40 protein-coding genes and 1 tRNA gene (1 of these 41 cut by a window edge) are annotated in these 57,671 nt (G+C 71.9%); 22 read left to right on the forward strand and 19 right to left on the reverse strand.

Annotated features, from left to right (window positions below; all coding sequences use genetic code 11):
• The 4 genes from AB0I49_RS16045 to AB0I49_RS16060 form a co-directional block, all read right to left on the reverse strand.
• Positions 1–127, reverse strand: partial view of a phage holin family protein gene (locus AB0I49_RS16045; RefSeq protein WP_363227561.1) — the 5' end (the start) only. Its footprint begins 332 nt before the window's first position; only the first 127 of its 459 coding nucleotides appear in the window; it begins with the start codon at positions 125–127; its stop codon lies off the left edge, out of view.
• Positions 128–192: 65 nt separating this feature from the next.
• A complete protein-coding gene (nhaA, locus tag AB0I49_RS16050) occupies positions 193–1,590 on the reverse strand; it encodes a Na+/H+ antiporter NhaA (RefSeq protein WP_363227562.1) in 1,398 nt (465 codons plus the stop codon).
• Positions 1,591–1,855: 265 nt separating this feature from the next.
• Complete coding sequence (acs, locus tag AB0I49_RS16055) at positions 1,856–3,823, reverse strand: acetate--CoA ligase (RefSeq protein WP_363227563.1); 1,968 nt, start codon at positions 3,821–3,823, stop codon at positions 1,856–1,858.
• A 459-nt stretch (positions 3,824–4,282) separates the two neighbouring features.
• Complete coding sequence (locus tag AB0I49_RS16060) at positions 4,283–6,799, reverse strand: SulP family inorganic anion transporter (protein ID WP_363227564.1); 2,517 nt, start codon at positions 6,797–6,799, stop codon at positions 4,283–4,285.
• A 324-nt stretch (positions 6,800–7,123) separates the two neighbouring features.
• On the opposite strand from AB0I49_RS16060, the gene AB0I49_RS16065 reads away from it, so the two are divergent.
• Positions 7,124–8,335, forward strand: coding sequence for a hypothetical protein (locus AB0I49_RS16065; RefSeq protein WP_363227565.1), 1,212 nt, complete (start codon positions 7,124–7,126; stop codon positions 8,333–8,335).
• Here the strand turns inward: AB0I49_RS16065 and AB0I49_RS16070 are convergent.
• Complete coding sequence (locus AB0I49_RS16070) at positions 8,316–9,308, reverse strand: ATP-binding protein (protein WP_363227566.1); 993 nt, start codon at positions 9,306–9,308, stop codon at positions 8,316–8,318. The two genes, AB0I49_RS16065 and AB0I49_RS16070, sit on opposite strands and share 20 nt — an antisense overlap.
• Positions 9,309–9,409: 101 nt before the next feature.
• On the opposite strand from AB0I49_RS16070, the gene AB0I49_RS16075 reads away from it, so the two are divergent.
• Positions 9,410–10,231 carry an oxidoreductase gene (locus AB0I49_RS16075; protein ID WP_363227567.1) on the forward strand — a complete coding sequence of 274 codons (822 nt, stop codon included), beginning with the start codon at positions 9,410–9,412 and terminating at the stop codon, positions 10,229–10,231.
• Positions 10,232–10,562: 331 nt separating this feature from the next.
• On the opposite strand, the gene AB0I49_RS16080 is transcribed toward AB0I49_RS16075, so the two are convergent.
• Positions 10,563–11,408, reverse strand: coding sequence for an HAD family hydrolase (locus AB0I49_RS16080; RefSeq protein ID WP_363227568.1), 846 nt, complete (start codon positions 11,406–11,408; stop codon positions 10,563–10,565).
• A 461-nt stretch (positions 11,409–11,869) separates the two neighbouring features.
• Here AB0I49_RS16080 and ssd point away from each other — a divergent pair, with 461 nt between their 5' ends.
• The 7 genes from ssd to AB0I49_RS16115 all read left to right on the forward strand — a co-directional run bounded on the left by ssd (position 11,870) and on the right by AB0I49_RS16115 (position 16,935).
• Positions 11,870–12,979, forward strand: a complete 1,110-nt coding sequence (gene ssd / locus AB0I49_RS16085; RefSeq protein WP_363227569.1) for a septum site-determining protein Ssd — start codon at positions 11,870–11,872, stop codon at positions 12,977–12,979.
• Complete coding sequence (locus tag AB0I49_RS16090; protein ID WP_363227570.1) at positions 12,976–14,133, forward strand: TadA family conjugal transfer-associated ATPase; 1,158 nt, start codon at positions 12,976–12,978, stop codon at positions 14,131–14,133. The genes ssd and AB0I49_RS16090 overlap by 4 nt, the downstream gene beginning before the upstream one ends.
• Positions 14,130–15,032 carry a type II secretion system F family protein gene (locus AB0I49_RS16095; protein ID WP_363227571.1) on the forward strand — a complete coding sequence of 301 codons (903 nt, stop codon included), beginning with the start codon at positions 14,130–14,132 and terminating at the stop codon, positions 15,030–15,032. Before AB0I49_RS16090 ends, AB0I49_RS16095 begins: the two co-directional genes overlap by 4 nt.
• A 230-nt stretch (positions 15,033–15,262) precedes the next feature.
• Complete coding sequence (locus AB0I49_RS16100; protein ID WP_363227572.1) at positions 15,263–15,820, forward strand: type II secretion system F family protein; 558 nt, start codon at positions 15,263–15,265, stop codon at positions 15,818–15,820.
• Positions 15,821–15,925: 105 nt separating this feature from the next.
• Positions 15,926–16,123, forward strand: a complete 198-nt coding sequence (locus AB0I49_RS16105; RefSeq protein ID WP_363227675.1) for a DUF4244 domain-containing protein — start codon at positions 15,926–15,928, stop codon at positions 16,121–16,123.
• A complete protein-coding gene (locus AB0I49_RS16110; protein WP_363227573.1) occupies positions 16,110–16,460 on the forward strand; it encodes a TadE family type IV pilus minor pilin in 351 nt (116 codons plus the stop codon). Before AB0I49_RS16105 ends, AB0I49_RS16110 begins: the two co-directional genes overlap by 14 nt.
• A gap of 7 nt (positions 16,461–16,467) precedes the next feature.
• Positions 16,468–16,935: an Rv3654c family TadE-like protein gene (locus AB0I49_RS16115; RefSeq protein ID WP_363227574.1), complete on the forward strand. Its 468-nt coding sequence runs from the start codon at positions 16,468–16,470 to the stop codon at positions 16,933–16,935.
• A gap of 46 nt (positions 16,936–16,981) precedes the next feature.
• Here the strand turns inward: AB0I49_RS16115 and AB0I49_RS16120 are convergent, their stop codons facing one another.
• Positions 16,982–19,429, reverse strand: a complete 2,448-nt coding sequence (locus tag AB0I49_RS16120) for a DEAD/DEAH box helicase (protein WP_363227575.1) — start codon at positions 19,427–19,429, stop codon at positions 16,982–16,984.
• A gap of 54 nt (positions 19,430–19,483) precedes the next feature.
• On the opposite strand from AB0I49_RS16120, the gene bldG reads away from it, so the two are divergent.
• From bldG to AB0I49_RS16170, 10 genes are all read left to right on the forward strand, one after another.
• On the forward strand, positions 19,484–19,825 hold the full coding sequence (gene bldG / locus AB0I49_RS16125) for an anti-sigma factor antagonist BldG (protein WP_098752640.1): 342 nt from the start codon (positions 19,484–19,486) through the stop codon (positions 19,823–19,825).
• A 114-nt stretch (positions 19,826–19,939) separates the two neighbouring features.
• Complete coding sequence (locus tag AB0I49_RS16130) at positions 19,940–20,410, forward strand: ATP-binding protein (protein ID WP_363227576.1); 471 nt, start codon at positions 19,940–19,942, stop codon at positions 20,408–20,410.
• A gap of 761 nt (positions 20,411–21,171) precedes the next feature.
• Positions 21,172–23,565 (forward strand): sodium-translocating pyrophosphatase, encoded by a 2,394-nt coding sequence (locus AB0I49_RS16135; protein WP_363227577.1) that lies wholly within the window; start codon positions 21,172–21,174, stop codon positions 23,563–23,565.
• 325 nt (positions 23,566–23,890) lie between these two features.
• Positions 23,891–24,484, forward strand: coding sequence for a small secreted protein (locus tag AB0I49_RS16140; RefSeq protein ID WP_363227578.1), 594 nt, complete (start codon positions 23,891–23,893; stop codon positions 24,482–24,484).
• Between the two features lie 272 nt (positions 24,485–24,756).
• A complete protein-coding gene (locus AB0I49_RS16145; protein WP_363227579.1) occupies positions 24,757–26,289 on the forward strand; it encodes a methyltransferase in 1,533 nt (510 codons plus the stop codon).
• Positions 26,290–27,083: 794 nt separating this feature from the next.
• Positions 27,084–29,969 carry a type I DNA topoisomerase gene (gene topA / locus AB0I49_RS16150; RefSeq protein WP_363227580.1) on the forward strand — a complete coding sequence of 962 codons (2,886 nt, stop codon included), beginning with the start codon at positions 27,084–27,086 and terminating at the stop codon, positions 29,967–29,969.
• A 325-nt stretch (positions 29,970–30,294) separates the two neighbouring features.
• Positions 30,295–33,810 carry a dTMP kinase gene (gene tmk, locus AB0I49_RS16155; RefSeq protein WP_363227581.1) on the forward strand — a complete coding sequence of 1,172 codons (3,516 nt, stop codon included), beginning with the start codon at positions 30,295–30,297 and terminating at the stop codon, positions 33,808–33,810.
• A 200-nt stretch (positions 33,811–34,010) separates the two neighbouring features.
• A complete protein-coding gene (locus tag AB0I49_RS16160; RefSeq protein WP_363227582.1) occupies positions 34,011–35,225 on the forward strand; it encodes a DNA polymerase III subunit delta' in 1,215 nt (404 codons plus the stop codon).
• A 164-nt stretch (positions 35,226–35,389) separates the two neighbouring features.
• Complete coding sequence (locus AB0I49_RS16165) at positions 35,390–36,967, forward strand: alpha/beta hydrolase (protein WP_363227583.1); 1,578 nt, start codon at positions 35,390–35,392, stop codon at positions 36,965–36,967.
• Between the two features lie 85 nt (positions 36,968–37,052).
• Positions 37,053–37,126, forward strand: a tRNA-Thr gene (locus AB0I49_RS16170).
• A 197-nt stretch (positions 37,127–37,323) separates the two neighbouring features.
• Here the strand turns inward: AB0I49_RS16170 and AB0I49_RS16175 are convergent.
• The 3 genes from AB0I49_RS16175 to AB0I49_RS16185 are packed head-to-tail and all read right to left on the reverse strand — an operon-like array spanning position 37,324 to position 38,421.
• Entirely contained in the window at positions 37,324–37,548 is a 225-nt protein-coding gene (locus AB0I49_RS16175) for a hypothetical protein (RefSeq protein WP_363227584.1), read from the reverse strand.
• Between the two features lie 7 nt (positions 37,549–37,555).
• Positions 37,556–38,020 carry a hypothetical protein gene (locus tag AB0I49_RS16180; protein ID WP_363227585.1) on the reverse strand — a complete coding sequence of 155 codons (465 nt, stop codon included), beginning with the start codon at positions 38,018–38,020 and terminating at the stop codon, positions 37,556–37,558.
• Between the two features lie 56 nt (positions 38,021–38,076).
• Entirely contained in the window at positions 38,077–38,421 is a 345-nt protein-coding gene (locus tag AB0I49_RS16185) for a hypothetical protein (RefSeq protein ID WP_363227587.1), read from the reverse strand.
• Positions 38,422–38,642: 221 nt separating this feature from the next.
• On the opposite strand from AB0I49_RS16185, the gene AB0I49_RS16190 reads away from it, so the two are divergent.
• Complete coding sequence (locus tag AB0I49_RS16190) at positions 38,643–41,405, forward strand: LuxR C-terminal-related transcriptional regulator (protein ID WP_363227676.1); 2,763 nt, start codon at positions 38,643–38,645, stop codon at positions 41,403–41,405.
• Between the two features lie 32 nt (positions 41,406–41,437).
• Here the strand turns inward: AB0I49_RS16190 and AB0I49_RS16195 are convergent, their stop codons facing one another.
• The 9 genes from AB0I49_RS16195 to AB0I49_RS16235 form a co-directional block, all read right to left on the reverse strand.
• Positions 41,438–43,075, reverse strand: coding sequence for a serine/threonine-protein kinase (locus tag AB0I49_RS16195; RefSeq protein ID WP_363227589.1), 1,638 nt, complete (start codon positions 43,073–43,075; stop codon positions 41,438–41,440).
• A 25-nt stretch (positions 43,076–43,100) separates the two neighbouring features.
• Positions 43,101–46,295, reverse strand: a complete 3,195-nt coding sequence (locus AB0I49_RS16200) for a tetratricopeptide repeat protein (protein ID WP_363227590.1) — start codon at positions 46,293–46,295, stop codon at positions 43,101–43,103.
• Positions 46,292–48,202 carry an HSP90 family protein gene (locus tag AB0I49_RS16205; protein ID WP_363227591.1) on the reverse strand — a complete coding sequence of 637 codons (1,911 nt, stop codon included), beginning with the start codon at positions 48,200–48,202 and terminating at the stop codon, positions 46,292–46,294. Before AB0I49_RS16205 ends, AB0I49_RS16200 begins: the two co-directional genes overlap by 4 nt.
• Before the next feature lie 82 nt (positions 48,203–48,284).
• On the reverse strand, positions 48,285–49,073 hold the full coding sequence (locus AB0I49_RS16210) for a DUF1266 domain-containing protein (protein ID WP_363227592.1): 789 nt from the start codon (positions 49,071–49,073) through the stop codon (positions 48,285–48,287).
• Positions 49,074–49,560: 487 nt separating this feature from the next.
• Positions 49,561–50,358, reverse strand: coding sequence for a hypothetical protein (locus AB0I49_RS16215; protein WP_363227593.1), 798 nt, complete (start codon positions 50,356–50,358; stop codon positions 49,561–49,563).
• A 51-nt stretch (positions 50,359–50,409) separates the two neighbouring features.
• On the reverse strand, positions 50,410–51,543 hold the full coding sequence (locus AB0I49_RS16220; protein ID WP_363227594.1) for a terpene synthase family protein: 1,134 nt from the start codon (positions 51,541–51,543) through the stop codon (positions 50,410–50,412).
• The gene (locus tag AB0I49_RS16225) at positions 51,527–52,489 is read right to left on the reverse strand and encodes a polyprenyl synthetase family protein (protein ID WP_363227677.1); all 963 of its coding nucleotides are present in this window, start codon (positions 52,487–52,489) and stop codon (positions 51,527–51,529) included. Before AB0I49_RS16225 ends, AB0I49_RS16220 begins: the two co-directional genes overlap by 17 nt.
• Before the next feature lie 154 nt (positions 52,490–52,643).
• Positions 52,644–52,835 carry a 1-deoxy-D-xylulose-5-phosphate synthase N-terminal domain-containing protein gene (locus AB0I49_RS16230; protein WP_363227595.1) on the reverse strand — a complete coding sequence of 64 codons (192 nt, stop codon included), beginning with the start codon at positions 52,833–52,835 and terminating at the stop codon, positions 52,644–52,646.
• A 554-nt stretch (positions 52,836–53,389) separates the two neighbouring features.
• Positions 53,390–54,031, reverse strand: coding sequence for a M15 family metallopeptidase (locus AB0I49_RS16235; RefSeq protein WP_363227596.1), 642 nt, complete (start codon positions 54,029–54,031; stop codon positions 53,390–53,392).
• 293 nt (positions 54,032–54,324) lie between these two features.
• Here AB0I49_RS16235 and alr point away from each other — a divergent pair, with 293 nt between their 5' ends.
• Positions 54,325–55,485, forward strand: a complete 1,161-nt coding sequence (alr, locus tag AB0I49_RS16240; RefSeq protein ID WP_363227597.1) for an alanine racemase — start codon at positions 54,325–54,327, stop codon at positions 55,483–55,485.
• Positions 55,482–56,501 carry a D-alanine--D-alanine ligase gene (locus tag AB0I49_RS16245; RefSeq protein ID WP_363227598.1) on the forward strand — a complete coding sequence of 340 codons (1,020 nt, stop codon included), beginning with the start codon at positions 55,482–55,484 and terminating at the stop codon, positions 56,499–56,501. The genes alr and AB0I49_RS16245 overlap by 4 nt, the downstream gene beginning before the upstream one ends.
• Positions 56,502–57,671 lie beyond the last annotated feature (1,170 nt).

A 57,671-nucleotide genomic window follows, 5' to 3' on the forward strand; every position in this document is an offset into this window, starting at 1 on the left:
TGGCGTCCTGCCGCAGTTCGGCCTTGGCCAGCGCGATCTCGTCGTGCACCAGCGCGGACAGGTCGGCGGTGGCCGCGGCCACCAGTTGCCCGAGGCTGCGGCTCGCGCCGTCGTCGGCTGTGCTCATCGCCTGCTCCCTCTTCGTTTCCAACGGACCATCAGCAGATCTTCAGCGACCTAAAGCCTCTCAGATCATGCCGGACCATCGTCCCCGGTGGTGCGCGTGGAGGCGACTTCGGCCAGCCGTCGGTGTTCGGCGGCCTTCGCGTCGTGGATCGCCGCCATCCGCAGGTGGTACTCCGGATTGTCCTGCTCGTAGACGTCGGGGATGCCGTCCTGGTCCTCGTCGCGGTCCTCTTCCGCGCAGAGTTTCTTGTACTTGTTGTCGCGCAGCTTGAGCAGCACGCTGGCCAGTACGGCCGCGATCAGCGAGCCGATCAGCACGGCGGCCTTCGACTCGTCGGTGAGCAGCTGGTCGTCGGCGAACGCCAGCTCGCTGATCAGCAGGGACACCGTGAAACCGATGCCCGCGAGCGAGGCGACGGCGAGCACGTCCGGCCATTTGAGGTCCGGGTTCAGTTCGGCCCTGGTGAAGCGGGCCGCGCACCAGGTGCCGCCGAAGACGCCGATCGCCTTGCCGAGGACGAGCCCGAGGACGACGCCGAGCGTCTCGGGCTTGCTGAATACGTCCGAGAGCGCACCCCCGGAGACGGCGACGCCCGCCGAGAAGAGCGCGAACAGCGGCACCGCGAGCCCGGCCGACAGGGGCCGTACGAGGTGCTCGATGTGCTCGCCGGGGGAGTGCGTCTCACCGTCGCGGGTGGTGCAGCGGAGCATCAGGCCCATGGCGACGCCGGCGATCGTCGCGTGGACGCCGCTGTTGTACATCAGCGCCCAGTTGACCAGGGCCAGCGGCACGTAGATGTACCAGCCGCGGACGCCCTTGCGCAGCAGCAGCCAGAAGACGGCGAGGCCCAGCACGGAGAAGCCGAGGGCGACGAAGTTGAGCTGCGAGGTGAAGAAGACCGCGATGATCAGGATCGCGAAGAGGTCGTCGACGACGGCGAGGGTGAGCAGGAACGCGCGGAGCGCGGAGGGCAGCGAGGTGCCGATGACCGCGAGGACGGCGAGCGCGAAGGCGATGTCGGTCGCGGTCGGCACCGCCCAGCCGCCGAGCGAGCCGTCGCCGATCTTGTTGACGGTGAAGTAGACCAGCGCCGGGGCGGCCATGCCGCAGACCGCGGCGACCACGGGCAGGATCGCGGCCTTCGGCTCGCGCAGCTCGCCCGCCACGAGCTCGCGCTTGAGCTCGATGCCGGCGACGAAGAAGAAGACGGCGAGCAGCCCGTCGGCGGCCCAGTGCTGGATGGACAGGTCGAGGCCGAGCGAGGAGGGGCCGAGATGCAGGCCGCGGAAGGACTCGTAGCTCTCGCGCAGCGGGGTGTTCGCCCAGACGATCGCTGCCACGGCGGCTACGAGCAGCAGGACACCGCCGACCGTCTCGGTCCGCAGCGCCTCGGCGATGTAGTTCCGCTCGGGCAGGGACAGACGTCCGAGGAAGGTGGAACGGCGGGTGTTGGGCGCGGTCACGTCGGCGGCCTCCGGTGGGATTCGGCAGCTGAGGGCACAGCTGAGGCAGTTGCCGACCAGACTTCCCGGCTCACCAGAGTGTTTTTCTTAGCGCTATGTTGACGCGCCGCACACCTTACCTGGTGTAGGCGAGGACTAATCCGGTGATCCGCACCTTACGGGCATAAGGGCCGCGCGGCCCGTCCTGAGAACGCGAACGGGGCACCCGGCGACAACCCGGGTGCCCCTCGCTCGTACCGCCGTGCGCGGCGGCCTGAGGCCCTGCTCAGTCCTCGCTGCTCGCGGCGGGCAGCTTGGCCTGGATGAGGTCCATGACCGACGAGTCGGTGAGCGTGGTCACATCACCGAGGGTGCGGTTCTCGGCGACGTCGCGCAGCAGACGGCGCATGATCTTGCCGGAGCGGGTCTTGGGCAGCTCCGCGACCGGCAGGACACGCTTGGGCTTGGCGATCGGGCCGAGCTGCTTGCCGACGTGCGCCCGCAGCTCCTCCACGAGGCCCGGGTCCTCGGCGTCGGCGCCGCCGCGCAGGATCACGAAGGCGCAGATGGCCTGCGTGGTCTGCGGGTCCGTCGCGCCGACCACCGCGGCCTCGGCGACCTTGGGGTGCGAGACGAGCGCCGACTCGACCTCGGTGGTCGAGATGTTGTGACCGGAGACCAGCATCACGTCGTCCACCCGGCCGAGCAGCCAGATGTCGCCGTCCTCGTCCTTCTTGGCCCCGTCGCCCGCGAAGTAGCGGTTCTCGAAGCGGGACCAGTACGTGTCCAGGTAGCGCTGGTCGTCGCCCCAGATGGTGCGGAGCATCGACGGCCACGGCTCGGTCAGGACGAGATAGCCGCCGGAGCCGTCGGGCACCTCGTTGGCGTCGTCGTCCACGACCGTCGCGGCGATGCCGGGCAGCGCGACCTGCGCCGAACCGGGCTTCGTCTCCGTGACGCCCGGCAGCGGGCTGATCATGATGCCGCCGGTCTCGGTCTGCCACCAGGTGTCGACCACGGGCGTACGGTCCGCGCCGATGTGCTTGCGGTACCAGATCCACGCCTCGGGGTTGATCGGCTCGCCCACCGAACCCAGCACCCGCAGGCTGGAGAGGTCGAACTTGGCGGGGATGTCGTCGCCCCACTTCATGCAGGCGCGGATCGCCGTCGGGGCCGTGTAGAGGATCGTCACGCCGTACTTCTGGACGATCTCCCACCAGCGGCCCTGGTGCGGGGTGTCCGGCGTGCCCTCGTAGAGGACCTCGGTGGCGCCGTTGGAGAGCGGCCCGTAGACGATGTACGAGTGCCCGGTCACCCAGCCGACGTCGGCCGTGCACCAGAAGACGTCGGTCTCCGGCTTGAGGTCGAAGACGGCGTTGTGGGTGTACGACACCTGGGTGAGGTAGCCGCCCGTGGTGTGCAGGATGCCCTTCGGCTTACCGGTGGTGCCGGAGGTGTAGAGGATGAACAGCGGGTGCTCGGCGTCGAACGCCTCGGGGGCGTGCGTCTCGCTCTGCCGCTCCACGACCTCGTGCCACCACACGTCGCGGCCCTCGGTCCACGCGACGTCCTCCTGCCCGGTCCGGCGGACGACGAGGACGCTGCGCACGTCCTCGGTGCCGGGGCGGGTCAGCGCCTCGTCGACGGCGGGCTTGAGGGCCGAGGGCTTGCCGCGCCGGTAGCCGCCGTCGGCCGTGATGACGACGCGGGCGTCGGCGTCATGGATGCGGGTGGCCAGCGCGTCGGCCGAGAAGCCGCCGAAGACCAGCGAGTGCGGCGCGCCGATACGGGCGCAGGCCAGCATCGCGACGACCGCCTCGGGGATCATCGGCAGGTAGATGGCGACCCGGTCACCGGTCTCCACGCCCAGCTCGATCAGGGCGTTCGCCGCCTTGGAGACCTCGCGCTGGAGCTCGGCGTAGGTGATCGAACGGGTGTCGCCCGGCTCGCCCTCGAAGTGGATGGCGACGCGGTCGCCGTGGCCGTTCTCGACGTGACGGTCGACGCAGTTGTACGCCACGTTGAGCTTGCCGTCCGCGAACCACTTCGCGAACGGCGGGTTCGACCAGTCCAGCGTCTCGGTGGGCTCGGTCTCCCAGGTCAGCCGGCGTGCCTGCTCGGCCCAGAAACCCAGCCGGTCAGCCTTGGCCTGCTCGTACGCCTCCGCCGTGACGTTGGCGGCGGCGGCCAGTTCGGCAGGCGGTGCAAAGCGGCGCTCCTCCTTCAAGAGGTTGGCCAGGCTTTCGTTGCTCACGACATCTCCCATTCCCAGGGTGCCCGTTGTATCCCAGGGCCTAGCTCATCAGCCTGCGGTACGCCCTGACAAGGGTTGTCGGAAAAATTGGTTTAGACCTGTCGTGGAGCCCCGCCCGTGCTGAAGCCCACCCGCCCCGGCCGAGGACAGCCCGCTGTCCCGCGAACGAGTGAACCAATGAACGGGCGATGGGCGGGGGCGATGAGCAGGGGCAGCGGGGCAGCGGGGTAGGGGCCATCGAGGGCAAGGGGCAGCGGGGCGGTGGGGGCAGGGGCTGACTGGCCAGGCCGGTCGGAGGGCCAGCAGGCCAGACCAGACGGACGGTTAGCCGGTCAGGCCGGGCGGGCGGTCAGCCGGTCAGACCAGACGGACGGTCAGCCGGTCAGACCAGGCGGGCGGTCGGACTGGCCAGGTCAGTCGGGCGGCTCGACCAGTTGGAGGGTCAGACCAGTCGGAGGGTCAGACCGGGTCGAGGACCTCGGGCCGTACGGCCGTGAAGGTGCCCTCCCGCTTGTCGAGTACGTACGCCTGCGCCTCCGCCACGTGGAAGTACATGCCGTGGAGTTGCAGCCGGCCCTCGGCCACCCGGCGGGCCACGCACGCGTGCGCCATCAGGTGGTCCAACTGCTGCTTCACGTTGACGAGCGCGAGCCGCTCCACCTCATCGCTCACCGGCCGGTCGGTCAGCGCGACTTCACCGCGCCCCAGCCGCCCGATCCGCTGAAGCCGGGCCAGACTCGGCCGCCCATGCCGCAGCCACCGGTCGAGCGAGGTGGTCTCATCGAGGCCGCGCGGCACGGCCACCTCACCCGGCACGATCGTCTCGATGGGCACGAGCGCCTCGCCCGACACCGTCACCTCGCCCGACACTGTCACCTCGGCCGGAACGCCCTCCTCGCGCGGAACGACCTCCTCGCCCGGCGCGGCTGGTCTCGGCTGCGACGCGGGTACGGGTACGGGCACGGGCTGCTGCGCGGCCGGCGCCTTCGGCTCGGCGGCGACGGCCCCCGCAGCGTCGAGGAGCGCCTGCATCGCGCCGCACCCGGAGTGGCCGCACACGGTGATGCTGTCGACCTTCAGCACCTCCACCGCGTACTCCACGGCGGCGGCGACGGAGTCGCAGGACGCGTCGCTGCCGGGCGGCGGCATCAGATTGCCGACATTGCGCACGGTGAACAGGTCGCCCGGCCCGCTGGAAGTGATCATGCTGGTCACCAGGCGGGAATCGGCGCAGGTCAGGAAGAGCTGGGTGGGCCGCTGCCCCTCACGGGCCAGCCGCGCCAGTTCGGGCCGTACGAGCGCGGCCGTGTGGCGCTGGAAGGCGCTGACGCCGCCCAGCAGCTGCCGCCCGCCGCCCAGCGCGGGCGGGGCCCCGCCCGGCCGTACGCAGTGATGGTTGTGCCAGGGCGTCCAGGGACGGCAGGCGTGGGTACTGACCGGCTCCGCGATCGGCTGCCCGGCCCGGCCGCCCAGCCGGACCCAGCCCCCGCGCGCCGTGTGCCCGTTGGACCAGGACTGCAGCGCGTCGTACGCGGCGTGGTCCATGAAGGAGCCGCTCAGCTCGACCACCGTGTTCGCACCTGTCGGCACCTGCGCGAGCGCCCGCGTCAGCCTGGGAACCGCGAGAAACGTCAACTGCCCGTCGACCAGCACCCGATGGCGGTCGGACTCCTGCGTGACGGTGATACGGGTGTGGGCCAGCCGCCGGAGTGCGGTGAGGGCCGCCACGGCGATCCCGGCCCCCACGCCCTGCAGCACCCCGAAGACGACCACGGCTCCGAGCGTCGTCGCGTACACCGGGAATTCCCGGTGCCGCTGCACGTGTCTGATGTGCGCGAAGCTCACCATCTGCACGCCGACCACCATGACCAGCGCGGCCAGCGCGGCGAGCGGGACCAGCTCCAGGGCCCAGGCCGCCAGCCCCGCGCCCAGTACCACCCAGACGCCGTGCAGCACCGTGGAGTTGCGGGAGGCGGCGCCGGCCTTGACGTTGGCGGACCCCCGGATCGCGCCGCCCGCGATCGGCAGCCCTCCGAGCAGCCCCGACACCACGTTCGCCGCGCCCTGCCCGGCCAATTCGCGGTTCAGGCCGGAACGGCCCGCGCCGGGCCCGGGCCGTTCGGCCGCGAGCTTGTCGACCGCGACGGCCGAGAGCAGTGATTCCATGCTCGCGACGATCGTGACCGTCAGGACGGCCGCGGCCACCCCCAGCAGCGGCCCCGAGGGGAGCGCGGGCAGCGCTTGGAGCTCCCAGCCCGGCAGTGAGACGCGGGGCAGCGCCGTCCCGGCACTGGCGGACGTGGCCACGGCGACGGCGGCGAGCGGCGCCGGGACCGTACGGGCCCACCGGCCGACCCGGCCGGGCAGCCGCGGCCAGGCGACGAGCACGGCCACGGTCACCGCGCCGATCAGCACGGTGGCGGACTGCGGGTGCGCCAACTCCCCGGGAAGGTCGGCGAGGTTGCTCAGCGCCGAGCTGTTGGGGCTGTCGCCGAGCACGACGTGGAGCTGGCCGATCGCGATCGTGACGCCGATTCCCGCGAGCATCGCGTGCATGATCGCCGGACTGACGGCGAGCGCCGCACGGGCCACCCGCAGGGCGCCCAGGGCCAGTTGGGTCAGGCCCGCGAGGACGGTGATCGCGCAGGTGGCGCGCCAGCCGTACTGCTGGACCAGTTCGGCGGTCACCACGACGAGCCCGGTCGCCGCCCCGCTGACCTGGAGCGGCGCCCCGCCGAGCAGTCCGGCGACGATGCCGCCCACCGCGGCGGCGACGAGTCCGGCTCGGAGCGGCGCGCCGGTCGCGAGCGCGATCCCGAGGGAGAGCGGGACGGCGATCAGAAAGATGGTGATCGAGGCGGACAGATCCCGGCGCCAGAGGTCTGCCGAGAGCAGGCGGCGAGGCGGCGGGGCCTCGTGGGCGGGCGGGGAGTGGGCCGGTGGGGAGTGGTGGGGCTGAGACGGCTGAGTCTGCATGGTCGTTCCCGTCTTCGTCGGGGCGGCGCGGTCGCGCGTGGGCGCGGCCGTGTGTCACGGCGTGCAGCGGCGGGAGCGGCTGCAAGGCTGGGTGATTCTCAACTCTCGGTAAACAAACCGTAATGGAGAGTAAAGGTCAGCGGAAGCCTCGCAGGTCATTCGGGGGCGCACTTCCTCCTATCGGGTGAAGTTCCTCGCATCGCAGCTTGTCGTCATCTTTTCCTTTTGTCATATATGTGATTTTTGTTCCCTCTGCTCAGCTGAGCGAACAAAGGAAGAGGTGGTCCGATGGCGGCGTCATGGAGAGCCGCAGTGGGGGTTCTGATGACAACAGCGCTGGCCGCGGGGGCGGCCGGCTGCTCGGGAGACCCGGGTACCAAGGACGACGCGCCACGCAAGGGACCGGCCGCCCCCAAGGCCGCTCCACGCCCGGCCCGGCTCATCGGCGACGGTTCGACCGCCGACACCGGGTCCCAACCGCTCCAACCGAAGCCGCGGCGGATGAAACCCGGCGAAAAACCGCCGCAGTTCGTCGTCTTCTCGTGGGACGGCGCCGGCCAGGACAAGCAGCGGCTGTTCTCCCACTTCCGCGAGGTCGGCAAGAAGTACGACGCGACCATGACGTACTTCCTCAGCGGCGTCTACCTGCTGCCCGGAGCCAAGAAGGAGCTCTACCACCCGCCCAAGCACGCGCCCGGCGCCTCCGACATCGGCTTCAACGACGTCAAGGGAATCAAGGACACCGCCGAACAGCTCGGCGGGGCCTGGCGCGACGGCAACGAGATCGGCACCCACTTCAACGGCCACTTCTGCGGACCCGACCGCGGCGTCGGCACGTGGTCGCCCGAGGAGTGGACGAGCGAGATCCGCCAGGCCGAGTCGTTCGTCAGGAACTGGAAGACCAACTCCGGTCTCAAGGGCGAACAACCGCTGCCCTTCGACTACAGCAAGGCCCTCGTCGGCGGCCGGGCCCCCTGCCTGGAGGGACAGCGCAACCTCATCCCGGCCGCCAAGTCCCTGGGGTTCCGGTACGACTCCAGTTCCGTCGGCGGCCGGCAGGTCTGGCCCCGGCAGATCGACGGGGTCTGGGACTTCCCCCTCCAGGAAGTCCCGGTGCCCGGACGCGCCTTCGAGACCCTCTCGATGGACTACAACTTCCTCGCCAACCAGTCCGGCACGACCCGCGGAGACCCCGCCCGCCACGCGGCCTGGGGCAAGCAGATGCGGGACGGGCTGCTCAAGGGCTTCGACCGCGCCTACAACGGCAACCGGGCGCCGATGTTCATCGGCGACCACTTCGAGTCCTGGAACGGCGGCACGTATATGCGGGCCGTCGAAGACACGATCAAGACGGTCTGTCCCAAGGCCGGCGTGCACTGCGTCTCGTTCAAGCAGCTCGCCGACTGGCTGGACGTACAGGACCCGACGACGCTCGCCCACCTGCGCAAACTGGATGTGGGAGAGCGCCCGAAGGGCGGCTGGGAGCGGTTCCCCGACTCCCGGCCGCAACGACCGCTCAAGCAGGCTGCGGAGTAGCCGAACGCTCCTCGCCGAGCACAAAGGAGGGGTCGACCTGCGCTGCCAGGTCGGCCCCCGTCCGCTCGTTCCCCCAGCTCTCGGCGTTCTTCAGGTGGAAGTGCACCATCTGGCGCGTGTACCGCTCCCAGTCGCGCCCCTCGTACGCCCCGTCGGCGGCGTCCTTCAGGGCTTGCAGCGCGAGCCGGTTGGGCTCCTCCAGGAACTCGAACCGGGGCGGGCGGCCCTTCTCCATGGCGCGCACCCAGTCGGAGTGCCCGACCGTGACGAGCAGGTCCTCTCCGACCTCCTCCCGCAGAAAGGCGAGGTCGTCCGGGCCCTGCACCTTGTTGCCGACGACCTTCAGACGGACGCCGAAGTCCCGCGCGTACTCCCGGTACTGGCGGTAGACCGAGACGCCCTTGCGGGTGGGCTCGGCGACCAGGAACGTCATGTCGAAGCGGGTGAACATCCCGGAGGCGAAGGAGTCGCTGCCCGCCGTCATGTCGACGACGACGAACTCGTCGCGTCCGTCGACGAGATGGTTGAGGCACAGCTCCACCGCCCCGACCTTGGAGTGGTAGCAGGCCACGCCCAGATCGGACTCGGTAAACGGCCCGGTGGCCATCAGCTGGATCTCGGCTTCGTCGTCCAGCCGGACGGTCCTGGCGCACGCCGCGTACACCGGGTTGTCCTCGCCGACGCGCAGCAGCCGCGAGCCCCCGCCCGGCGGGGTCGTCTTGATCATGGTGGCGGCCGAGGCGATGCGCGGGTTCGTGCCGCGCAGGTAGTCCTTGATCAGCGGTAGCTGGGCGCCCATCGCGGGCAGCGCGGCGGCCTCCGCCTCGTCCAGCCCCAGCGCGGCCCCCAGGTGCTGGTTGATATCGGCGTCCACGGCCATGACGGGCGTACGGCCGGCGGCGAGATGGCGGATGAACAGCGAGGACAGCGTGGTCTTGCCGCTGCCGCCCTTGCCTACGAAAGCGATCTTCATGTTCACCAACAGTAGGTGCGCACGTGCGGAAAGTGAGAGCGCCGAGTGAGGAAGACCACTCGTTCGGGGGGCGTGGGCGCGGAGTGCGTAGGGTCGTACCCATGAGTACGACAGTCGATCCGCTCGCCGCCCTCGGCTCCCTGCCGGGCGTGACCGAGGCCGTGGACACCGTCCGCAAGGCCGTCGACCGCGTCTACGGGCACCGCGTGATGCGCCGCCGCAGCAACGAGGTCACCTCGGAGGCGGCGCTCCGCGGAGCGCGCGGCTCGGCGGCGCTGTCCGGCGCCGACTGGGCGCTCGAAGAGGTGCGCCGCCGCACGGACTTCGGCGTCGGCGGCGAGCCGCGCACGGTGGGCGCGGCGCTGCGGCTGACCGCCGAGGCCGGCACGCTGCTGAGCGTCTGGCGGCAGTCGCCGCTGCGGGCCCTCGCCCGGCTGCACCTGGTGGCGGCGGGCGGTGCGCAGCCGGACGACACGGTGGGGCGGCCCCGGCTCACCGGCGAACCGGTCGATGAGCCGCTGATCGAGCAGGAGCTTCCCGGTGCCGAGGAGGTGGCGGGGCGGCTCGACGGGCTGGCCGGGCTGCTGATCGCCGGGAGTGAGGCGCCGGCGCTGGTGACGGCCGCCGTGGTCCACGGCGAGCTGCTGGCGCTGCGCCCCTTCGGCTCGTGCAACGGCCTCGTGGCGCGGGCGGCCGAACGCATCGTGCTCGTCGGCAGCGGCCTGGACCCCAAGTCGATCTGCCCGGCCGAGGTGGGCCACGCGGAGCTGGGGCGCGCGGCGTACGCGGCGGCGCTCGACGGCTATGCGTCCGGCACCCCGGACGGCATGGCGGCGTGGATCGCGCACTGCGGCCGGGCCGTGGAGCTGGGGGTGCGGGAGAGCACGGCCGTCTGCGAGGCGCTGCAGCGCGGGGCGGCCTGAGCCTCGGCGGGGTCCGGACTGGAAGCGTCACACACAGAGTTGCGGCGGTACCCATAAAGCTTTGGTACCGCCGCTGGCACGTCCGCCGGGTTACCAGTGCGTGCTCGATATTTGCCCATCAGGTCGGGGAACTTCGCCCGTTACCTGGTGCGGCTGGCCCGTAATCGACGGGTCGGCGTCGCGTGGGTGCCCGGAATTCGTGCTCGGTCCGTGGGGCCTTGGTGCGTTGAGGGCTTCCTCTCGGATGTCCCTGGTCTCGCGGGCCGTAAGTCCTTTCTACTCCTCTCGTACGGCAAGCGGAACCCCTCGCCGCAGATATCTGCAATTGGATTCAAATGCTATGGATACGGGCACTGGGCGACCGGCGGCGGCTGGCATACCAGACCAGGCCCGCGGTGGCGGCGGCAGCGCCCACCGCGACCACTGTGGCGAGCACCGGGCGCGAGGGCACGGACAGCGCGGGCACCCGCTTCTTCAGCTGGACCGGACGGGTGAAGGACAGGACCGGCCAGTCGCGGGCCAGCGCTTCGCGGCGCAGCGCCCGGTCCGGGTTGACGGCGTGTGGATGGCCGACGGATTCGAGCATCGGCACGTCGGTCGCCGAGTCGCTGTACGCGTAGCAGCGCGCGAGGTCGTACCCCTCGGTCTCGGCGAGCTCCTTGATGGCCTCGGCCTTGGTCGGGCCGTAGGCGTAGTAGGCGATCTCGCCGGTGAAGACGCCGTCCTCCACGACCATCCGGGTGGCCACCACCCGGTCCGCGCCGAGCAGTTCGCCGATCGGCTCGACGACCTCCGCCCCGGAAGTGCTGACGATCACGACATCGCGCCCGGCGGCGTGGTGCGCCTCGATGAGGGAGGCGGCCTCGTCGTAAATGATGGGGTCGATGAGTTCGTGCAGCGTCTCGGCGACGATTTCCCGGACCTGCTGTACGTTCCAGCCCCGGCAGAGCGCGGAGAGGTACTCGCGCATCCGCTCCATCTGATCGTGGTCGGCTCCGCCGGCCAAGAAGACGAACTGCGCATAGGCGGTTCGCAGCACGGCACGCCTGTTGATCAAGCCACCTTGGTAGAAGGACTTGCTGAAGGTGAGAGTGCTTGACTTCGCAATGACCGTCTTGTCCAGATCAAAGAAGGCGGCTGTCCGGGGCAGCGAGTGGTTTTCCACGAGGCCGAGCATAGAGGCCCTCCATTCGGCGTAAGCTGGGGCGTGTGGGTTTGCCTGAGAAGGGTCTCGGGTACACCATGGAAGTCACGGATCGTTCGCGACCGTGTCTAACCCGGTCCGACTCCTCCCCCCCCGAGTCGGCCGTGGGGACGACCCCCGCTCTCCCCCCCGGCGGGGGTCGTCGCATGTCCGGACGTGTTTTTGCCGTCCGCGCCAGATCATTCCGCCCCCTCCCGCGAGGCTCCGAGCCCGCCGGTCGTGTGCTGCTCCCCAGTCATACCCGTCACGGACCGTAATCGCCATGCTGCGCTCCGGAAGTCACTGGTATAGGTGACTGGGATATTCACAACGGTCGAGTTGTCCACAGTTTTGGAGCAAGATCCACACAATTTCCCACTTCGCTGCACGGTGATTCCTCGCGGCGTTCCGCGGAGTTCGCGGATGCGAGAGCGCGTAGTGAGAGGGGGAGGACCGTGGCCGGAACCAATGCGTCCGATCAATGGGCGGGAAGCGGTGCGGGAGCGGGCGCACCGCTGATCATCACCGAGGACGAGAAGCTTCTCGACGATCTGCTGCGGCTGTGCGCGGCGGCCGGCGCCGTGCCGGAGGTGGCGCACGGGACGCCCGCGCGAAGGAGGAGCTGGGACGACGCGCCGCTGGTCCTCGTCGGGGACGACTGCGCGTCGAGGCTGGCCGGGGCCGCGCGCCGTGAGGGGGTAGTCCTCATCGGACGCGACCTCGACGACCCCGACGTATGGCGCAGGGCCGTAGTGATCGGCGCCCGCAATGTGGTGATGCTCCCCGACGGCGAGGGCTGGCTCGTGGACCGTATCGCCGATGTCGTGGAAGGCGTGGGCCGTCCGGCGCTCACCGTCGGGGTCATCGGGGGCCGGGGCGGAGCGGGCGCGAGCACCCTCGCCTGCGCCCTGGCCCTGACCGCGGCCCGCGCGGGGCATCGCGCCATGCTCATCGACGCCGATCCGCTGGGCGGCGGGCTGGACGTGCTGCTCGACGGCGAGAGGGCCGAGGGCCTGCGCTGGCCCGCCTTCGCCCGCTCACGCGGCCGGGTGGGCGGCGGTGCGCTGGAGGAATCGCTGCCCGAACTGCATTCCCTGCGGGTGCTCAGCTGGGACCGCGGCGATGCCACGACCGTGCAGCCCGAGGCGATGCGCGCCGTGCTGGCCGCCGCGCGGCGGCGCGGCGGGACCGTGGTGGTGGACCTGCCGCGGCGCAACGACGACGCGACCATGGAAGCGCTCCGGCAGGTGGATGTGGGGCTGCTGGTGGTGCCGGGCGAGCTGCGGGCCGTCGCGGCGGCGCACCGGGTCGCGTCCATGGCGGGCATGGTGCTGGACGACCTGCGAGCGGTGGTGCGCACCCCGTGCGGGCCGGGGCTGGACGACGAGGAGATCGCCCGGTTGCTGGACCTGCCGCTGGCCGGTGAGCTGCCGCCGGAGCCCGGCCTGGCGGACGCACTGACGGCCGGTGCACCGCCCGGCAGCAGCGACCGGGGGCCGTTGGCGCTGTTCTGCGAGGAGTTCTGGGCGCAGGCCCTCGCCGGCGGCTGGGGCGTGGCCGCATGAGCGCCGAGCTGCTGGATGCGGTGCGGCTCCGGCTCGCGGAGAGCGGCGCGGAGCCGACGCCCGCGCGGGTCGCCGCGGCCCTGCGGCAGGAGGGCCGACTGCTCGGGGACGCCGAAGTGCTCCAGGTCGTCGCGCGACTGCGGTCCGAGCTGGTGGGAACGGGGCCGCTGGAGCCGCTGCTGGCCGCGCCGGAGGTCACCGATGTGCTGGTCACCGCGCCGGACGAGGTATGGGTGGACCGCGGGTCGGGGCTGGAGCGTACGGATGTGGCCTTCGCCGACGCGGCGGCGGTGCGCAGGCTCGCCCAGCGCCTCGCCGCGGTCGCCGGGCGCAGGCTGGACGACGCCCGCCCCTGGGTGGACGCCCGGCTGCCCGACGGCACCCGGCTCCACGCGGTGCTTCCGCCGGTCGTCGTGGGCTGCACGTGTCTGTCGCTGCGCGTGGTGCGGCCGAGGGCCTTCGCGCTGTCGGAGCTGGTCGCGGCGGGGACGGTGCCGCCGGGCGGTGAACGGCTGCTCCGCTCGATCCTGGCGGCCCGGCTCTCGTACGTCATCAGCGGCGGTACGGGCTCGGGGAAGACCACGCTCCTGAGCACATTGCTGGGTCTGGTCGGGCCGGACGAACGGATCGTACTGGCCGAGGACTCCGCCGAGTTGAGGCCGGACCACCCCCATGTGGTGCGGTTGGAGACGCGGCCCGCGAACCAGGAGGGCATGGGGCAGGTCACCCTGCGGGACCTGGTGCGGCAGGCGCTGCGGATGCGCCCGGACCGGCTCGTGGTCGGCGAGGTCCGCGGCCCCGAGGTCACCGATCTGCTGGCGGCGCTCAACACGGGGCACGAGGGCGGTTGCGGGACGGTTCACGCGAACGCCGCGGGCGACGTTCCGGCGCGGCTGGAGGCTTTGGGCTCGTCGGCCGGCCTCGACCGGGCGGCGCTGCACAGCCAGTTGGCGGCGGCGATGTCCGTGGTGATCCATCTGGTGCGGAACGGCTCGGGGCGGCGGCGGATCGCCGAGGTGCATGTCCTGGACCGTGACGCGGAGGGGTTCGTCACGACCGTACCGGCGGCGCTGTGGGGCCCGGACGGGTTCCGGCGGGCCCGTGGCTGGGATCGGCTCGCGGCGCTGTGCGAGCGGGGCGGGGGCGTGTCATGACGGGTCCGGGGACGGTGTCGGAGGCGATGCCGGTGTGCGCGGCGGCGCTCTGCGCGGGGGCGGTCCTCTGGTGGTCGGCGGGGCGTGACGAAGGGATGCGCCGGGCCCGGCTGCTGCTCGCGGGCGGCGGGGAGGTCTCGCCGGTCGCGGGGGCTGTGCCGCTGTGGGCGCGGGAGTGGCTCGACCGGCTGCGGGATCTGTGGCGGACGAGGCGTGAGGTGATCTGTGTGCCGATCGGGTGCGTACTGGCGTTGCTGGGCGCCTCGCTGTTGCCCTTGCTGGCCGGGGCGGCGGCCATGCCGCTCGTACGGCGGTGGCTGCGGTCCCGGCGGCAGGGCCGGGAGCGGGAGCGGCGGGAGGCCGCGGTGATCGAGGTCTGTGGGGCCCTGGCCGGCGAGCTGAGGGCGGGCCGGCAGCCCGGAGAGGTGCTGGCGGGGCTCGCGCCGCCGGACCTGGGGCCGTCGTGGCCGGAGGTGGCGGCGGCAGCGCGGTTCGGCGGGGACGTGCCGGGTGCGCTGCGCACGGTGGGGCGGCAGCCGGGGGCCGAGGGGCTGAACGGGGTGGCCGCGTGCTGGCGGGTCGCCGTCGACGGCGGGGCCGGGCTCGCGGACGGGCTCGACCGGGTGGCCGGGGCTCTCAGAAGCGAGCGGGATCAACGGGAGGAGCTGTACGCGCAGTTGGCGGGCACGAGGTCGACGGCCGTGATGCTGGCGCTGCTTCCCGCGTTCGGGCTGTTGATGGGCAGCGCGCTCGGCGCTTCGCCGCTGCGGGTGCTGCTGCACACCCCGGCCGGGCTGGGCGCGCTCGCCGTCGGCGGACTCCTTGAGTTTGCCGGGCTGCTGTGGACGGCGCGGATCGTACGGCAGGCGCGTGGGGCCGGTGGGGAGGCGCGGACGTGAACGGCGAAATTATCCACAGGTTGGGGATAAGTGTCGCGCTGTTGGGCGCGGTGGTGTGCGGAGCGGTCGCGGTGCTGGAGGTCCGGCGGTGGCGGACAGCGCGGCGGAGGGCGGTGGCTCTGGGGTTCGCGGAGAAAAGTGCGGCTGGGGTGTGGAGCCGGCTGCGGGGGCGGTCCGTGCTGGAGGCGCGGATCTCGGGTCACCTTCCGGCGGTCGGAGCTGGGCTTGCCGTGTTCATTCTCCTCGGCGGAGTGGTCGGCTGCGCGGCGGGACTCGCCGCGGCCTACGGCGCCTGGCGCTGGCAGCGGCGGCGCCGAGACGGCGAGGACACCCCGTGCGCGGCGGAGGTGGAACGGCAACTCCCGTTGGCTGCCGACCTCTTGGCAGCGTGTCTGGCAGCCGGCGCGGGGCCTGGGGCGGCGGCCGAAGCGGTCGGCTCCTCCCTCGGCGGCCCGGTCGGCGACCGGTTGGTGCAGGCCGCCGCCGAGGTCCGGCTTGGCGGCGAACCCTCCGTCGCCTGGGGGCGCGTGGGTGCGTTGCCCGGTGCGTACGGCATGGCGCGCGCCCTGGAGCGGGCCCAGGCGACGGGCGTGCCGGGGGTACGGCCCATGGCCCGGCTCGCGGGCGAGTTGCGGGCGGCGCAAGGCAGGGCGGCGGGCATACGGGCCCGGCGCGCGGGGGTGCTGGCGACGGCCCCGTTGGGGCTGTGCTTCCTGCCCGCGTTCCTGATGGTCGGCGTGGTGCCGGTGGTGATCGGGCTGGCCGCCGGGCTTTCGAGCGGCGGCTGAGGGACTTGGCGGTTGAGGGACTTGGGGACTGAAGAGCTGAGGGGGCGATTCGCGATGACTGATGACAAGCGGGCCGAGCGGGACGGACGAGGGGGTACGGCTGTGATGGTCATGCGGTGGTGTGCGCGGCGCTGTGCCGCGGCGCGGGACAAGGCCGAGGCAGGGATGACGACCGCGGAGTACGCGATGGGGACGTTGGCGGCGTGCGGGTTCGCCGCGGTCCTTTACAAGGTGGTGACAAGCGGGGCCGTCAGTACGGCGCTCCAGTCGCTGATCGAGAAGGCGCTCCATGCGCAGTTCTGATTCCGACGGGGGGTATGTGACGGCGGAGGCCGCCGTGGTGATGCCGGCGCTGACGATCTTCGGGGTGGCGCTGGTCTGGGGGCTGATGGCCGTCTCAGCACAGATCCAGTGCGTGGACGCGGCGCGGGCCGGAGCGCGGGCGGCGGCGCGGTCGGAGCCGGCCGCGGCGGCGGAGTCCGCCGCCCGCTCCGCGGCCCCGCGCGGCGCCCGGATCGTGCTGGGCCGGGAGGGCGACCTGGTGCGCGTACGGGTGGAGACGCACGCGACGGGGCCCGGCCCGCTGGCGCTGCGGCTGAGCGGGGAGGCGGTGGCCCTTGCGGAGGAGACGGTGGGGTGAGGAGGGGATGGCCACGGTGTGGGTGACGGTCACCGTCACTGCGCTCTGCGCGGTGTTCGCGGCCGTGCTGTTCATGGGCCAGGCGATGCTGGCCCGCCACCGGGCCGGCGGGGCAGCCGACCTGGCGGCCCTGGCCGCGGCGGACCACGCTCTCGAGGGCGAGGCGATGGCGTGCGCACTGGCCCGGCGGGTGGCCGGGGCGCAGGGTGCCGGGGTTGTGCGGTGCGTGGTGCGAGGGGAGGTGTCGGACGTCGTGGCCGAGGTCCGGGCGGGGCCGTACGCACCGCGGGTAAGGGCCCGCGCGGGTCCTGCGACGGCGGGCGGCGGCTCGGCGATAGGGGGCGGCTCTGCCACGGGCGGTGGTCCCGCGACGAGCGCTGGACGAGGCGGGGGTGGTGGCCCTGCGACGGCCGGTGGGCGCGGTATGGGTGCCGCTGTCGGCAGTAGGCAGGGCGCGGGCGGGGACCCGCTGTAGGCGGTGAGGCCGTCCGTCGGGCGGATGGGCGGGGCTTGGCGGAGGGTTAGTCCGGCTGGGGCGGAGCGGCCTTCAGGAGGGTGGTCAGGAGGCGGATGGCGGCTCGCTTGTCCAGGGGGTCGTTGCCGTTGCCGCACTTGGGGGACTGGATGCAGGACGGGCAGCCCGAGTCGCACTCGCAGGCGGCGATGGCCTCGCGGGTGGCGGTGAGCCAGCGGGCGGCGGTGTGGAAGGCGCGTTCCGCGAAGCCCGCGCCGCCGGGCTGGCCGTCGTAGACGAACACCGTCGGCAGCAGGGTGTCCGGGTGGAGGGGGACGGAGACGCCGCCGATGTCCCAGCGGTCGCAGGTGGCGAAGAGCGGGAGGATGCCGATGGAGGCGTGTTCGGCGGCGTGCAGGGCGCCGCCGAGGGCATCGGGGTGGACGCGGGCGTCGTCGAGCTGGTCCTCGGTGACCGTCCACCACACGGCGCGGGTGCGCAGGGTGCGGGGCGGCAGGTCCAGCTTGGTCTCGCCGAGGACCTCGCCGGTGATGAGCCGGCGGCGGAGGAAGGAGACGACCTGGTTGGTGACCTCTACCGAGCCGAAGCAGAGCCGGGCGTCTCCCCAGGGGATCTCGGTGGTGGTCTCCAGGACGGAGATCGCCGTGGTGTCGCGCGCGGTCGTGGAGTAGGGCGGGGCGGCCTCCTCGACGAGGGCGACCGAGTCGGCCAGGTCCAGGTGCTTCACCAGGTACGTACGGCCCTGGTGGAGGTGGACGGCGCCGTCGTGGACGGCGGTGTGGGCTGCGGAGGCGTCCACCGTGCCCAGGAGCCGTCCGGTGCCGGACTCGACGACCTGGACGGGGCTGCCGCCCTCGCCGCGGATGTCGGTGAGGTCGGCGGCGCGCTCGCGGCGGGTCCAGTGCCAGGCGGTGGCGCGGCGCCGGAGCAGCTTGCGGGCTTCGAGCTGGGGGAGGAGGTCGGCGGTGGCGGGGCCGAAGAGGTCCAGGTCGCTCTCGGTGAGGGGGAGTTCGGCGGCGGCGGCGCAGAGATGGGGGGCGAGCACGTAGGGGTTGTCCGGGTCGAGGACGGTCGACTCGACGGGCTGCTGGAAGAGGGCCTCGGGGTGGTGGACGAGGTAGGTGTCCAGCGGGTCGTCGCGGGCGACGAGGACGGCGAGCGCTCCTTGGCCCGTACGCCCGGCGCGCCCCGCCTGCTGCCACAGGGAGGCGCGGGTGCCGGGGTAGCCGGTGAGGAGGACGGCGTCCAGGCCGGCGACGTCCACGCCGAGTTCGAGGGCGGTGGTCGCGGCGAGGCCGAGGAGGTCGCCGGTGTGCAGGGCGCGTTCGAGGGCGCGGCGTTCTTCGGGGAGGTAGCCGCCGCGGTAGGCGGCGACGCGCCGCGGGAGGGAGCGGTCGATCTCCGCGAGCCGTTCCTGGGCGATGACGGCGATGAGCTCGGCGCCGCGCCGGGACCGTACGAAGGCGACGGTGCGGACGCCCTGGACGGCGAGGCCGGTGAGCAGGTCCGCGGTCTCGGCGGTGGCGGTGCGGCGGACCGGGGCGCCCCGTTCGCCGTGGGGTTCGGTGAGCGGGGGCTCCCACAGGGCGAAGACCAGTTCGCCGCGGGGGGAGGTGTCCTCGGTGATTTCCGCCACTGTCAGACCGGTCAGGCGGGCCGCCGCGCGGGCCGGGTCGGCGGCGGTGGCGGAGGCGAGGAGGAAGACGGGATGTGAACCGTAGCGGGCGCACAGGCGGCGGAGCCGGCGCAGGACCTGGGCGACGTGGGAGCCGAACACGCCGCGGTAGGTGTGGCACTCGTCGATGACGACATAGCGCAGGGCGCGCAGGAAGGAGGCCCAGCGGGGGTGGGCGGGGAGTACGGACCGGTGGAGCATGTCCGGGTTGGTGAGCGCGTAGTTCGCGTACTGGCGGACCCACTCGCGCTCCTCGACCGGGGTGTCGCCGTCGTAGACGGCGGGGCGGATGCGGTTGCCGAGGGGGGCGGCGAGTTCGCGGACGGCGCGCCGCTGGTCGTGCGCCAGCGCTTTGGTGGGCGAGAGGTACAGGGCGGTCGCGCCCCGCCCGTTGGGCGCCTCGGACCCGTCCAGGAGCGCGCTGAGGACCGGCGCGAGGTAGGCGAGGGACTTGCCGGAGGCGGTGCCGGTGGCCACCACGACGGACTCGCCGCGCAGCGCGTGCTCGGCCGTGCGCGCCTGGTGGGCCCAGGGGCGGTCGATGCCGGCGGCCCGAATGGCATCGATCACTTCCGGCCGGATCTGCGAAGGCCAGGGGGCATGACGGCCCGTGCGCGGGGGCAAGTGCTCCGTATGAGTGATGCGTGCAGCACGGCCCGCCCCGGCGGCGAGTCGGTCCAGGACCGTGCGGGGAGAGGGGCGTGCGCCCGCGCGCGGCGGGAGTTGGTCGGCGGCCATCGACACCGAGTGTGTCACCGGCATGACGGACAATGGCGTCAAGGCGTCGTGCTCGCCTGCCGGTAAGTGATTGAATGCCATCGCGGCTGCCGATCCATGGGGGGCGACCGCTCGATGCAAGGTGCTGGAGGATCCGTGGACCTGTCCCTGTCGACCCGGACCGTCGGCGACCGAACGGTCGTCGAGGTCGGTGGCGAGATTGATGTATACACCGCGCCCAAGCTGCGTGAGCAGCTGGTCGAGCTTGTCAACGACGGTAGTTACCACTTGGTCGTGGACATGGAGGGCGTCGACTTCCTCGACTCCACCGGGCTCGGCGTGCTGGTCGGTGGCTTGAAACGAGTGCGCGCCCATGAGGGTTCGCTGCGCCTGGTGTGCAATCAGGAGCGCATTCTGAAGATCTTCCGTATCACCGGTCTGACCAAGGTGTTCCCGATTCACACCTCGGTGGATGACGCGGTGTCGGCGACCGACTGACGGTTGCCGGAGGAAGACCGCCGCGCCGGGGTTCCGGGCTGAGGCCCGGTGCCCCTGCGAGTTCGCCCTCTTCCAGAAGTCGGGAAGAGGGCACGTACGACCGAGGGGGATGGCATGGCCACCGTCGAACTGCTCTTCAGTGCCCTGCCCGAGCACGTCCGCACCGCCCGCCTCGTGGCGGCCGCGGTGGCGCGCCGGGCCGGGGTCGACGAGGCCGTGCTGGACGAGGTGCGCCTCGCGGTCGGCGAGGCGTGCACGCGCGCGGTCGGGCTGCATCTCACCTATGGGGTGGCCAGCCCGGTCCGGGTCGTGCTCATCGAGGACGAGAAGAAGTTCTCCATCGAGGTCGGCGACGACGCGCCCCGTGCCTCCGCCGGTCTGGTGCCGGGGGCTCGCGGGGAGAGCGCCGACGCCGGTGCGTCCCCGCCCCTCGCGGTGCCGGAGGAGACCGGTGCCGAGGCCGACGACGAGATGGGTCTCGCCGTGATCAGCGGACTCGTCGACGATGTCGAGGTGACGTCGGACGAGAACGGCGGCCTCATCCGCATGACCTGGCCGACGACGCCGGCATCCGTCCTTCCGTAGGGGCTACGTGCTCGCGTGGAGGTGACGCTCTTCCGTAGGGGCTGTGCTCCCGTAGAGGCGACGCCCTCCCGTAGCAGCCACGCGTTCCCATAGAGGCTGCGCCCTTTCGTCGCGGCGGCGTACGTCCGGCTTTCGCGCGTTGGCGGCATGCGCGTTATATGCGTCGTGTGCCCTCAGACGCCCTCAGCGCTCCCTCCATGTTCACCTGGCCGTGCAGCGCCCCCTGACGCGCCCGTACGCCCGTAGCGCGCCGGAGCGGGAGCCGTACGCCGGGCAGGGCCGCTGGTCCTGTGCGGCGGTCGTGTGTGCCCGGTGGGCGTACCTGTCCGGCAGCGGGGCGCGTCCGGTAGTTGTACGTGCCCGACACCGGTGTGTGTCCGGAAGTCGTCCCCGTCCCGCAGTCGGACCGGAGGGGCGGCCGCGGCCACCCGGCCGTCGTGTGCGCCCCGTCGCCCGGAATCCGATCATCCCCTCTGAACTGGGGCGTTCATAGGATTCTGAGATCCTTTTATAGATCATTTTCGGTGCGTCAGTGAATTCCGTGCTCTCCTTCGTCCGGGCGAATTTACCGGCGTACTCCTTTTGATCTTCCCTGGTGCAGGCTAATTCCCTCCATGGCGCTCTGTTTTGATCTCGCCGGGCTCCCTACAATCCGTCCACATCTTGAGCTCAGGACGCCTGAGCGTGGCGGCTGTTCCGCGGTCGTTCTCTACGGTCGCAGAACAGCTGCGCGCCCATGTGCCAAACGTCAAGGAGGACGAATGGCGGGGCCTATCACCCCTCATCAGCTCGGCTTCACCACCCAACTGGCCGCGGAGCTGACCGACGACAACCGCATGCTGGTGATGGTGATCGCGGTGGTCGCGATCGCGGCGCTGGCCCTCGCGGTGGTGCTGGTGCGCCAAGTGCTCGCCGCCGGTCAGGGCACGGACAGCATGAAGAAGATCGCCGCGGCCGTACAGGAAGGCGCCAATGCCTATCTGGCCCGGCAGATGCGCACCCTCGGCATTTTCGCCGTGGCCGTGTTCTTCCTGCTCATGCTGTTGCCGGCGGACAACTGGTCACAGCGCATCGGCCGCTCGGCCTTTTTCTTGATCGGTGCGCTCTTCTCGGCGGCCACCGGTTATATCGGCATGTGGCTCGCGGTGCGCAGCAATGTGCGGGTCGCGGCGGCCGCCCGTGAGGCGACGCCCGCCGAGGGCGAGCCGGCAAAGGACCTCACCGAGGTCGCGCACAAGGCCACGAAGATCGCTTTCCGCACGGGCGGCGTCGTCGGCATGTTCACCGTGGGGCTGGGACTGCTCGGCGCGGCCTGCGTAGTGCTCGTCTACGCGGCCGACGCCCCCAAGGTCCTGGAGGGCTTCGGCTTCGGGGCCGCGCTGCTGGCGATGTTCATGCGTGTCGGCGGCGGCATCTTCACCAAGGCCGCCGACGTCGGCGCGGACCTCGTCGGCAAGGTCGAACAGGGCATCCCGGAGGACGACCCCCGCAACGCCGCGACCATCGCGGACAACGTGGGCGACAACGTGGGCGACTGCGCGGGCATGGCGGCGGACCTCTTCGAGTCCTACGCCGTGACCCTCGTGGCCGCCCTCATCCTCGGCAAGGTCGCCTTCGGCGACTCCGGCCTCGCCTTCCCGCTGCTGGTCCCCGCGATCGGCGTGCTCACCGCGATGATCGGAATCTTCGCGGTGGCGCCGCGCCGCTCCGACCGCAGCGGCATGACGGCGATCAACCGCGGCTTCTTCATCTCGGCCGTCGTCTCCCTGGTGCTGGTGGCGGTCGCGGTGTTCGTCTACCTGCCGTCCACCTACGCGGACCTCAAGGGCATCTCCGATGCCGCGATCCGCACGCATGAGGGCAATCCGCGCATCCTGGCGCTCGTGGCCGTCGCCATCGGCATCGTGCTCGCGGCCCTCATCCAGCAGCTCACGGGGTACTTCACCGAGACCAGCCGGCGCCCCGTACGGGACATCGGCAAGTCCTCGCTGACCGGGCCCGCCACCGTCGTGCTCTCCGGGATCTCGCTCGGCCTGGAGTCCGCGGTCTACACGGCGCTGCTGATCGGCCTCAGCGTGTACGGGGCGTTCCTGCTCGGCGGCACCTCGATCATGCTGGCGCTGTTCGCGGTCGCGCTCGCCGGTACGGGCCTGCTGACCACCGTCGGCGTCATCGTCGCGATGGACACCTTCGGCCCGGTCGCCGACAACGCGCAGGGCATCGCCGAGATGTCCGGCGACGTCGAGGGCGCGGGCGCGCAGGTGCTGACCGACCTCGACGCGGTGGGCAACACCACCAAGGCGATCACCAAGGGCATCGCCATCGCCACGGCGGTCCTCGCGGCCTCCGCGCTCTTCGGCTCGTACCGCGACGCGATCGCCACGGCGGTCGGCGAGGTGCACGCGAAGGCCGGCGAGATGGGGCTGAGCCTGGACATCTCGCAGCCCAACAACCTGGTGGGGCTGGTACTCGGGGCCGCGGTCGTCTTCCTGTTCTCGGGGCTGGCGATCAACGCGGTGTCGCGGTCGGCGGGCGCGGTGGTCTACGAGGTGCGGCGGCAGTTCCGCGAGCACCCCGGAATCATGGACTACAGCGAGAAGCCGGAGTACGGGCGCGTCGTCGACATCTGCACCAAGGACGCGCTGCGCGAGCTCGCCACGCCCGGTCTGCTCGCCGTCATGGCGCCGATCGCGGTCGGCTTCTCGCTCGGCGTCGGCGCGCTCGGCTCGTACCTCGCGGGCGCGATCGGCACCGGCACGCTGATGGCGGTCTTCCTCGCCAACTCCGGCGGCGCGTGGGACAACGCCAAGAAGCTGGTCGAGGACGGGCACCACGGCGGCAAGGGCAGCGAGGCGCACGCGGCGACGGTGATCGGCGACACGGTCGGCGACCCGTTCAAGGACACGGCCGGGCCGGCGATCAACCCGCTGCTGAAGGTGATGAACCTGGTGGCGCTGCTGATCGCTCCGGCGGTGGTGAAGTTCAGCTACGGCGCCGACGCCAACGCGGGGCTGCGGGCCGGCGTCGCGGCGCTGGCCATCGTGGTGATCGTCGTCGCGGTGTACGTGTCCAAGCGGCGCAGCATCACCGTGGGCGAGGAGGAGGACGGCGCCGAACGGGTGGCGAGCACCGCCGATCCCGCGGTGGTGTCCTGAGGGCGGACTCTCCTCGCGGAGGGGACGGGCGGGTGGTGCGCGCGGGCGCACCGTCCGCCCGTCCGCGCGTCCGGGCTCCGGCGGGCGAGCCGGGGCGCGGAGGGGGCGCACTGACTCTGGCTCAGGTGCACGCTCGGGAGCGCTCCCAGGAGCGCCCAGGAGCGCCTTCAGATGCGTGCTCAGGTGCGTGCTCAGGTGCGGCGAATGCCACGGCCAGCTTGATGCAAATGGCTACAAAAGAGGTCACACCGGATGCGCAGCTCGCGGCCTTCACACCTGGGACGTGTAAGTTCCGGGGCCGAAGGCCATGGAAGGGACCGATCCGGTGAACAAGAAGCTTGTGGCCGCGCTGTCCGGCGGTGCGGCACTCGTACTGATGCTGACCGGCTGCGGCGGCGACGACGGCGACAAGAAGCTCGACGACTGGGCCAAGAAGGTCTGCGGCAATATGCAGCCGCAGGTCAAGAAGGTCCTGGACGCCAACAGCGCGATCGCGTCGCTGCACGGTGAAGAGAACTCCAAGAAGGTCCAGCAGACCGACTCGGCCGCCTTCCAGGACAACGCCGACGCCTACAAGTCGCTCGCCACGTCCATCGACAGCGCGGGAGCGCCGCCCGTCAAGGACGGCGAGACCACCCAGAAGAACGCCGTCAAGGCGCTCAACGACCTCTCCGGCGCCTACGAGGGGCTCAAGAAGCAGATAGACGGTCTGAACACCTCTGACAAGCAGAAGTTCTCCGACGGCCTCAACGGCATCGTCTCGGGCCTCAACAAGCTCAACGGCAAGAGCGAGGACGCGCTGAAGAAGCTCCAGGCGGGCGATGTCGGCAAGGCGATGACGAAGCAGCCCGGCTGCCGCCGGACGTCGACTTCCGTGTCCCCCTCGGACTCCGCGTCGCCCTCCGCTTCGAAGAAGTAGCGGGCCGGCTCAGAAGAAGGAGCGGGGGGCTCCGAAGGAGGAGCGGGGCGGGCGCGGCCAGCGGGGCGGGTGCGGTCTCAGGCTCGGGACGGCGCGCCCGTTCCGCGGAGCGGTAGCCGCAGCCCGTAGACAGTCTGTCGGCAGCCCGGCAGCCCGGCAGCCCGGCAGCCCGGCAGCCCGGCAGCGCGCCAGCCCGCTGGCACCGCCCCGCAAGGGCATGGCGCAGGGGCGTGGCGCCGGGCTGTCGCCAATTGTCAGTGGTGCCCCCGACAATGGTCGGTGTGAGTACGCACCGCCTTCCCGCCGCCGACCTCGCGCGCACCGACCGCCTGCGCGAGGCGCTCCTCGCCGCCGCCTTCACCGCCGACGGCCTCCTCGACCTGCTCGGCGCGCCCGCCTACGCGGCGCTCGCCCGCAGTGAGACCGTGCCCGCCCTGCGGGCCACCCGTGGCGAGAGCCCGCTGGAGACGCTCGTCAGACTCTTCCTCCTCCAGCGCCCCGTGTCGTACGAGCGGGCCGCCGCGGCCCTCCCCGTCGAGGACTGCCTCGCCGACGGCTGGCTGGCCGCAGAGGGCGCCGATGTACGGGCGACGGTCGACGTGCGCCCGTACGGCGGACCGGAGGGGCAGGACTGGTGGGTCGTCGCCGACCTCGGGTGCGCGGTCGGCGGCGCCGGCGGCCTCGCCGGCACGTCCGGTGTGGACCGTTCGCAGCTGGTGCTGGGCGTGGGCGGCGCGTCCACCACGCTCGCCGGGATCACCGTCCGTACGCCCGTGGAGCGCGCCCTCGACCTCGGCACGGGCTCCGGCATCCAGGCCCTGCACGCCGCCCAGCACGCCACCCGGGTCACCGCCACCGACCTCAACCCCCGGGCCCTGCACGTCGCGCGGCTCACCCTCGCGCTCTCCGGCGCGCCCGCCGCCGACCTCCGGGAGGGCTCGCTCTTCGAGCCGGTCGCGGACGAGGCGTTCGATCTGATCGTCTCCAATCCGCCCTTCGTCATCTCGCCCGGCGCGCGGCTCACCTACCGCGACGGCGGCATGGCGGGTGACGACCTGTGCCGCACGCTCGCGCAGCGGTCGGCGGACCATCTCAACGACGGCGGTTACTGCCAGCTGCTCGCCAACTGGCAGCACGTGGAGGGCGAGGACTGGCGCGAGCGACTCTCCTCGTGGGTGCCGCGCGGCTGCGACGCGTGGATCGTGCAGCGCGAGGTGCAGGACGTCACGCAGTACGCGGAGCTGTGGCTGCGCGACGGGGGCGATCACCGTGCGGACCCCGCGGAGTACGCGGCGCGGTACGACGCCTGGCTGGACGAGTTCGAGGCCCGTAAGACCAGGGGCGTCGGCTTCGGGTGGATCACGCTGCGCAAGTCCGGCGCCGAGCAGCCGTCCATCGTCGCGGAGGAGTGGCCGCACCCCGTCGAGCAGCCGCTGGGGGAGGCCGTGCGGGCGCATTTCGAGCGGCAGGACTTCCTGCGCTCGCACGACGACGCGGCGCTGCTCGCCGCGCGGTTCCACCTCGCGGCGGAGGTCGCGCAGGAGCAGGTCGGCGCGCCCGGCGCGGAGGATCCCGAGCATGTGGTGCTCCGTCAGAACCGCGGTATGCGGCGGGCGACGAAGGTGGACACGGTGGGCGCCGGGTTCGCCGGGGTCTGCGACGGGACGCTCAGCGCGGGCCGCATCCTCGACGCCATCGCGCAACTCATGGAGGAGGATCCGGTGTTGCTCCGGGACCGCACTCCGGAATCCATCCGACTCCTGGTCGAGCAGGGGTTCTTGACTCCGGCGGGCCTGGCGGACTGAAGGCGCCTGCCGGGTACCTGCCGGGCTGAGGGCGCCTGCCGGGCAGCTGCCGGGTGCCTGTCGGGCTGAGGGTGCCTGCCGGGCGGCTGCCGGGTGCCTGTCGGGCTGAGGGCGCCTGCCGGGTGCCCGCCGGATGTCCCTTGGGGAGGGGAGGGCCTGTATCGCCGGTGGGCGATATGAGTTACGCCACCGTTCCGGGAGGTGTGGACGCGCGCTCGGCGGTTTGCCGGGCATTTCGGTCCGGCTGATCCGGCCAGCGGGCGATGCGGCCCCGCCGGCCGTGTGCCGCGTCGCGTCCCGGACCGCGTCCTGGCGGAAGCGCGTACGGACATGGACACGTATGGACGCGAGCGTTTGCGCATCCGGAGCGATTCGGCGGGGCCCCGGACCGTTCCCGAAGAGCCCGCGCAGAGCCCCTGAAGAGAACAGTCGGCGTCCCGCTAGCGGAACCCCGGCCGGGCCTTCGCTCGCACAGTTGGCCGTACCTACGGCCGTACGCCTGACCTGCTCGTACGCGCGGTAGCCCGGCCGCCGTCGCCGGCTGAACCGGAGTCAGCCGGTCCGTGGCCCCCGGCCGGGTCCGGGCTCCGGGCCCTGGCCGATACGGGCCGCTGCCGCCGGACCGCCGCTGTCAGCCGTGTGCCGGTCCGGGCGGCAGACAGGACGCTTGTCGGGTTACCGTTCGAGTGGCGTTGCGGGCTTTTTCCGTTTGACACGGGGGCGGGATGTACCGTCACACTCCGCAGCGTCACCGCAGCGCCTACACCGAGTGTCGACCGGAGAGAAGAGCGAAGTTGTCCCCGACCAGCGAGACCGCACACGGCGGCCGCCGACTCGTCATCGTCGAGTCGCCTGCCAAGGCGAAGACGATCAAGGGTTACCTCGGCCCCGGATATGTCGTCGAGGCGAGCGTCGGGCACATCCGCGACCTGCCGAACGGGGCCGCCGAGGTCCCGGCCAAGTACAAGGGCGAGTCATGGGCCCGCCTCGGCGTGAACGTGGACGCCGAGTTCCAGCCCATCTATGTCGTGAACCACGACAAAAAGGACCAGGTCAAGAAGCTCAAGGAGCTGCTGGCCGAGTCCGACGAACTCTTCCTCGCCACCGATGAGGACCGGGAGGGCGAGGCCATCGCCTGGCACCTCCAGGAAGTCCTCAAGCCCAAGGTCCCGGTCCGCCGGATGGTCTTCCACGAGATCACCAAGGACGCGATCCGCGACGCCGTCGCCCACCCGCGCGAACTCAACAAGAAGCTCGTCGACGCCCAGGAGACCCGCCGCATCCTCGACCGCCTCTACGGCTACGAGGTCTCGCCGGTCTTGTGGAAGAAGGTCATGCCGCGGCTGTCCGCCGGCCGCGTCCAGTCGGTCGCGACGAGGCTCGTCGTCGAGCGGGAGCGCGAGCGCATCGCCTTCCGCTCCGCCGAGTACTGGGACCTGACCGGTACGTTCGCCACCGGCCGGCCCGGCGACGCGAGCGACCCGGGCACCCTGGCCGCCCGCCTCGCCACCGTGGACGGCCGGCGCGTCGCCCAGGGCCGCGACTTCGGGTCGACCGGCGTGCTCAAGGACGGCTCGCAGGTCCTGCACCTCGACGAGGCCAACGCCCGCGCGCTGGCCGCGGCCCTCGCGGACACCGCCTTCACGGTGCGGTCCGTCGAGTCGAAGCCGTACCGCCGCTCGCCGTACGCGCCGTTCCGCACGACGACCCTCCAGCAGGAGGCGTCGCGCAAGCTCGGCTTCGGCGCGAAGTCCACGATGCAGGTGGCCCAGAAGCTGTACGAGAACGGCTTCATCACCTATATGCGTACGGACTCCACCACCCTCTCCGACACGGCCGTGCAGGCCGCGCGGGCGCAGGTCACGCAGTTGTACGGGTCCTCCTACCTGCCGGACAAGCCCCGCACGTACGCCGGGAAGGTCAAGAACGCGCAGGAGGCGCACGAGGCGATCCGACCTTCGGGTGATCGTTTCCGCACACCGGCCGAGACGGGTCTGAGCGGTGATCAGTTCAAGCTCTACGAGCTGATCTGGAAGCGGACCGTGGCCTCCCAGATGAAGGACGCGGTCGGCGACTCCGTCACCGTGAAGATCGGCGGGACCAGCTCCGACGGCCGGGACGCCGAGTTCAGCGCGTCCGGCAAGACGATCACCTTCCACGGCTTCATGAAGGCGTACGTGGAAGGCGCCGACGACCCCAACGCCGAGCTCGACGACCGCGAGCGCCGGCTGCCGCAGGTCGCCGAGGGCGACGCGCTGAGCGCCGAGGAGATCTCGGTCGACGGCCACGCCACCAAGCCCCCGGCCCGCTACACCGAGGCGTCGCTCGTCAAGGAGCTGGAGGAGCGGGAGATCGGCCGCCCGTCCACGTACGCCTCGATCATCGGGACCATCCTCGACCGCGGCTACGTCTTCAAGAAGGGCACCGCGCTCGTCCCCTCCTTCCTGAGCTTCGCCGTGGTCAACCTGCTGGAGAAGCACTTCGGCCGGCTCGTCGACTACGACTTCACCGCCTCCATGGAGGACGACCTCGACCGCATCGCGCGCGGCGAGGCCCAGGCCGTGCCGTGGCTCAAGCGCTTCTACTTCGGCGAAGGGGAGGGCGAGGGCGTCGGCCAGGGCGGCGCTGCCGACGCGGGCAACGGCGACGGCGACCACCTCGGCGGCCTCAAGGAACTGGTCAGCGACCTCGGGGCGATCGACGCCCGGGGGATCTCCTCCTTCCCCGTCGGCGACGGGATCATGCTGCGCGTCGGGCGCTACGGCCCGTACGTGGAGCGCGGCGAGAAGGACTCCGAGGGCCACCAGCGGGCGGACGTTCCCGAGGACCTGGCGCCCGACGAGCTGAGCGTCGCGTACGCGGAGGAGCTGCTCGCGAAGCCGAGCGGCGACTTCGAGCTGGGCACGGACCCGGAGACCGGGCGCCAGATCATCGCCAAGGACGGCCGGTACGGCCCGTACGTGACCGAGGTGCTGCCCGAGGGCACCCCGAAGACCGGCAAGAACGCGGTCAAGCCGCGCACCGCCTCGCTCTTCAAGTCCATGTCCCTCGACACGGTGACCCTCCAGGACGCGCTCAAGCTGATGTCGCTGCCGCGCGTCGTCGGCAAGGACGCCGAGGGCGTGGAGGTCACCGCGCAGAACGGCCGCTACGGCCCGTATCTGAAGAAGGGCACGGACTCGCGCTCCCTGGAGCGTGAGGAGCAGCTCTTCACCATCACCATCGAAGAGGCGCTCGCGATCTACGCCCAGCCCAAGCAGCGCGGGCGGGCCGCCGCCAAGCCGCCGCTCAAGGAGCTGGGCACCGACCCGGTCAGCGAGAAGCCGGTGGTGGTCAAGGACGGCCGCTTCGGCGCGTACGTGACGGACGGCGAGACGAACGCGACGCTGCGCCGCGACGACGACGTCGAGACGATCACGCCCGAGCGCGGGTACGAGCTGCTGGCGGAGAAGCGCGCCAAGGGCCCGGCCAAGAAGACCGCGAAGAAGACCGTCAAGAAGGCGGCGAAGAAGGCCCCGGCCAAGAAGGCGACGGCCGCGAAGAAGGCCGCTCCGGCGAAGAAGACGGCCGCGAAGAAGACGACGGCCGCCAAGAAGACGACAACGGCGGCGAAGAAGACGGCGGCCAAGAAGGCCCCTGCCGAGAAGGCCGCGGTCAAGGCGGCGGCCGGGGAGGACTGAGGTCCGCCCGGTTCTCCGGCTTCTTCCGGTTCTTCCGGGGAGGGCTGGGGTCCGCTCGGTTCTCCGGCTTCTGCTGGGGAGGGCTGGGGTCCGCCCGGTTTTCCGGCCCCTGCCGGGGTGCACGCACGATGGCCCGTTCCTGTCGCTGGGCGGCGGGGACGGGCCGCGGCGTTGCCGGGGTTTCCGGCTGCCCCACGGGCTCGGGGAGGCGGTCGGGACGGGCGGGTGTTTCCGCCTGATGGCCGCCAAAATGGCCGGTTCACCTATCCCGGTCATTTGTTCGGGTGAGCCGTGTAGATCCGCGCGCTGCGGATAGGCTGGCAGGATGACGCGTGCCGAGCAGCCAACGGTCGTGACCCCCACATCCGGCGCCCTAGCAGCGGACTCCCGCGAGCGGGCCGTGCGGGCACTGCTGCGCATCCCCCCGCTGAAGCGGTTGTGGAGCGCCCAGTTCGTCGGTGGTGTCGGGGACTCACTCGCCCTTCTTGTCCTAGTTCTCCTGTCGCTCCAGGCGGCCGTCACCAACGGCTCCCTGGGAGGCGGCTACCGGGGTGCGGCCTTCGCGGTCGCCGCCGTCTTCGGCGCGCGGCTGCTCGCGACGCTGCTCTTCGGCGCGGTCCTGCTCGGGCCGCTCTCCGCGCTGATCTCCCCGAGCGGCCCGCTCGACCGCCGCTGGACCATGATCGGCGCGGACGGCGTCCGGCTCGCGCTGCTGATCGTTGCGCCGCTGTGGGCCGATCTGACCCCTGACAGCGCGTTCGCCTGGCTGCTGGTCACGGCCTTCCTGGCCGGGGTGGCCGAGCGCTTCTGGACCGTCGCCAAGGACGGCGCGGCCCCCGCGTTGCTGCCCGCGCCGCCCCCGGAGGGCGCGGCGGTGCGCCCGCTGCCGGACCATTACGACGCGCTGCGGCGGCTCTCGCTGCGTACGACCTTCGTCTCGCTGCCCGTGGCCGCGGCGGCGCTCGCCGTCGTCTCGCTCATCGGGAAGCTGATCGGTACGGGAGTCGACTGGTTCGACACCCATCAGGCGGCCCTCGGGGCGTACGTGGCCGCCGGGCTCTTCGCGGCCTCCGTCTCGATCCTCTACCTCCTGCACCTGCCCGGCGTGCAGACCCCCCGCGCGCGCTCCCCGCTTGAGGGGTTGCGCCGCCCCAAGACCCCTGAGGGCCCCGACCGCGGCCGCACGGGCGCGATCCCGGTGCTGGTGCTGGCGTGCGCGGCCGTCGCGGGCGCGATCGCCGCGGCCGTCGCCGTCGCCGCGCTCCAGGCCATCGACCTCGGCGGCGGCCCGGTCGCCTACGGGCTGCTCGTCCTCGCCCTGTCCGGCGGCCCCGTCATCGGCATCCGCAGCGCCACGAAGATCCTGCCGGGCTTCTCCCGCCGCCGGCTGCTGGCGCTCGCCCTCGCGCTGACCGGCCTCGCGATGCTGGTGGCGGGTCTGGTGCCGGACACGACGACGGTCCTGCTGCTGATCCTGCTGGCGGGCATCGCGTCCGGCGTCGCCGCCGGGACCGGCCACTCCCTCCTCGACCAGGAGGCGGAGGAGGCGCGGCGGGCCCGTACGACCGAGCATCTGCACGCCGTGGTCCGGCTGGCCATGGCGCTCAGCGCCGTCGTCGCCCCGGTGCTGGCCGCCGCCATCGGGCCGCACCGGCTCATAAGCGGCAGCTTCGTCTTCGCGCACGGCGGCGCCGCGTTCACGCTGATGCTGGTGGGCGCGCTGCTGCTGCCCGTCGCGGCGCTCGTGCTCGGCAAGACCGACGACCGGCACGGCGTACGGTTCCGGCGCGACCTGCTCGACGTGGTGCGCGGCGGCGACCCGGCGCAGGCCCCGTCCGGCACGGGCTTCTTCCTCGCCTTCGAAGGCGGCGACGGCGCGGGCAAGTCCACGCAGGTGGAGGCGCTCGCCGAGTGGATCCGCGGCAAGGGCCACGAGGTGGTCGTCACGCGTGAGCCCGGCGCGACCGCGATGGGCAAGCGGCTGCGCTCGATCCTCCTCGACGTCTCCTCCGCCGGGATCTCGGACCGCGCCGAGGCCCTCCTGTACGCGGCGGACCGTGCCGAACACGTCGACAGCCTCGTCCGCCCCGCCCTGGAGCGCGGCGCCGTCGTCATCACGGACCGCTATATCGACTCCTCCGTCGCCTACCAGGGCGCCGGCCGCGACCTTTCACCGACCGAGATCGCCCGCATCTCGCGCTGGGCGACCGACGGCCTCGTGCCGCATCTGACGGTGCTGCTGGACGTGTCGCCGGAGACGGCGCGCGAGCGGTTCACGGAGGCGCCGGACCGGCTGGAGTCGGAGCCCGCCGAGTTCCACCAGCGGGTACGGTCCGGCTTCCTCACCCTGGCCGCCGCTGACCCCACCCGCTACCTCGTCGTCGACGCCGGACAGGAACCGGAGGCCGTCACCACGGTCGTACGGCACCGGCTCGACCATCTCCTCCCGCTCTCCGAGGCCGAGATCAAGGCTCAGGAAGAGGCCCGCAAGGCCGCGGAGGAGGAGGCCCGCCGCAAGGCGGAGGAAGAGGCGGCCCGCAAGGCCGAGGAGGAGCGGCTGGAGCGCGAGCGCCAGGAGCAGCTCGCCAAGCTCCGGGCCGAGGAGGAAGAGCGCAAGCGCCGCGAGCTCGAAGAGGCCCGCCGCCTCGAGGCCGAGCGCAAGGCCGAGGAGGCCCGTAAGGCGGAGGAGGAAGCCGCCCGCAAGGCCGAGGAGGAGCGCAAGCGCCGCGAGGCGGAGGAGCGCGCCCACGCCGCCGAGCAGGAGCGGCTGCGCAAGCAGCATGAGGAGGAGACGCGGCTGCGCGCCGAGGCCGAGGCGCGGCGGCTGGAGAAGCAGCGCAGGGCCGAGGAGGCGTTGCTCCGGGCGGAGCAGGCGCGGGTGGCGGCCGCGGAGGCGGCGGCTCGGAAGGTGCCGGAGGCTTCGGCTGGGGCGGCTGGGGCGGCTGGGGCGGCTGGGGCGGCTGGAGCGGAGGGCTCGGCTGGTTCGGGTGCTCCGGCGACGGATGCTCCGACCGTTGAGACGCCGGCTGTGCGGGTGACGTGGGGGGCGAAGGCTGACGCGGGCTCGGGGACGGGTTCGGGGGCTGTCTCGGGTTCGGGTTCGGGGGGCGACTCGGGTTCGCGGTCGGGCTCGGGTTCGGGCGCGCGGTCGGGTTCGGGCTCGGATTCGGAGAAGACGCAGACGGTGGAGACGCCGCGGGTGGACCCTCGGACGGGTTCCCGTATGGACGCGGGTACGGACGCCCGTACGGACTCCCGTGGCGAAGCGCGGCCGATGGACGAGACGGCGGTGCTGCCGGCTGTACAGCCGGAGGAGGGCGGTACGCCGTCCGGCTCCGGGGCGTCGGCCGGCTCCGGCCCGTCGGACTCGGAGGAGACCGCCGTGCTGCCGCAGCCGCCGCAGGGCGCGATGGACGAGACCGCGGTGCTCCCGCCGGTCCGTCCGGAGCGGTCGTCGGACCCTGCCGACCGGGTGCCGCCGTGGCTCTTCCGGCCGGAGGACGAGGGGGCGCGCCCCGCCTCCCCGGAGTCGGAGAGCGAGCGTACGCGGGAGCTCCCGCAGGTGGACCCGGCCCAGCTGGCGCAGCAGCAGGGGCAGGGGCAGCACGGGCAGCAGAGGCAGCGGGGCGGTCATGGCCGTCCGGGACAGGACCAGGGCCAGGGGCAGGGTGCCCGGCCGTCCCAGTCCTCATGGGGAGCCCAGCCGCCTCAGGATGAGAGCGGCGGCGGCCGGAAGCGGCGCCGCCCGGAGTGGGCGGAGGAGACTCCGCTCGACGACCTGCCCACGCTCGCGGACGAACTCCTCGGCAGGCAGGACGAAGACCGGCGCAGGGGCCGTTGAGCCGCTGAACTGGATGTGTAAGGGGCGGAGTCCATGGCGCTCCGCCCCTTACTTGCGCCCCTTACCCGGGCCGGGTGCCGACCGTCGCAGGCCGTGACGCCGGACCCGTTCGGGCCGGAACATCGGGCCCATCGCGGGCCGGGCTGTCGGACCCATGACCCACAATGGGTAGCCGCAGGGCAAACAGCGCGGAGGGCAGCATGGCGGTGTGGGACGACCTGGTCGGCCAGGACCAAGTGACGGCGCAGCTCGTCGACGCCGCCGGCGACGCGGACCGGTTCGTCACCGCCGCGGCGGAGGGCTCCGCGGAAGAGATCACCGCGTCCAAAATGACCCACGCCTGGCTCTTCACCGGCCCGCCGGGCTCCGGGCGCTCCACCGCAGCCCGCGCCTTCGCCGCCGCCCTCCAGTGCGTCAGCCCCGACCGGGCGCTGGGCGGAGCGCCGGGCTGCGGCTTCTGCGACGGCTGCCACACCTCGACCGTGGGCACCCACGCCGATGTCGAGATCGTCCGTACGGACCTCCTGTCCATCGGCGTCAAGGAGACCCGCGACCTGGTGCGCCGCGCCCAGTTGTCGCCCGCCGGCGGCCGTTGGCAGGTGATCGTCCTGGAGGACGCGGACCGGCTGACCGAGGGCGCCGGCAATGTGCTCCTGAAGGCCATCGAGGAACCCGCGCCCCGCACCGTATGGCTGCTGTGCGCGCCCTCCCTGGAGGACGTGCTGCCCACCATCCGCTCCCGCTGCCGCCTTCTCACGCTCCGTACGCCGCCGGTCGACGCCGTGGCCGACGTCCTGGTGCGGCGCGACGGCATCGAGCCCGAACTGGCCGCCCAGTCGGCCCGCGCCACCCAGGGCCACATCGGCCGCGCCCGCCGCCTGGCCACGGACGAGCGGGCCCGCGCCCGCCGCGCGGCCGTGCTCAAGCTGCCGATGCGCGTGGACGACGTCGGCGGCTGCCTCAAGGCCGCGCAGGAGCTGCTGGACGCGGCGGGTGAGGACGCCAAGCAGGTGGCCGAGGACGTCGACGCGAAGGAGACGGAGGAGCTGCGCGCGGCCCTCGGCGCGGCCGCGGGCACCGGCGGCCGCCTCCCGCGCGGCACGGCGGGCGCCATGAAGGAGCTCCAGGACCGCCAGAAGCGCCGGTCCACCCGTACCCAGCGCGACAGCCTCGACCTCGCGCTGATCGACCTGATGAGCTTCTACCGCGACGTGCTGGCGCTGCAGCTCGGTTCGCGGGTGGCCCTGGCCAATACGGACGTACGGGCCGCGGTCGAGCGCATAGCGTCGGGGACGAAGCCGGAGCAGACGCTGCGCCGCATCGAGTCGGTGATCGCGTGCCGCCGGGCCCTGGACCGTAACGTGGCGCCGCTCCTGGCGGTGGAGTCCATGACGATGTCCCTGAGAGCCGGCTGAACGCCTCCCCTTCCCTCCCCGCTCTGCGTCTCACCGGACCTCACTCGTACGAGCCGTAATGGCCCGCGGAACGGAGGCTCGCCGCACTTCGCCGGATACGCTCCGAATGCGAACGATCACCAAGAGCGTTCGAATCGACTACGGCAAGGGCAAGGGATCAGCCGATGACCAGCAGCCGCCTGCTCCGCACCTCCGGTACCGCCGCGGCGGCCGCCGTCCTCCTCCTGATCTCCGGCTGCGCGGCGGACGGTTCCGCGTCCCTGGACAGCAAGGGCGTCGGCTTCGCGCGCGAGGAACCAACGCCGCTCCGACCGCTGTCGGCGAGCCCGCCGACCGCCCTGAAGCCGTACTACGGGCAGGAGCTGACCTGGCACGCGTGCCGGGCGCGCGGGTTCGAGTGCGCCACGATGAAGGTCCCGCTCGACTACGCCCGGCCGAAGGCCGGCGGCGATGTGAAGCTCGCCGTGGCCCGTAAAAAGGCGACAGGCCGGGCGAAGCCGCTCGGCTCGCTGCTGGTCAATCCGGGCGGCCCCGGCGGCTCGGCCATCGGCTACCTCCAGCAGTACGCGGGGATCGGCTACCCGGCGTCCGTCCGGGCCCGGTACGACATGGTCGCCGTGGACCCGCGCGGGGTGGGGGCCAGCGAGCCCGTCACCTGCCTGTCCGGCCGGCAGATGGACGAGTTCACGGCCACCGACCAGACCCCGGACGACGGGACGGAAACGGCGCGCCTGGTGGCGGCGTACAAGAAGTTCGGCCGCGGCTGCGAGACCCGCTCCGGCCGCATCCTGGGCCACGTCTCCACCATCGAGGCCGCCCGCGACATGGACGTGCTACGGGCCGCGCTCGGCGACGGGAAGCTCAACTACGTCGGCGCCTCGTACGGCACCCTCCTCGGCGCCACCTACGCCGGCCTGTACCCGAGCCGCGTCGGCCGCGTGGTCCTCGACGGGGCGATGGACCCGTCGCTGGACGCGGAGCGCATGAACCGCGAGCAGACGGGGGGCTTCGAGACCGCGTTCACCTCGTTCGCCAAGGACTGCGTCAAGCGCAAGGGCTGCCCCCTCGGCACGAAGAACCCGGCGGACGCGGGCCGCCGCCTGAAGGCGCTCTTCAACCGCATCGACAAGCACCCGCTCCGTACGTCCGGCCCCCGCCGTCTCACCGAGAGCCTGGCGACGACCGGTGTGATCTCCGTGATGTACGACCAGAGCGGCTGGCCCCAGCTCCGAGCGGCCCTGAAATCCGCGGGCAAGGGCGACGGCAGCGCCCTGCTGGCCCTTTCGGACCACTACTACGAACGGAACAGCAAGGGCGGCTACGCCAACCTCATGTTCGCCAACCCCGCCGTCAACTGCCTGGACCTCCCCACCGCCTTCCGCGGGCCCGACGACGTCCGCGAGGCGGTCCCCGCCTTCGAGAAGGCGTCTCCGGTCTTCGGCCGGGGCCTGGCCTGGTCCGCCCTGAACTGCGCCTACTGGCCCCGCCAGGCCACCGGCCGCCCGCACCGCGTCGAAGCCAGGGGCGCGGCCCCCATCGTCGTGGTCGGCACCACCCGCGACCCTGCCACCCCCTACCGCTGGGCCCGCGGCCTGGCCGCCCAGCTCACCTCCGGCCGCCTCCTCACCTACAACGGCGACGGCCACACCGCCTACGGCCGCGGCAGCGCCTGCATCGACACCGCCATCAACACCTACCTCCTCAAAGCCACACCCCCCACCACCCACAAGACCTGCACCTGACCCCCGCCCCGGCCCACGTACAAAGCACCCCTCGGACCTGTGTAGACTTGGCGACGCCGCAAACGCCCTCACGGCAACGCGGCGCGCCGCCTTAGCTCAGTTGGCCAGAGCAACGCACTCGTAATGCGTAGGTCTCGGGTTCGAATCCCGAAGGCGGCTCGGATTACCCCAGGACTCACTCGCCGTGACCTGGGGTTTTCTGCTGTTCGGGCGTGACGGGTCACGCGGCCGGGGTGACGGGACTTTCCCTGCGTGAGTGGACCGCTCGGAACCTACTTCTTGGGCTTCTGCTGCTTGGCCTAATTGGGCTTCTCCTCCTTCGCGGCTTTGCGTGCTGCCCTCTCGGTCTTGACGATCTACCCCCCGTTGGTGCGCTTCCTTCGGGTTCGGGCCAGCCAGGCCCGGCGGGCGAGGGCGCCGATGACCAGGGAGGCGAGGACGGCGCCCCAGTCGATGACGTGGGGGAGGCCGGGGAAGAAGGCGAAGAACGTGAGTGAGGCGGCGGCGCCAATGGCGAAGGCGATGATGCCGGCGCGGCGAGGCTTCGCTGCTTGGTCCTGGGATGGGGGCTCGGGGGTCATGTGCGGCTCACTTGGTGATGTGGTGGCACTGGCTGACGCGCCGCACGCCGTTGATGACGAGGCGGGCGCATGCCTTGCCGTAGCGGGGGAGTTTCTGCGGGGCGTTGTTCCGCATCGGGTCGATCTTGCACTCGGTGTGGGTCCTGCCCCTGGAGGTGCGGTACGTCCTGTTGTTGGTGTCCGCATAGGTGAAGTCGATGCGCCAGTTGCAGAAGCCGCTGTTCAGAGCGCCGACGAAGCCGCAGTCGACGCCGGCGTTCTGGTAGGTGATCCTCTTGCCGCCGCCGCGGATGATGTGGGTGAACGCGCAACCTGTCGGGATCTTCATGGTGACGCCGCCGACTTGGTAGTTGAACGTGGCGACAGGAGTGGAGCCGATGGCGGTGGCGTGTGCCGCTGATGGAGGTAAGACGGCGAGTGTCGCCGTCGCAGCAAGAGTCGCGATGGTTCGGGATGTGAAGCGCGTGGCCATGAGCGGCTCCCTTTTCGGCGGGGTGTGTGTCGAGACCGGGAACTCCAGGCGTCGGCTCAAGGTTCTGCGTCGAAGAGCAGACCACCACGATGAGTGATCAGCAGATTGTTGGGCTGACCAGTCGCGATCATCTGCTCCGGCATACCCGAAAAGGGTGGTAGGGCCAGATGGTCCGCAGCGCCAAAGGGTGTCTGGTCGCCTCTTCGCTCGCCAACGGCACCTTTCGCTGGACGGCGGACCTGGACGGCGGACCTGGACGGCGGACCTGGATGGCGGACCTGGTTGGCGAAGTTAACGGCCTGGCAGTGGATGGCGACGTCGTTTGGGCGCTGCCCCGCAAGAGGCTCGTACGCATGCGCCGCACTGGTCTGTTCGTCGCTGCGGATCGGGAACGCCTTCATCGAAACCCTCCCAGGCCGCCTCGGCGAGTGTCGGGGCGAGGCCGGCCAAGAGACTGACGGCCTTGGCCGTTCAGCGGGAAAGCGGACGGGATGAGTCGGACCGCTGCCCAGTCGCAGGCCAATTGGGGCTGATTGGTTGTTGTGGGGGTGTCGGTGGGGTGGGGTAGAACGGGGGAGTTGGGGTGGGGTGGGGGTGGGGTTGGGAGGTTTTGGTGAGGTTTGTGGGGCGGGGGGTGGAGGTGGGGCGGCTTTTGGGGGTTTTGGAGGGGCTCTCGGGGGGTGCTGCTGTTGTTGATGTTGCTGGTGACGCCGGGATTGGTAAGAGTCGGCTGCTCGCCGAGTTCGGGGCGTTGGCTCGGGCCCGGGGGATGGCCGTGCTGCGGGGGCGCGCCGTTGAAGGGGAGCGGGGGCTTCCCTCCCCGGCCTTTCAGGTGTTCCTCGATGCTTTTGCCGACCTTGAGACTGTTGATGTGGTCGGGGTTCGCTCTTTTCGCGCTCTGCTGCGGACCGTTTCCCGTGGCGGGCTCGTGCTGCTCCTCGACGATCTGCACCGGGCCGACCCCGCCTCCCTCGAACTCCTCGACCACCTCGTACGGCACCCCCTCCCCGCCCCCCTCCTCCTCGTCATCTCCCGCCGCCCCCGGCAGTCCCCTCCCGCGCTCTCCTCCGCCCTCGCCCGCGGTGTCGACACCGGTGTCGTCACGCGGATCCCCCTGGGGCCGCTGGGGATCGACGACTGCGTCGACGCGGTGGCCCCAGGGGTCTCGGCTGAGCTGGTCCGGGAGAATTTCGAGCTCAGTCGCGGTAACCCCTTTTATTTTCTGGGGCTTCTTCCGGAGCGGTCGGGGGCCGGTGTCGCTCAGGCGCTGCTGCTCGATGAGCTCTCGCCCCTCTCCGCCCTTGAGCGTCGCCTCGTCGAAGCCGTCGCCGTGCTCGGCGAGCACGCCACCACCGATCTGCTCGGAGCCGTCACCGAAGTCGACGACACAGCGCTCGTGGAAGCGCTGCGCGAGGTCGTAAGGCGTGATCTCGTACGCACCGATCCCGGCGGGCATCGGCTGGAGTTGCGGCATCCGCTGATGCGCGGGCTGGTGTGCGACAGCGTCGATCCCTGGCGGCGACGGCGGCTGCACCGGCGGGCCGCCGCCGAGCTGGCCCTCGCCGGGGCCTCGGTCGTCGACCAGGCCCACCACGTGGAGCGGTCGCTCACCCGGTGGGACGCCGCGGGCGCCGCCGTGTTGATCGAGGCCGCCGAGCGGTCGGCCGTGGGTGCGCCCGCCCTTGCCGCGCGGTGGCTTGACGTCGTACTGGGTGTCCTGCCCTACGCGCCCGAGCACCTCGACACCCGCCGCGAGCTCATGCTCGCCCGCGCCCGCGCGCTCGGCACCACCGGCGCCGTGAAGGAGAGCCGGGATCTGCTGCATCGACTGATCGGGTCGCGGGGGTCCGACGGTCAGGACCCGCTGCGGGCCGCCGCCCTCGTCGAGTGCGCCTTTATAGAGCGTCACCTTGGGCGTTACCCGGAGGCCGGCGCCCTGCTGCACGGTGAAATGGAGCGGTGCGCCTTGGCGCCGCCCGGTGAGCGGAGCGTCGCGCTCGTCGTCGAGTGGGGCAACCACGCCCTGTTCTCCACCCGCTTTCCCGAGGCGCGGGCGGAGCTTGCCCATGCCCTTCTCCGCGCCCGGGAACGGAGTGACGAGCTTGGCGCCGCGGAGGTCCTGACCCTTTCCGCCATCGGCGAGGCGTACGAAGGGAACACCGCGGTCGCCCGCCGGCACGTCGCGGCGGCGACCGCGCTCATCGACGTGCTGACCGACGGCGATCTCGTCGGCCAGTGCGAGTCGCTGGTCAGGCTGGCCTGGAGCGAGGTGTTCCTCGACGAGTACGCCGACGCCGAGCGGCACACCCGGCGCGGCGCCGACGTCGCCCGGCGGACCGGCCGGCCCTTCGCGCTCTCGCAGCATCTGCTGTGCGCCGCGTACGCCCACGTCATGACGGGCCGGGTCACCACGGCCCTGGAGCTGGCCGACGAGTCCGAGGCCGTCGCCCGTACCCTCGGCGGCCGCGAACTCCTCGGCTTCACCCGCGCCATCAGATCCATGATCCTCATGCACGCCCGGCCGCCCGGCGACCCGGACGTACTCGCCGCCGCCGAGGAAGGCGTGGCCACCATCGGCGCCGTGGACGGCTGGTGGGCGACGCTCGCCCGGTGCATGTCCGCCTACGCCGTGCTCGGCGCCGGCGACCCCCATCGCGTACGGGACGTACTCCTGCGCGCCGGCGGCGGCCGGGACCTCCCGCGGCTCCAGCCCTCCGTACGGCCCAACTTCCTGGAACTGCTCGTCACCGCCGCCCTCGCCACCAGGGATCTCGCGGATGCCGAGTACTGGGCCCGGCGCGCCGTCGAAGAGGCCGGGCAGCTTGAGCTGCCCACCCAGCGCGGCGCCGCCCTGCGCTGCCTCGGACTGCTCGACGCCGCCCGCGGCGAACCGGCCGCGGCCGCCCGCGCGTTCAGCGAGGCCGCGCGGGAGAGCGCCCGTTCCGGAGCCACGCTGCGCGAAGCCCACAGCCTCCTCCTCGGCGCCCCCCATCTGAAGGCCGCCGGGGACGGGCCCGGCGCCGCCGCCATGTGGCGCCGCGGGCGTCGGCTCGCCGACGAGGGCGCCGCCCGTCTTCTTGTCGGCCTGGCCGATCGCATACGTCCGGGGGTGCTGGGGTCTGGGGGTGCCATGGCGGTCGGGGGCGGCGGGATCGGCGGGGCCGGCGATGTGTTCAGCTCGCTCACCCCTCGTGAGCGCGAGATCTCCGAGCTCGTCGCCGAAGGGCTCACCAACCAGGCCGTCGCCGACCGGCTCTGCCTCAGTACGCGTACGGTCGAGAGCCACGTCGCCCGCGTGTACCGCAAGACGGGCGTACCCTCGCGCGCCGCCCTGGCCGCACTCGTGGCGCGCCTCGCCGGTGACCGCCCTTCAGCAACAGCCTGAAGGGATTCGAGGGGGGCTTCTCCTCTCGCTCGTCACTTCTCCCTCGGGTACGTCGCGATCACCTTGCCGTCTCTGTCCGCCTTGAGATACCCCGAGCCGTACGCGTCCGACAGGTACACGCTCATGCTGGGGCTGTTGCCGAAGACCGTCGACGCCGGGGTCACGACGAGGTACCGGCTGGTGGGCCGGTCGACCCCGAGCTCCCGCTGCGCCCTGCGCAGCAGCTCCGGCAAGGCCTTCCAGTCGAAGGACGACAGGTCCGCCGGTACGTCGCCGTTCGTGATCGTGCCGCCCGCGCCCTCGCGTACGGCCACGTCCCCGCCCCGGTAGCCGAACCGGTCGTACCGCTTCTCGCTGCCCTTGACCAGCGCCTCGGCGCTCACATGCTCCGGGTACACGATCAACCGGGTGACCTTCGTCCCGCCCATCACCGGCTTCAGCTTCCGGATCGCCGTGCGGATACCGTCCGGCGTCAGCAGGTCGGGCCCCTCGGCCGGTTCATCTGTCTGATTCTTCGGCATCGAGGGCTGGTCGGCCTGGGGGGCCGCGGCGTTCGCCCCCGGCGTCCCGGCCTTTCCGGCTGCTGTGGCTGTTCCGGCTGTTTCGGTCGATTCGCCATTCGATTCGCCATTCGACCAGTGCAGAACTCCCCACAGCAGAATGCCGGTCAGGGTCGCGCCCGCTACGGCCACGGCCGCCATATTCGTACGGGCCCGGCGCACCTGACGCCGCGCGTCGCCCGGCGGGAGGGCGTTCGACGGCGGACGAGGGGTATCGGACGGTGAAGGAGCGTTCGGCGGTGAAGGAGTGGGCGGCGTCAGGTGGTACGACGTCGTCTGCCCGCTGGCGGTGTCCTCCGCACCGCTCGCTGCCGCCAGCATGGCGTCCAGCGCCTCCGCGTCCGGCCGCGCCTCCGGGTCGCGTACCAGTACGGACACCAGCGCGTCCGTGAGCGCTCCGGCCCTGCGGGGCGGCGGCACCTCGGCGTCCAGCACGGCGGCCAGGGTCGCGAGGGTGCTCTCCCTGCGCAGCGGGTGGTGGTCCTCCACGGCCACGTACAGCATCAGGGCCAGCGACCACAGGTCGCCGGCGGGGCCGCAGGGGCGGCCCCGTACGCGTTCGGGGGCCATGTAGTCGGGCGAGCCGATGACGGAGCCGGTCGCGGTGAGGCTGGTGGACTCGCGGAGCGCGGCGATGCCGAAGTCCGTGAGCACCGGGCGGCCGTCCGGGCGCAGCAGGACGTTGGCGGGCTTCACGTCGCGGTGCTCGATGCCGCCCGCGTGGGCGGCGCGCAGCGCGGCCAGCACGTCGCGGCCGAGCCGCGCCGCGTCGGCGGGCGTCATCGGGCCCCGGTCGAGGCGGTCCTGGAGCGAGCCGCCGGTGACCAGTTCCATGACGAGCCACGGGTACGTGTCCTCGCCCGCGTCCACGATGTGGTGGATGGTCACCACATTGGGGTGGTCGATCCGCGCCAGCGCCCGCGCCTCGCGCAGTACGCGGGCCCGTAGCGTACGGGCGCCCTCCGGATCGTGGTCCGCGTACGCGGGGTCCGGCGGGCGCACCTCCTTCAGGGCCACATCGCGGTGCAGCGCCAGGTCGCGGGCGCGCCAGACCGTCCCCATGCCGCCGCCGCCGAGCCGGTCCACCAGCTCGAAGCGGCCGTCGATCACTCGTTTCACCGTGCCCCCCGCGCGGTCACCGGCCCGGCCGGTTCCGCTGGGTGTTCAGGATCAGCGCGTTGCACTCCTCGGCGAAGGACATCAGCGAGCCGTCCGGGTCGGGCACGCCCCGTACGGTCGCACGGGCTCGGCGGGCCCGGTCGGCGGCCTCCTCGAAACGACCAAGAGCGAACTCCAGGCGGCCCATGAGGAGTTCCCCCCTCGCGCAATCGGCCAGAGCCTTCTCCCCGCAGCGGCGGAACACCTCGACCGCCCGCCCCATATGGCCGAGCGCCTCCTCGAACGCGGCGACGTTGACGGCGTACTGCTCGGGCGAGTCGTACTCCTTGTCCGGCGCGCCGTCGGTGCGCTCCAGGCACACCCGGGCCATCTGCTCGTGCGTACGCCCGAGTTCGTGGCGCAGTTCGTCCACGCCCGAGGCCGAGGGGTCCGGGGCGGCCTCCGCGGCCCGTGCCCCCTCCTCGTTCTCGCGCAGGGCCTCCCGCATGACCGCATCGGCGTCCTCCTGCCCCTTGGACCTCAGCGTCTCCCACGCGCGGGCGCGCAGCGAGCGGATCGCGGCGCCGCTGTCGCCGAGCCCGCGCCACAGCTGCTCGGCACGCTCGAACGCCTGCGCCGCCTCCGCCGCCATGCCGGCCTGGCCGAGGGCTTCCGCGGCCTGGTGGCTCAGGATCGCGTGGTGGTGCTGGTCGTCCCAGCCCTTGGCGATGTCGGCGGCGAGGATGAACTGCTCGGCGGCGCGGCCCGGTTCGCCGCCCGTGTGCCCGTAGGAGTGCGCGAGCCAGACGTGCGCCTGGACCCGGTCGCTCTCGTCGTGGCCCTCGGCGAGGTCGGGGAGTACGGACTCCAGGATCGACGCGGCCTCGTGGTGGCGGCCGCTCGTGCAGTAGTGGCCGCCGAGGCGCAGCCGGGCGAGGGCCCCGAGGGTCGCGGTCTCGTCGGCGCGGTCGGCGAAGTGGGCGGCGTCCAGCAGGAGCGTCGCACACTCGGCGTCGGTTACGGGCTCCGTGCCGTCCGACGGCCCCTCTCCCTCTCGTCTCCCGCCCGCCACGGCTTCGAACAGCGCCATGCAGAGGCGCGCCCGGTCGCCCGGTTCGAGGAGCGCCACCCGTTCCGGGTCGTCCAGCACCGTACGTACGAGAGCCGCGGCCTTTCCGTGGTCCCCCTGGGCCAGGTGCGCCTGGGCGAGCTGGATCTCGGCCGTGGTCGCGAACCAGGGGCGGCCCGATGCGTGATGGCGGGCGACCGCCGTGCCGAGGAGCTCGACGGCGGCCGGCAGATCGCGCGGCGCGGTGAGCCGGCCGAGCAGCTCCGTGGCGTTGGCGACGCGGGAGAGGACGGCGGGGTCGTCCAGGTGCTGTTCGGCGAAGGCGATCAGGCGCTCCAGCCCGGTGCTCACGTCCGCTGCCTCGGCCGCCGGATCGGCCGCGGAGCCGACCAGCGCGGCCCGTATCCGGCAGCGGAACATGTGCACCGCCAGCGTCTCGGCGGCCGTCGCCCGGCCCGCGGCGTGCAGGGCGTCCACCTGTGCGCCCAGCTCGCCGAGGAGGGCGAGGGTGTCGTTGTCCACCGTGAGGTCCGGGGAGCTGAGGAGGGCGCGGGCCCGTGCGACGACGGCCCTTCCGGGGCGTCCGGCCTCATCGTGGAGGCCCGCCGCCTCCGCGAACAGGGCCTCCGCGGACGTCTCTTCGGCCTCGGACCTGCCCGCCGACCTGCCGATTTCCAGGCCCGTGGTGTCGAGCAGGTCGGCGCGGTCGGCGGTGCTCAGCACGTCGCCGGCGCGCGCCACGGCCGCCGCGGCCCGCTGCCAGGCGGCTCCGGCGGCCGGGTGCGCCGACTCGGTGAGCCGCCGGGCCTTCTCGACCAGTGCCGCGGGCGGTTCTTCCGCGGGCTCCCGCGCACCGCCGTCGAACGCCGCCGCGCCTTCACGAGTCCCCGCGCCCGAAGCTGTACTGACTCCCGTACCAACTCCCGTACCGGCTCCGGCTCCCGTGCCAACTCCCGTACCGGCTCCGGCTCCCGTGCCAACTCCCGTACCGGCTCCGACTCCCGTACCAACTCCCGTACTGACTCCCGCCCCGGCCCCCGTTCCCAAAGCAGCCGTTCGCACCCCCAGCACCAGCCCGTCCACCAGCGGTTCCGCCGCCATCCGGGCCTTGATCAGGTCGGATACGCGCGTACTGCCGTTACGGGCGTCGAACCGTGCCGCGTGCGCGAGGGCCCCCTCCCTCGTGTGGCTCAGCAGCGTCGCGGCCGTCCACTGGCTGCCGGGCGGGCCCGGTACGGGCCGGTCGCCGTGGCCGAGTTCGACCAGGCGGCGCATCAGGAGGGCGGCGCAGGCCAGCCAGTGCATGTGCGGCTCGACGTCGCCGCGCAGCTCCCAGCGCGGCGTCTGCTCCGCCAGGATCTCCAGGCCGCGCGGCTCGTTGCCGGTCAGCGCGCAGAACTCCACATGGGAGGCTACGGCGCTGCTGAGGCCGTCCTCCGAGCGCGCCAGGCGGTAGCCCCGCAGATGGTGGGAGCGGGCGTCGTCCAGGCGGCCGAGGCGCACCAGCGGCAGCAGGGAGTAGGCGAGGGTCCGGTGGGGTTCCGTCAGGCAGTCCTCTTCGCCGTCGGTCACCGGCCGCCATGCCTCGACGCCCGCCGCGTCGTCCCCGTTCTCCATCTCCCACAGACCCTGGGTGCGCAGCTCACAGGCGTGGCAGTCGGACATGTTGTCGCGGTCCGCGGCCAGCATGGCGGCCAGGGCGCGGTCGCCGCGCTCGCGGTCGCCCAGGTGCCGGGCGATGTCCAGGTCCCGGGAGTGTACGGGCCGTTCGGAGTGGCCGGCGATCCGGTAGCGGCGGCGCATCTCCGGGAGCCACTGCTCGATCGAGTCGAGCGGGATCTGCGGCTGGGCGAGGGCGTCGCCGGTGACCCACTTGAACATCCAGAACAGCTGGTGGGTGTCGTCCTCGTCGAAGTCCGCGGGGTTCTCGTCCCACATGCGCAGCAGCCGCGCGAACGGTACGAACATCTTGTCGCACTCGGCGCTCGTGCTGTACGCGATGGTCAGCTGGACCAGGGCCTCGACGAGCAGCGGCCGGTGTCCGGTGGCCTCCGCCTCGGCGGTGAGCTCCGCGGCCCGGGCGTTGCGCGCGGCGCCGAAGGGCTCGTCGTCGAGTTCGAAGATGTCGAAGCGGATGTCTTCGCGCGAGCGGGCGGCGGTCATCGGGTCTCTCCGGAGGTACGGGGCGGGGGCGGCGTCTGGTCGGGGGGCGCGGTGGGTGAGTCGGAGGAGTCGGAGGCGTCGGAAGAGTCGAAGGAGTCGTACGAGGCAGGCGTGGCGGGGCCGGTGGGACGTACCGCCCGGTCGAGCAGCCCGAGGAAGGCGCGGTTCAGCAGGGCCGATTCCGCGGGGCGCAGCGGGCGCGTGGAGGAGAGCAGCGCCTGCCCGTAGAGCGCTTCGACGGCCGTGGCGACGAGCTCGGGGTCGGGGGCCGCGGCCATGCGGTGCACCAGCGGGCTGAGGTGGTTGAGGACCAGCCGGGCGCGCGGCCGGCCGCCGCGCAGCGAGCCGAGGATGCCGGCCCACAGCCCGTCGGCGGCCTCCGCCTCCTCGGCCCTGGACTGCTCGTGGCGGGCCTCGCGGTCGTCCAGATGCAGGGCGGGAACGGTGACGGGCTGGAAGGCGCGGAGCACCACATCGCAGCCGAGCGGGTCGAGGGCGGCCCGCGCGGCGGCCAGGAAGGGGGCCAGCGCCAGCTCCGCGTCCGGAGCGACGGAGTCCAGATGCGCGGTGACGGTGTCCGGGTCGAGCTCGGCCACCGCCGTGCCGGGGCGGGCGGTGGGCAGCAGCTCGACGAGCTCGGTGTCGTACGTATAGCCGCCGTTGACGACGCCGATGCCCTGAGCGGCGGCGATGGCGGCGACCTGGTGGTACTCCTGCGTGCTCCGGGTGAAGTGGACCACCGGGTGGCGGCGGGCGAACTCCTCCAGGGACACCCGCCCCTCGGTGGTCTCGAAGGGCAGCCACGGCAGCATCAGCCGGAGCATCTCCGCGTCGTGCCGCGCCAGCGACTTCACGCCCAGGTGGTGTACGGACAGGAACTGCGCGAGGCGCTGCGGCTCGCCCGCCGCCAGCTCCGCGAGCCAGGCCCGTACGCGTTCGCCGAGGACCTCGCGCACCGCGCTCAGGGTGTCGTCCTCGTAGAGGTTCTCGCGGGAGGCGGTGGGGCGCAGGCTGTCGGAGTCCAGCACGCAGCGCACGAAGAACGCCCAGTCCGGCAGGAGCGCGTCCGCGCGGTCGGTCAGCAGCATGCCCTTGAGGTGCACGCGGTGGGCGCCGCGCTGCGCGGGGCTGACGGCCGAGGGCAGTACGTACGCCACGCCGCGCAGCCCGGCCAGCGGAACGTCCAGTTCGATGGCGTCGAGCGGGGTGAAGCCGAAGGTCTCGCGGCAGTGTTCGGCGAGCGCGGTCCGGCGGGCGGCGGGACCGGGGTGCGCGCGTTCCCACACGGCGGGGCGCTCGGAGACCGGCCGGTCCCCGACGCGTACGTCGTAGGGCAGCAACGCGCCGAAGTAGTGCGCGAGTTCGGCGACGCGAGCGGCGCTCAGCCAGTCCTCCGCGCCGGGGCGCGCGACGAGGCGGACGGTCGTGCCGGGCTCGGTACGGGCCTCCGGCGGCAGCGTCCGCACGGTGTACGAGCCGTCGTCGCGGGCGCGCCACTCGACGGGCGGCGCGCCGCGGTCGCGGGCGGAGCGGCTGACGACGCGGATCTCCTCGGCGACGACGAAGCAGGCGAGCAGCCCGATGCCGAACTGGCCGAGGAACTCGGCGCGGGCGCTCTCCAGGCCGTCCCGCTTGGAGCTGCGGCCGATGGTCGCCAGGAGGTTGTGCATCTCGGCCTCGGTGAGGCCGATGCCGCTGTCCTCTACGCGCAGGGTGCCGGCGTCGCCTCCGTCCCCCGGCAGGAGGCGGACGGCGGCGGGGGCGGCCGGGTCCACGGCGCGGCGCGCGGTGATGGCGTCCACGCCGTTCTGGAGCAGTTCGCGCAGGTAGACCTTGGGGCTGGAGTAGAGGTGGTGCGAGAGAAGGTCGACCAGTCCACGCAGGTCGACCTGGAACGTGTGGGACATGCGCTCGATGCTTTCGGGGCGGGGGCAGGAGGCGGGGGCAGGGCAGGACGGGTACGAAGGGGGGTGCGGAGGGCCACGGGGGTTACCAGGGCAGGCGGTTCCACGGGCTGTCGTCGCGGTTGAGCAGCTCGTCGGCGGCCCGCGAGAACTTCTCGCCGTCGTCGTTGATCCGCTCCTGGTCGTACCGCTTCCCCCGCAGCTGCCAGAAGGCGCGGCCGGTGAGGAACCCCTCGTTGAACTCCGCCCAGGACGCGTACGAGGGCCGGACCAGGTCCACGGCCTGGGCGATCATCGACCACGCCTCGGCGGGCTCGACGAAGCCCGCGTCCACGAAGATCCGGCTGACGTGCACCACGCGCGCGGTGTCCCAGGCGAGGATGGACCGCGGCAGCGGGCCGGACGGCTGCCCGTACGCCCAGATGTAGCCGTAGTACAAGGTGCAGTTGGTGTAGGAGCGCTGCACCGAGGAGGGGTCGAGGCCGTGGCGCTCGGCGAGCGCGGGCAGTTCGCCCGCGGCGCGGTCGTTCGCCGCCTTGAGTTCCGCGCGGCGGCGGCCCGGCGCGACGTCGAGGTAGCGGTCGAGGTACGGGAGGATCAGCCCGTACGAGCTCTGGTGGCCGCCGCCGAGGAGATAGCGGTACGTCTCGCGGGCCGTCTCGGTGTCGACCGTGTCCCACGCGCCCTTGGCCAGCTTGGCGGCGGTTCTGGCGTCGGCCTCCATGGTGAGCGCGTTGACCGGCAGGTGCCCCTCGATCGCGTACGCCGCTCCCAGGGCCAGCCCGCGGTCCTGCTCGCGGGTGAGTGCCGGTGCCCCGTCCAGGGTGTTGTACTTGAAAGAGAACATGTTCTTGAACGAGTCCAGCAGGCCCATGTGCGTTCCTAGATCGGGGTGGGGGGTGCGGGGGCAGCCGCCGACTCGTGCGGCTGCGCAGCGCCGCGTGTGCCGGAACGAGCCTCACAAAACCGGAGGTCGGGCACATCCGTAGAACTACGCAATCCGCTACGCAAGCTGTTGCGGGGTGGGATCGGGTCTGGCTGGAGGGGAGCTGGCTGGGGGAGGGCTCGCTGGGGAGCTGCCGCGTGGGGCGGTATTTGGGGTGGTCGGGTGCGGGTGTCGTCTCGGGCCTGTGATCCAGTGCGATGGGCAGTGGGATGCGGCGCGCTGTGCTGCGCCTTGGGGGCGGTTGGCGTTCGGGGGTGGTTTCCGCTCGTCGGGCGGGGCCTTGGGGTGCGGAAACTCTCTTCCGATGGTCAGCGTGCCTGATCTGCCTGGCCTGTGAAGTTGATTGGGTAACAGGGCGGGCTTACCGTCCGATTCTGCGTCCGATAAGGCGCTTTTGGCGGATGGAAACCCCGACCTACCTACGAGTAGCCCCTCGGGGCCTGCGGAGCGCAGCGGAGCCTCTCGCGACCCCGGTCTTGAACCGGGTCGCAGGCAGCAAACCGACGTCGGGTCGCCCCTCACTCCGCTCACGCCCGCCCATCGCCATCGGCACGCCCGCGCATATGCGGGTGAGAAACGGCACGGCGGTGACGCTGTTATGGAGGGCCTCTCGTCGGCGCGTCCAGACGAGGAGTCCGAGGTGGAGAGCGAGGCTGAAGTTCATGACGACGGCCGTGTATACGAAGACTGCTTGGTTGGAGGTGAAGGGCGGGTCGATCAGCATTTGGGCTCCCGCCGTCAGCCCTGCCATGAGCAGGCAGGCCGCGCCGAAGACGGTCTGGCCGGCGCTGGAGCGGCGGCGGTGGAGAGTGAAGATCTGTTGAATGGGGGTGAGCGTCATGACGGGGAAGCCCAGATACAAGCCCATGGGGTCGTCCATCACTTTGAGAAGGAACGTGACGCCGGGGGTGACGGCCACCAGGGCGATGCCTGTTCCCAGGTAGATGGCGGTGCGGCGTACACCGGGGTAGTCCTTCGGGCCGTATCGGACGAACAGCCAGACCATGACCAGTTCCGCGACGAGCCATACGGGTTCCAAATACTCTTGGATTCCCCAGGTCCTGAGGATTTTACTGCTGGCGCCGATCTCCCAGCTCAGACAGACGAGAATGCTGAACAGGGGGAGCGGGGCGAGTTTGGACCTGATGCCTGTGACGATGAGCGATGAGTACCAGCCGCAGGCCATCAACACGCTGACGGTCCATAAGAACATGGGTAACCACCTTCGGGTTTCGCGCGGCCTGTGCCGCGAGAGGCGACCGGGCTACGGCGTGCGGAGGTTCGTGTCCGGTGTGTCGGGGAGGTAGAGGGTGCGGTCCGGGGTGAGGTGGAGCGTTCCGGAGGTGAGGCCGTTCCACTGGTGGTCGGATCCGTGGTAGCGGCGTGCGAGGTGGTGCCAGTGGATGTCTCCCGCCAGGAGGTATCGCAGTTCCTCGACATAGGCCTTCAAGTCGGCGCGGCTGGGGTGGTCGGTGATGATCCGCGCGCCGAGGGCGACGAACTCTTCTTCGCTCTGGCAGAACATGCGGTAGAGGGTGTCGACGGCTTCCTGGAGAGCCAGACCGTGTTCGTGCATGAGAGCGGTGACGCCGTTCATCGGGTCGCCTGAGAGGACGTCACGGCGGAAGCCCATGATGTCGTTCTGGTAGATCAGGACTCGGGTCACGAGTTCGTGCAGACCCGACAGTGATTCGCCCGGGGCGTCCATGTCCCGGCTCAGATCGAGGCCGAGCCCCGTCTCGATCAGCAGGTAGACCCAGTCCATGCCCACGCTGATCATGTGCAGGTCCAGGTAGTCGTCGAAGCCGAGTGTGCGCCCTTGGGCGACGATGGCGATCTCTTCGGCGAACCCTTCGAGCATGGTGGTGATGTGGCCCCTGAGGCGCTCACGCTGTCGGCCGGACATTGGGTTCGTGGCCCGGACGAAGAGTTCGGCGAACACCTCGCCCATGAGGGAGGACGGGTGCTGCGGCTCTCCCCGCATGACCGCGTGTATCTCCTCGAACAGGCCGCTCAACTCGACCGTGCCGGTGGGGTGATCAGGGTTGTGAACGTCGTAGGCGGCGATGTCGTCCAGGATGAACATGTACTGGAGAACGTCGGCGAGGGTCTGTACCCAGGCGGTGTCGGCGTTGGGGTGGGTCATTCCCGCCCACAGACCGTTTCGCTCGGCCAGGCGCTGCTCGATGTCGTCGAAGGCGGGCCCGAGGCGGGTTCGTATCCACTCGTTGGACGCGGTTTCCACCGCTTCGGTGTCCCGGTGCTGCCGGAGAGCGACCAGCTTGGGCATGTGGGGGAGACGGAAGCGGCAGGTGCCGGAGCCATCGCGCAGCCGGGCGAGCGAGCCGGGCTCCAGGCCGGGATCGAGGCCGGGCAGCGGGTCAGGGTGTGTGGTCATGCTGTTGCTCCTTATCTGATCGGTCCGGCGTCGAGAGCGTGTTGCTGCGCGAGGTGAGCGGCATGCCGAGGCGGGGCGCCTGCTGCGGAAGGCGCCGCGGCATCGGCAACTCGTCTCCCTGTACCTGGGCCGGTGGAGTCACGGGGTGTTGAGCGGTGTTTCGTGGCAGCAGCCGAGGGGCGGCATGTCCTGATTGCTCGCTCGGCTCGGCACGGGTTACCTGCCGCGCGGCCTCACCGACGGCGTACGGCTTCTGCTGCCTGGACCGCCCGATCCGCTTTGGGGCACCAGTCCTGGGGGAGGCCGGGGCACCCGCTCGGCCGCCGGAGACGGTGCTGATGTCGCGGATCTGCTCGGCCTCTCCTTCGGTCAGGTCGGGTTTGCCCAGCAGGCGCTGGAGTTGGTGACGGTGGGAGGGAGCGGCGTCCTGGACAGTGAGGGCGATGAGGACGGTGTTCTTGCCCTCGCGCAGGTCGTCCAGGGTCGACTTTCCGATGGCGGCCGGGTCGCCGAACACGCCGAGGAGGTCGTCGCGGAGCTGGAAGGCTTCTCCAAGGGGGAGGGCGTAGGCGGTGAGGGTGTCCATGAGGCTCTGGTCGGCGCAGGCGAGGTGGAGGAGTTCGTCCGACCAGACGAGGGCGAGGTCCCCGATCAGGATCGCGGCCCTCTCGCCCAACCGTTCCGCCGCCAGGGCGGCGCGGCGCGTACTGGGGACAGCAGTGTGCCGGTCGTAGTGCGCTGCTTGGGAGCGGTGGACGGTGGGCCGGCCTCGCCCGGTGGCGGAGCGGTCCATTACATCGTCGTGGATCAGCGCGAACGCGTGGAACAACTCCGGGGAAGCGGCCAGATGGTGCACGGCGCGCAGGGGGCCGGTGGCGCCGGCGGCGTGCCAGCCGGTAATGGCGAGCAGGGGCCGGAATGCGTTTGCCGCCCGCGCGCACGAAATCCGTCAAGGGGGCCGACAGGTCGGGCAGCTGGTCCGTTTTCCGTGCCAATTTACGGGCGAGGAAGAGCGCCAGGACGTTCTCGACCTCGGCTATGAAGCGGTCGGGGTCCAGCGGGGGCTCGGGCGTGGCCACGGGAGCGGGGCGGGTCATGGCTCATACGTCCTCTGACGGTGGGGGTGTCGTCGTCGGTGGGAACGGCAGGCCACCGGCCTGGTGCAGGAAGTCGAAACCGCTCTGGCGGCCGGCCGGCAGCTTGTGGACATGGGCCTGGTGGCCGATGTCGAAGACGGGCGCGTCCCGCGGCGAGTCGAACAGAGCAGGAATGTTTGCTATGTCAGGCGCCATGGCGCCACCTCGTCACAGTTCGCCCAGGCACAGCACAAAACTGCCGGGTATTTGCCGTTGCTCTGTACCCATCGCGGTGTCAGAGCGCTTGCCGTGCAGCCTCAGCGGGACCGAATCTTCGGCGTTTCGAAATCCGGCTCGCCATTCAATGAGCGGCTACTTGCTTTCATGTACCTATAGTCGGCGCGAGCCAACGCCCACACACGTCCCCCAGGCGTTCAACGCGTGAACGTGTTGAACGCCTGCGCGCTTGTGAAAAACCTTCCGTCCTCCTGGATCGCTTACGCCGTCCCCAGGGCCGGCCCCCGGTCCTGCTCGCGGGTGAGCGCCGGTGCCCCGCCCCCGGCCGAACCGGCTACAGCTTGACGGCCTGACCGATCTCGCTCAGCTCGCTCAGCGAGAGCCGCACCCGTAGTCGAAGCCGCACCCGTAGTCGAAGCCGCGGGCGGTTTCGATGCCGCCACGGTCGATCTTCTTGCGCAGGCGTCGATGTGCAGGTCGCCGATGCGCAGGTCGCCGAAGTTCAGTCGCGTTCCGGTGGCCGGGCGGTCCGTTCAGGCGGCGGCCGAGCAGGCGGGGTGGTGGGTGGGGAAGTCGAAGTAGGTGTGCGGGTAGGGCTCATCGGCGAGGGTGAAGTGCCACCATTCGGTGGGCAGGTTACGGAAGCCGGCCCAGGTCATCGCATGGTGCAGCACCTGTCGGGCGGCGCGGGCGGCGGGAGCGATCCCGCGGCTGTCGGTGTGGGACAGCGGGTCGAAGAAGTCGAACGGGGTGCCCAGGTCCATCGGCGCGCCGTCGGGGCCGGTGAGGGTGACGTCGATGGTGCTGCCGCGGCTGTGCCCGGAGCGGCAGTGGATGTAGTCGGGCCCGAACAGTTCCTGCTTGGCCACTCGCGGGTAGTACGCGGCCTTCGTCGCCTGGTCCTTCAGGTCGGCGGCCCAGCGGCGCATATGGTCCACGGCGCGCTGCGGCCGGTAGGCGTCCAGCACGGTCAGTCCGTACCCGTTGCGCTTGAGCAGCGCGCCGGCCTGGCTCAGTGCCTGCGCGGCCGGCAGGGTGAGCAGGCAGCTGCCGTGCTCGTAGCCGTCCAGCGGCGTGCCCACGAAGTTGTTGCCGCTCGCGTAGCGCAGGTCCTGGCCGATGGCGGGGTCGAAAGCGGATAGAGCTACGAAACCGGGGTGGGGGGACGGGGACACGGGAGTTCTCCTCGCGGGACGGTGCGGTGCGCGTGGCCAGGGCATCGCGGGGTGGTGCGGTGCCGCGCGGGGCCAGGGCCTCGCAGGACGGTGCGGTACGGCGCGGGGCCAGGGCCTCCTCGTCGGGGCGGGGCCGGTCGGTGGATGTGCGATCGTCCTCCACCCTCGGGGGCGTGTGCGGCAGGCTGATCGCGCGCGTGTATCAGCCGCGGCGCAATGCGGTCATCGCCTTGCGCGCCGAGTGATACACGCGCGAGGTCCGGCCGCCGCCTGGGCCGTCCAGGCTGAACACTGTGAACGATCCATCCCTCTGCCCATTGCTGCAGGTGGACCTCGACGCGATCGCGGCCAATACCCGTCAGCTCAGCGCACTGACCACCGCGGGACTGCTGGCCGTGGTGAAGGCCGACGCCTTTGGGCACGGCGTTACGGAAGTGGCCCGTACCGCGCTGGACCACGGGGCCGCCTTCCTCGGCACCGCCACCCTCCAGGAGGCGCTTGCCGTGCGCGAACGTGGCATTGACGCCCCGCTTCTGTGCTGGCTCACCGGCCCTTTCACCGACTTCGGCCCGGCCCTGCGGGCACGCGTCGACGTGGCGGCGCCCACCGTGCAGCACCTCGACGCGGTCGCCGCCGCCGCGCGTGCCACGGGCCGTCGTGCCCGCGTCCACCTGCACGCGGACGTCGGGATGGCGCGCGACGGCGCACCGGCCGAACTGTGGGGCGTACTGTGCCGGCACGCCGCACGGCTGGAGCGGGTGGGCCTCATCAAGACCGCCGGCGTCATGGGCCACCTCGGCTGCGCCGACGACCCCGCCGACCCGCACACCGGCGATGGCCTCACCCGCTTCCGCCGAGCCGTCGCCCAGGCCCGTCGAGCCGGCCTGCGTCCCGCCTACCGGCATCTCGCCGCCACCGCGGCCCTGATGACCTCCCCCGACACCCACCAGAACCTGGTGCGGATCGGGGCCGGCCTGTACGGCATCGGCCCAGGCGGCACCGGTGTGCCGCTGCGGCCCGCGACGACGCTGACCGCGCCCGTCACCACCGTCCGCGACGTGCCCGCCCGCACCCCGGTCGGCTACCACCATGGCCACATCACCGACCGGCCCACCCGCCTGGCCCTGCTGCCCCTGGGTTACGGCGACGGGCTGCCCCGCGCGGCCCAGGGCCGCGCCCAGGTCCTGGTACAGGGCCGACTACGGCCGGTGGTGGGCGAGTTCTCGATGGACCAGATCGTCATCGACGTCGGTGACGCGGGCATCGAACCCGGCGAGAGCGTCACCCTGCTCGGACCCGGCCTGCGCGGCGAACCCACCCTCGGCGACTGGGCCGCCTGGGCCCACACCCTGCCGCACGAGATCTGCACCGCTCTCGGCCGAGCCGCCCGCATCGAGCGCCGCCACCTGCCCGCCCAAGCCCGCCCCGTGCACCAACTGGAGATCCCCGCATGAGCACCACCGCCACCACAGTCACCACCGCTGCCACCGCCGCACGTCCGCTCACCGTCGCCGTCATCGGCGGCGGCCAGAACTGCGAGCACGACGTCTCCCTGGCGACCGCCGCCGCCATCCGCGACGCCCTGCCCGCCCCCTACACCGCCCTGGCCCTGACTATCGGCCCCGACGGCGCCTGGCGCGGCCCCGACGACCAGCGCCTTCCCGGCGGCCTCACCGACGCACTCGCCCTGCTGGCCACCTGCGACCTCGTCTTCCCCGCCGTCCACGGCCCCCGAGGCGAAGACGGCACCCTCGCCGCCCTGTGCGACCTGGCCGACCTGCCCTACGTCGGATCCGGCGTCCGCGCCGGCGCCCTGGCCATGGACAAGGCGACCACCAAACTCATCGCGCAGAACCTGGGCATACCCGTGGCACGCTCCGCCCTGGCCACCGCGGCCACCCTGGCCACCCCGGCAGAGGCCACCGCGCCGCTGCCCCTGCCCGTGGTCGTCAAGCCCGCCGCCGCCGGCTCCAGCCACGGCGTCACCCGCGTCGACACCCCCGGCGACTACTCGGCCGCCCTCGCCGCCGCACTCGCCCTGGACAGCCGCGTCCTGGTCGAGGAACACATCGACGGACGCGAAATCGACATCGCCGTCCTGCGGCGCGCCGACCAGACCCTCCTCGTCAGCCCGCCCCTGGAAATCGCCACCGAGGGCCGCTTGTTCGACACCACCCTCAAGTACGACGGAACGGCCGCGTTCCGTATCCCGGCGCCCCTCAGCCGCGCCGAACACGACACGCTCACCCGTCACGCCACGCGCCTCTTCGACACCCTGGGCTGCGCCGGCACCGCACGCTTCGACTTCTTCCTCACGTCCAGCGGCTTCGTCCTCAACGAAGTGAACACCACGCCCGGCCTGACCACGCACTCCCAGGTCCCCAAGATGTTCGCCGCCGCCGGCCTCGACTACCCCCGTCTACTGACCGAACTCATCACCAGCGCCCTTGCCACCCACGCCACGCCCTGACGACCCCGCCCCGATGACCCCGCCCCGCCCATCGTTGCTTCCACGGTTGGCCTCGGAGCACCGCCAGGGGGAGGGAGGGGAGGGGGTGGCCTGGGGTCGGTTCGCCGGGTGTGGGTGGGTTTGTGGTTGGGGTCAGGGAGGCTCGCTGCGCTTTGCGGCTGGCTGCTGCCGCGAGGTGGTTGCGGTGGGGTCGTTGGGTGGGGGCGCGGGGGTGGCGCGGGCCTGTGATCTAGGGGATCAGCGGAGGTGGGGCGGGGGTTGGGTGGCTACCTGACGGCCGGTGTGGAGTTGGGGCACCTGCGTGGCTGCCGCGTGGGGCGGCATTGCGCCCGGTCGGGTGCGGGCATCGTCTCGGACCCTGCGGGTCCAGAGCGCCAGCAGCGGCAGGGGAGGGGGCGGGCCGGGGTCGGTTCGCTGCCTGCGGGTGGGTTCGGGACTGAGGTGAGAGAGGCTCGCTGCGCATAGCGCTGGCCGCTGCCGCGAGGTGGTTGCGGTGGGTCGTCAAGCGCGGGGGCGGGAGTGGCGCGGGCCTGTGATCCAAGGGACCAGCGGCGGTGGGGCGGAGGTCGGGTGGCTACCTGGCGGCCGATGTGGGTTGGTGTCACGGATGGCTGCCGCGTGGGGCGGCATTGCGCCCGGTCGGGTGCGGGCATCGTCTCGGACCCTGCGGGTCCAGAACGCCAGCAGCGGCAGGGGAGGGGGGAGGCCGGGGCCGGTTCACTGCCTGCGGGTGGATTTGTGGCCGGGGCTAGAGAGGCTCGCTGCGCATAGCGCTGGCCGCTGCCGCGAAGTGGTTGTTCTGGGGCCGACGAGCGCGGGTGTGGGGGTGACTCGGGCCTGTGATTCAAGGGATCAGTGGCGGTGGGGCGGGGGTTGGTTGGCTACCTGGTGGCCGGTGTGGGGTTGGGTCACGGATGGCTGCCGCGTGGGGCGGCATTCGGCGTGAGCGGGCGCGGGTTTCGTCTCGGACCCTGCGGGTCCAGAGCGCCAGCAGCGGCAGGGGAGGGGGCGGGCCGGGGTCGGTTCGCTGCCTGCGGGCGGGTTCGAGGCTGAGGTTAGGGAGGCTCGCTGCGCATAGCGCTGGCCGCTGCCGCGAGGTGGTTGTGGTGGGGGCTTCGGGTGCGGGGGCGGGGTGACGCGGGCCTGTGATCACAAGCAGGGGCGGCGGGG

The organism is Streptomyces sp. NPDC050617 (assembly GCF_040654795.1).
GTDB lineage: Bacteria > Actinomycetota > Actinomycetes > Streptomycetales > Streptomycetaceae > Streptomyces.

Coding starts and splice junctions, on each gene's coding strand:
- AB0I49_RS16060 (WP_363227564.1), bottom strand. CDS start 6,799: ATGCAGACTCAGCCGTCTCAGCCCCACCACTCCCCACCGGCCCACTCC.
- AB0I49_RS16065 (WP_363227565.1), top strand. CDS start 7,124: ATGACAACAGCGCTGGCCGCGGGGGCGGCCGGCTGCTCGGGAGACCCG.
- AB0I49_RS16070 (WP_363227566.1), bottom strand. CDS start 9,308: ATGAAGATCGCTTTCGTAGGCAAGGGCGGCAGCGGCAAGACCACGCTG.
- AB0I49_RS16075 (WP_363227567.1), top strand. CDS start 9,410: ATGAGTACGACAGTCGATCCGCTCGCCGCCCTCGGCTCCCTGCCGGGC.
- AB0I49_RS16080 (WP_363227568.1), bottom strand. CDS start 11,408: ATGCTCGGCCTCGTGGAAAACCACTCGCTGCCCCGGACAGCCGCCTTC.
- AB0I49_RS16090 (WP_363227570.1), top strand. CDS start 12,976: ATGAGCGCCGAGCTGCTGGATGCGGTGCGGCTCCGGCTCGCGGAGAGC.
- AB0I49_RS16095 (WP_363227571.1), top strand. CDS start 14,130: ATGACGGGTCCGGGGACGGTGTCGGAGGCGATGCCGGTGTGCGCGGCG.
- AB0I49_RS16105 (WP_363227675.1), top strand. CDS start 15,926: ATGGTCATGCGGTGGTGTGCGCGGCGCTGTGCCGCGGCGCGGGACAAG.
- AB0I49_RS16110 (WP_363227573.1), top strand. CDS start 16,110: ATGCGCAGTTCTGATTCCGACGGGGGGTATGTGACGGCGGAGGCCGCC.
- AB0I49_RS16115 (WP_363227574.1), top strand. CDS start 16,468: ATGGCCACGGTGTGGGTGACGGTCACCGTCACTGCGCTCTGCGCGGTG.
- AB0I49_RS16120 (WP_363227575.1), bottom strand. CDS start 19,429: ATGGCATTCAATCACTTACCGGCAGGCGAGCACGACGCCTTGACGCCA.
- AB0I49_RS16130 (WP_363227576.1), top strand. CDS start 19,940: ATGGCCACCGTCGAACTGCTCTTCAGTGCCCTGCCCGAGCACGTCCGC.
- AB0I49_RS16135 (WP_363227577.1), top strand. CDS start 21,172: ATGGCGGGGCCTATCACCCCTCATCAGCTCGGCTTCACCACCCAACTG.
- AB0I49_RS16145 (WP_363227579.1), top strand. CDS start 24,757: ATGGTCGGTGTGAGTACGCACCGCCTTCCCGCCGCCGACCTCGCGCGC.
- tmk (WP_363227581.1), top strand. CDS start 30,295: ATGACGCGTGCCGAGCAGCCAACGGTCGTGACCCCCACATCCGGCGCC.
- AB0I49_RS16160 (WP_363227582.1), top strand. CDS start 34,011: ATGGCGGTGTGGGACGACCTGGTCGGCCAGGACCAAGTGACGGCGCAG.
- AB0I49_RS16165 (WP_363227583.1), top strand. CDS start 35,390: ATGACCAGCAGCCGCCTGCTCCGCACCTCCGGTACCGCCGCGGCGGCC.
- AB0I49_RS16175 (WP_363227584.1), bottom strand. CDS start 37,548: ATGACCCCCGAGCCCCCATCCCAGGACCAAGCAGCGAAGCCTCGCCGC.
- AB0I49_RS16180 (WP_363227585.1), bottom strand. CDS start 38,020: ATGGCCACGCGCTTCACATCCCGAACCATCGCGACTCTTGCTGCGACG.
- AB0I49_RS16185 (WP_363227587.1), bottom strand. CDS start 38,421: ATGAAGGCGTTCCCGATCCGCAGCGACGAACAGACCAGTGCGGCGCAT.
- AB0I49_RS16200 (WP_363227590.1), bottom strand. CDS start 46,295: ATGACCGCCGCCCGCTCGCGCGAAGACATCCGCTTCGACATCTTCGAA.
- AB0I49_RS16205 (WP_363227591.1), bottom strand. CDS start 48,202: ATGTCCCACACGTTCCAGGTCGACCTGCGTGGACTGGTCGACCTTCTC.
- AB0I49_RS16210 (WP_363227592.1), bottom strand. CDS start 49,073: ATGGGCCTGCTGGACTCGTTCAAGAACATGTTCTCTTTCAAGTACAAC.
- AB0I49_RS16215 (WP_363227593.1), bottom strand. CDS start 50,358: ATGTTCTTATGGACCGTCAGCGTGTTGATGGCCTGCGGCTGGTACTCA.
- AB0I49_RS16220 (WP_363227594.1), bottom strand. CDS start 51,543: ATGACCACACACCCTGACCCGCTGCCCGGCCTCGATCCCGGCCTGGAG.
- AB0I49_RS16230 (WP_363227595.1), bottom strand. CDS start 52,835: ATGGCGCCTGACATAGCAAACATTCCTGCTCTGTTCGACTCGCCGCGG.
- AB0I49_RS16245 (WP_363227598.1), top strand. CDS start 55,482: ATGAGCACCACCGCCACCACAGTCACCACCGCTGCCACCGCCGCACGT.